46 protein-coding genes, 4 pseudogenes and 1 riboswitch (2 of these 51 cut by a window edge) are annotated in these 57,671 nt (G+C 39.2%); of the genes and pseudogenes, 24 read left to right on the top strand and 26 right to left on the bottom strand.

Annotation, left to right across the window (positions count from 1 at the left end; genetic code table 11):
• Positions 1–1,090, bottom strand: partial view of a biotin carboxylase N-terminal domain-containing protein gene (locus tag HBH39_RS03000; RefSeq protein ID WP_167675490.1) — the 5' portion only. Its footprint begins 3,464 nt before the window's first position; the window shows 1,090 of its 4,554 coding nt (coding positions 1–1,090); it begins with the start codon at positions 1,088–1,090; the stop codon falls past the left edge of the window.
• Positions 1,091–1,215: 125 nt separating this feature from the next.
• Between HBH39_RS03000 and HBH39_RS02995 the strand changes: the two genes are divergently transcribed.
• The 10 genes and pseudogenes from HBH39_RS02995 to HBH39_RS02950 all read left to right on the top strand — a co-directional run bounded on the left by HBH39_RS02995 (position 1,216) and on the right by HBH39_RS02950 (position 12,846).
• Positions 1,216–2,127 carry a LysR family transcriptional regulator gene (locus HBH39_RS02995; protein WP_167675488.1) on the top strand — a complete coding sequence of 304 codons (912 nt, stop codon included), beginning with the start codon at positions 1,216–1,218 and terminating at the stop codon, positions 2,125–2,127.
• A 300-nt stretch (positions 2,128–2,427) separates the two neighbouring features.
• Positions 2,428–3,609: a hypothetical protein gene (locus HBH39_RS02990; protein ID WP_432280135.1), complete on the top strand. Its 1,182-nt coding sequence runs from the start codon at positions 2,428–2,430 to the stop codon at positions 3,607–3,609.
• A gap of 140 nt (positions 3,610–3,749) precedes the next feature.
• The gene (locus HBH39_RS02985) at positions 3,750–4,271 is read left to right on the top strand and encodes a SprT family zinc-dependent metalloprotease (RefSeq protein WP_244325770.1); all 522 of its coding nucleotides are present in this window, start codon (positions 3,750–3,752) and stop codon (positions 4,269–4,271) included.
• A 104-nt stretch (positions 4,272–4,375) separates the two neighbouring features.
• Complete coding sequence (locus HBH39_RS02980) at positions 4,376–5,110, top strand: endonuclease (protein WP_167675484.1); 735 nt, start codon at positions 4,376–4,378, stop codon at positions 5,108–5,110.
• Positions 5,111–5,171: 61 nt separating this feature from the next.
• Positions 5,172–5,912, top strand: a complete 741-nt coding sequence (gene rsmE, locus HBH39_RS02975) for a 16S rRNA (uracil(1498)-N(3))-methyltransferase (RefSeq protein ID WP_167675482.1) — start codon at positions 5,172–5,174, stop codon at positions 5,910–5,912.
• A gap of 59 nt (positions 5,913–5,971) precedes the next feature.
• Positions 5,972–6,925, top strand: coding sequence for a glutathione synthase (gene gshB / locus HBH39_RS02970; RefSeq protein WP_167675480.1), 954 nt, complete (start codon positions 5,972–5,974; stop codon positions 6,923–6,925).
• 140 nt (positions 6,926–7,065) lie between these two features.
• A complete protein-coding gene (locus HBH39_RS02965) occupies positions 7,066–8,331 on the top strand; it encodes an alkaline phosphatase (protein WP_167679935.1) in 1,266 nt (421 codons plus the stop codon).
• 292 nt (positions 8,332–8,623) lie between these two features.
• A complete protein-coding gene (locus HBH39_RS02960) occupies positions 8,624–9,661 on the top strand; it encodes a methyltransferase (protein WP_167675478.1) in 1,038 nt (345 codons plus the stop codon).
• Between the two features lie 132 nt (positions 9,662–9,793).
• Positions 9,794–11,457, top strand: a pseudogene (locus tag HBH39_RS02955) (DUF342 domain-containing protein).
• Positions 11,458–11,706: 249 nt separating this feature from the next.
• Positions 11,707–12,846, top strand: coding sequence for a site-2 protease family protein (locus tag HBH39_RS02950; RefSeq protein WP_167675476.1), 1,140 nt, complete (start codon positions 11,707–11,709; stop codon positions 12,844–12,846).
• Between the two features lie 231 nt (positions 12,847–13,077).
• Here HBH39_RS02950 and HBH39_RS02945 read toward each other — a convergent pair.
• The 3 genes and pseudogenes from HBH39_RS02945 to HBH39_RS02935 form a co-directional block, all read right to left on the bottom strand.
• Positions 13,078–14,186: pseudogene (locus tag HBH39_RS02945) on the bottom strand (succinylglutamate desuccinylase/aspartoacylase family protein).
• Positions 14,187–14,196: 10 nt separating this feature from the next.
• A complete protein-coding gene (lysC, locus tag HBH39_RS02940; RefSeq protein WP_167675474.1) occupies positions 14,197–15,555 on the bottom strand; it encodes a lysine-sensitive aspartokinase 3 in 1,359 nt (452 codons plus the stop codon).
• 81 nt (positions 15,556–15,636) lie between these two features.
• A riboswitch (Lysine riboswitch) is annotated at positions 15,637–15,812 on the bottom strand.
• Positions 15,813–16,090: 278 nt separating this feature from the next.
• A complete protein-coding gene (locus HBH39_RS02935; RefSeq protein ID WP_167675472.1) occupies positions 16,091–16,522 on the bottom strand; it encodes a DUF3293 domain-containing protein in 432 nt (143 codons plus the stop codon).
• A 615-nt stretch (positions 16,523–17,137) separates the two neighbouring features.
• Between HBH39_RS02935 and arcA the strand changes: the two genes are divergently transcribed.
• The 3 genes from arcA (at position 17,138) to HBH39_RS02920 (ending at position 19,376) form a co-directional block, all read left to right on the top strand.
• A complete protein-coding gene (gene arcA, locus HBH39_RS02930; protein ID WP_167675470.1) occupies positions 17,138–17,854 on the top strand; it encodes a two-component system response regulator ArcA in 717 nt (238 codons plus the stop codon).
• A gap of 235 nt (positions 17,855–18,089) precedes the next feature.
• On the top strand, positions 18,090–19,016 hold the full coding sequence (locus HBH39_RS02925; protein WP_167675468.1) for a D-2-hydroxyacid dehydrogenase: 927 nt from the start codon (positions 18,090–18,092) through the stop codon (positions 19,014–19,016).
• A 168-nt stretch (positions 19,017–19,184) separates the two neighbouring features.
• A complete protein-coding gene (locus tag HBH39_RS02920) occupies positions 19,185–19,376 on the top strand; it encodes a bacterioferritin-associated ferredoxin (protein WP_167675466.1) in 192 nt (63 codons plus the stop codon).
• Positions 19,377–19,443: 67 nt separating this feature from the next.
• Here HBH39_RS02920 and parC read toward each other — a convergent pair.
• The 7 genes and pseudogenes from parC to nudF form a co-directional block, all read right to left on the bottom strand.
• Positions 19,444–21,758 (bottom strand): annotated as a pseudogene (gene parC / locus HBH39_RS02915) (DNA topoisomerase IV subunit A).
• Positions 21,751–22,923 (bottom strand): PQQ-dependent sugar dehydrogenase, encoded by a 1,173-nt coding sequence (locus tag HBH39_RS02910; RefSeq protein WP_167675463.1) that lies wholly within the window; start codon positions 22,921–22,923, stop codon positions 21,751–21,753. Before HBH39_RS02910 ends, parC begins: the two are co-directional and overlap by 8 nt.
• Before the next feature lie 51 nt (positions 22,924–22,974).
• Positions 22,975–24,861 (bottom strand): DNA topoisomerase IV subunit B, encoded by a 1,887-nt coding sequence (parE, locus tag HBH39_RS02905; RefSeq protein WP_167675461.1) that lies wholly within the window; start codon positions 24,859–24,861, stop codon positions 22,975–22,977.
• A 51-nt stretch (positions 24,862–24,912) separates the two neighbouring features.
• Positions 24,913–25,488, bottom strand: a complete 576-nt coding sequence (locus HBH39_RS02900; RefSeq protein ID WP_167675459.1) for a YqiA/YcfP family alpha/beta fold hydrolase — start codon at positions 25,486–25,488, stop codon at positions 24,913–24,915.
• 55 nt (positions 25,489–25,543) lie between these two features.
• Positions 25,544–26,383 carry a 3',5'-cyclic-AMP phosphodiesterase gene (gene cpdA / locus HBH39_RS02895; RefSeq protein WP_167675457.1) on the bottom strand — a complete coding sequence of 280 codons (840 nt, stop codon included), beginning with the start codon at positions 26,381–26,383 and terminating at the stop codon, positions 25,544–25,546.
• A gap of 36 nt (positions 26,384–26,419) precedes the next feature.
• Complete coding sequence (locus HBH39_RS02890) at positions 26,420–26,854, bottom strand: DUF1249 domain-containing protein (RefSeq protein ID WP_167675455.1); 435 nt, start codon at positions 26,852–26,854, stop codon at positions 26,420–26,422.
• 34 nt (positions 26,855–26,888) lie between these two features.
• A pseudogene (nudF, locus tag HBH39_RS02885) lies at positions 26,889–27,497 on the bottom strand (ADP-ribose diphosphatase); the annotation flags it as partial.
• A 444-nt stretch (positions 27,498–27,941) separates the two neighbouring features.
• Between nudF and tolC the strand changes: the two are divergent.
• Positions 27,942–29,249, top strand: a complete 1,308-nt coding sequence (gene tolC, locus HBH39_RS02880; protein WP_167675453.1) for an outer membrane channel protein TolC — start codon at positions 27,942–27,944, stop codon at positions 29,247–29,249.
• Positions 29,250–29,565: 316 nt separating this feature from the next.
• On the opposite strand, the gene lysS is transcribed toward tolC, so the two are convergent.
• The 4 genes from lysS to chrA form a co-directional block, all read right to left on the bottom strand.
• Positions 29,566–31,068: a lysine--tRNA ligase gene (gene lysS / locus HBH39_RS02875; RefSeq protein WP_167675451.1), complete on the bottom strand. Its 1,503-nt coding sequence runs from the start codon at positions 31,066–31,068 to the stop codon at positions 29,566–29,568.
• Positions 31,069–31,087: 19 nt separating this feature from the next.
• Positions 31,088–32,186 (bottom strand): peptide chain release factor 2 gene (gene prfB, locus HBH39_RS02870; protein ID WP_167675449.1). Its coding sequence is split into 2 segments (ribosomal slippage): positions 31,088–32,110 and positions 32,112–32,186, totalling 1,098 coding nucleotides; the frame shifts between segments, so codons are not numbered across the junction.
• A gap of 425 nt (positions 32,187–32,611) precedes the next feature.
• Positions 32,612–34,276, bottom strand: a complete 1,665-nt coding sequence (locus HBH39_RS02865; protein WP_167675447.1) for a methyl-accepting chemotaxis protein — start codon at positions 34,274–34,276, stop codon at positions 32,612–32,614.
• Between the two features lie 129 nt (positions 34,277–34,405).
• Complete coding sequence (chrA, locus tag HBH39_RS02860; RefSeq protein ID WP_167675445.1) at positions 34,406–35,566, bottom strand: chromate efflux transporter; 1,161 nt, start codon at positions 35,564–35,566, stop codon at positions 34,406–34,408.
• 346 nt (positions 35,567–35,912) lie between these two features.
• Here chrA and HBH39_RS02855 point away from each other — a divergent pair, with 346 nt between their 5' ends.
• On the top strand, positions 35,913–37,973 hold the full coding sequence (locus HBH39_RS02855) for a recombinase family protein (RefSeq protein ID WP_167675443.1): 2,061 nt from the start codon (positions 35,913–35,915) through the stop codon (positions 37,971–37,973).
• 353 nt (positions 37,974–38,326) lie between these two features.
• Here the strand turns inward: HBH39_RS02855 and HBH39_RS02850 are convergent, their stop codons facing one another.
• Positions 38,327–39,004 carry a nuclease-related domain-containing protein gene (locus HBH39_RS02850; RefSeq protein ID WP_167679933.1) on the bottom strand — a complete coding sequence of 226 codons (678 nt, stop codon included), beginning with the start codon at positions 39,002–39,004 and terminating at the stop codon, positions 38,327–38,329.
• Between the two features lie 43 nt (positions 39,005–39,047).
• Positions 39,048–39,563 (bottom strand): macro domain-containing protein, encoded by a 516-nt coding sequence (locus HBH39_RS02845; protein WP_167675441.1) that lies wholly within the window; start codon positions 39,561–39,563, stop codon positions 39,048–39,050.
• Positions 39,564–39,887: 324 nt separating this feature from the next.
• Between HBH39_RS02845 and HBH39_RS02840 the strand changes: the two genes are divergently transcribed.
• On the top strand, positions 39,888–40,433 hold the full coding sequence (locus HBH39_RS02840; protein WP_167675439.1) for a recombinase family protein: 546 nt from the start codon (positions 39,888–39,890) through the stop codon (positions 40,431–40,433).
• 126 nt (positions 40,434–40,559) lie between these two features.
• Here the strand turns inward: HBH39_RS02840 and HBH39_RS02835 are convergent, their stop codons facing one another.
• The 3 genes from HBH39_RS02835 to HBH39_RS02825 all read right to left on the bottom strand — a co-directional run bounded on the left by HBH39_RS02835 (position 40,560) and on the right by HBH39_RS02825 (position 43,451).
• Positions 40,560–41,777, bottom strand: a complete 1,218-nt coding sequence (locus HBH39_RS02835) for a hypothetical protein (protein ID WP_167675437.1) — start codon at positions 41,775–41,777, stop codon at positions 40,560–40,562.
• A 1-nt stretch (position 41,778) separates the two neighbouring features.
• A complete protein-coding gene (locus tag HBH39_RS02830) occupies positions 41,779–42,480 on the bottom strand; it encodes a hypothetical protein (RefSeq protein WP_167675435.1) in 702 nt (233 codons plus the stop codon).
• A gap of 149 nt (positions 42,481–42,629) precedes the next feature.
• The gene (locus HBH39_RS02825) at positions 42,630–43,451 is read right to left on the bottom strand and encodes a hypothetical protein (RefSeq protein WP_167675432.1); all 822 of its coding nucleotides are present in this window, start codon (positions 43,449–43,451) and stop codon (positions 42,630–42,632) included.
• Between the two features lie 354 nt (positions 43,452–43,805).
• Here HBH39_RS02825 and HBH39_RS02820 point away from each other — a divergent pair, with 354 nt between their 5' ends.
• Together HBH39_RS02820 and HBH39_RS02815 are read left to right on the top strand one after the other, a co-directional pair.
• Entirely contained in the window at positions 43,806–43,973 is a 168-nt protein-coding gene (locus HBH39_RS02820) for a hypothetical protein (protein WP_167675430.1), read from the top strand.
• Complete coding sequence (locus tag HBH39_RS02815) at positions 43,933–46,938, top strand: hypothetical protein (RefSeq protein WP_167675428.1); 3,006 nt, start codon at positions 43,933–43,935, stop codon at positions 46,936–46,938. Before HBH39_RS02820 ends, HBH39_RS02815 begins: the two co-directional genes overlap by 41 nt.
• A 275-nt stretch (positions 46,939–47,213) precedes the next feature.
• Here HBH39_RS02815 and HBH39_RS02810 read toward each other — a convergent pair whose 3' ends face one another.
• On the bottom strand, positions 47,214–47,591 hold the full coding sequence (locus HBH39_RS02810) for a MazG nucleotide pyrophosphohydrolase domain-containing protein (RefSeq protein ID WP_167675426.1): 378 nt from the start codon (positions 47,589–47,591) through the stop codon (positions 47,214–47,216).
• Between the two features lie 543 nt (positions 47,592–48,134).
• Between HBH39_RS02810 and HBH39_RS02805 the strand changes: the two genes are divergently transcribed.
• A complete protein-coding gene (locus HBH39_RS02805) occupies positions 48,135–49,112 on the top strand; it encodes a hypothetical protein (protein WP_167675424.1) in 978 nt (325 codons plus the stop codon).
• 131 nt (positions 49,113–49,243) lie between these two features.
• Here the strand turns inward: HBH39_RS02805 and HBH39_RS02800 are convergent, their stop codons facing one another.
• Both HBH39_RS02800 and HBH39_RS19615 read right to left on the bottom strand, forming a co-directional pair.
• A complete protein-coding gene (locus HBH39_RS02800) occupies positions 49,244–50,473 on the bottom strand; it encodes a DNA cytosine methyltransferase (protein WP_244325725.1) in 1,230 nt (409 codons plus the stop codon).
• 17 nt (positions 50,474–50,490) lie between these two features.
• Positions 50,491–50,802, bottom strand: a complete 312-nt coding sequence (locus tag HBH39_RS19615) for a DNA cytosine methyltransferase (protein WP_208764179.1) — start codon at positions 50,800–50,802, stop codon at positions 50,491–50,493.
• A 250-nt stretch (positions 50,803–51,052) separates the two neighbouring features.
• On the opposite strand from HBH39_RS19615, the gene HBH39_RS02795 reads away from it, so the two are divergent.
• A complete protein-coding gene (locus tag HBH39_RS02795) occupies positions 51,053–51,478 on the top strand; it encodes a hypothetical protein (RefSeq protein WP_167675422.1) in 426 nt (141 codons plus the stop codon).
• 310 nt (positions 51,479–51,788) lie between these two features.
• On the opposite strand, the gene HBH39_RS02790 is transcribed toward HBH39_RS02795, so the two are convergent.
• From HBH39_RS02790 to HBH39_RS02780, 3 genes are all read right to left on the bottom strand, one after another.
• Positions 51,789–52,457: a hypothetical protein gene (locus HBH39_RS02790; protein ID WP_167675420.1), complete on the bottom strand. Its 669-nt coding sequence runs from the start codon at positions 52,455–52,457 to the stop codon at positions 51,789–51,791.
• 260 nt (positions 52,458–52,717) lie between these two features.
• Entirely contained in the window at positions 52,718–53,854 is a 1,137-nt protein-coding gene (rlmC, locus tag HBH39_RS02785) for a 23S rRNA (uracil(747)-C(5))-methyltransferase RlmC (RefSeq protein WP_167675417.1), read from the bottom strand.
• Positions 53,844–54,302: a MarR family winged helix-turn-helix transcriptional regulator gene (locus HBH39_RS02780; protein WP_167675415.1), complete on the bottom strand. Its 459-nt coding sequence runs from the start codon at positions 54,300–54,302 to the stop codon at positions 53,844–53,846. Before HBH39_RS02780 ends, rlmC begins: the two co-directional genes overlap by 11 nt.
• A gap of 169 nt (positions 54,303–54,471) precedes the next feature.
• On the opposite strand from HBH39_RS02780, the gene HBH39_RS02775 reads away from it, so the two are divergent.
• From HBH39_RS02775 to HBH39_RS02760, 4 genes are all read left to right on the top strand, one after another.
• A complete protein-coding gene (locus HBH39_RS02775; protein ID WP_167675413.1) occupies positions 54,472–54,663 on the top strand; it encodes a cytoplasmic protein in 192 nt (63 codons plus the stop codon).
• Positions 54,664–54,737: 74 nt separating this feature from the next.
• Positions 54,738–55,259, top strand: a complete 522-nt coding sequence (locus HBH39_RS02770) for a lysozyme inhibitor LprI family protein (protein WP_167675411.1) — start codon at positions 54,738–54,740, stop codon at positions 55,257–55,259.
• A gap of 417 nt (positions 55,260–55,676) precedes the next feature.
• Complete coding sequence (locus HBH39_RS02765; RefSeq protein ID WP_167675409.1) at positions 55,677–56,879, top strand: aromatic amino acid transport family protein; 1,203 nt, start codon at positions 55,677–55,679, stop codon at positions 56,877–56,879.
• Positions 56,880–57,121: 242 nt separating this feature from the next.
• Positions 57,122–57,671 carry the 5' portion of a S46 family peptidase gene (locus HBH39_RS02760; RefSeq protein ID WP_167675408.1) on the top strand. 1,607 nt of this gene lie beyond the right edge of the window, so only the first 550 of its 2,157 coding nucleotides appear in the window; its start codon is at positions 57,122–57,124; the stop codon falls past the right edge of the window.

Here is a 57,671-nt window from a genome sequence, read left to right as displayed (position 1 = left end):
GAATACGACTACGAAGTGTCAAATAACGCAAATAACGGTATGCACTACCAAAAATGTTGTGGTGCATAGTGGGGTTACTCGCAACCGCTAAACCCGTGTTATTTTCCAACGTCACTAAGTTTGGCGATGGTGCTAAATATCTCTGTAAGCTGCGATCATAATGCTCTTTTAAATCTTTTGATTCGCGTACAAAGTTAACGGCAGCGCGCTCAACGGCCTCAATCGCACTAATAATAGCGCGACGTAAGTTATGCTGACGGTCGTCTCTGTCACCTGGTGAAAAATCGATAATACCGTCGATACAACCTGCTGTGTATAACTCTTCTGGTGACACACCAACAGATTTAGCACATTCTTGCCAAGATAAGTTGTACTTACGCGCGATACTTTGCAAACCTTGTGGCTGAATAGTATTGAAAATACCATCACGTAATGACAATAAGATGTTAGCGGCTGCTAGAGGGATTGCACCACCAGAATAACCAGCACCAATCACAATACCCACGGTTGGTACGTCAACATTTGCACTTTCAGCGATGGCTTTTGAAATACTGTGTGCTTGATTGTTGCTATTAGCAACTTCACCGGCATCGGCGCCCGGTGTATCAATAAGATAAACAATCGGCATTGATAGCTGAGCAAAATGACGCACAGCCTCGCAACAAGCTAAGTGATGTTCTGGCATCCATGCACCGTTGGCGGTGCTTCGCTCTTGGGCAACAAAACCAATACGGCGGTTATGCTTGCCAAAATTTAATTCAACTTCAGCACGATAAAAAGGCCCCATATGGGTTTCCGCAATAATTTTGCCTTTTAAGTCGGCAATAATGCGTTTAGCGCCAGGGCGGTTCTTGTCTTGAGTAGGTTGAATAACCTTATTAACGTAACCATCAACGTCTAAAGATGCCAACCCTTTAAGGTTTGCTTGAATAGCATCTTCAGTTAATAAACCTTTAATTTCTTCTGATAAGCTCTGCTTGCTATGAGCAGGAAATAACGAAAAATCTTTTGCCAAGTGTTCAGCTTGTAAAAATAATGGATCAGCCGATTTAACTTGTTTAGTTTTAGCGGGCTGCTTTTTGCTGGTCATCCTTCGATCCTCTGCCTAGTTAGCCTCTGAAATTTTTAGCCCGTAAATATAACTTTGTTAATAGTCCAATTACCATATAAACTAACTTGGACGCTTTGTTCCATAAATGAGACAGTGAGGATGAGATGCCGGATTTGAACGGTATGATGCTGTTTGCAGCGGTAGTAAGGGCTAACGGATTCTCGCAAGCAGCCAGAGACATCGGACAACCTAAGTCAACAATTAGCCGAAAAGTTGCACAACTTGAAGAAGAATTAGGTGTACGTTTATTGCAACGTGACACTCGAAATATCAGCTTAACTCAGGTCGGCGCGCTATTTTTTCAGCATTGCGATTCCATCAGTCAAGAAGTTGAAGCGGCAAAAGCGATCATTGAAAACACTCATACCGATGTTTCAGGTTCATTACGCATTGCGATCCCTGTGTCGTTTTCTCAAGAAGTCATAGGTCATTTATGCTCTAGCTTTATGCGTCTTTATCCTAATATTGAACTTGATATTCAATTTACTGATAGCGATGTTGGCTTAGTCGGAGAAGGTTACGATATCGCGCTTAAATATGGCCCACTTCAATCTTCAGATTTAGTCGCAAGATTATTGTTTGAACGCCAACCTATTCTAGTTGCAGGCCCTAATTACTTGAAAAAATATGGCGTACCAGCAACCCCGCAAGAGCTATCTCAACATCAAGGTATACTATTAGGCACCACATTGTCGGCACCGATTTGGTCATTGGGTAAGGGGAATCGCAAAATCATGGCCACGTTTAAACGTAAAGTTAGGGTCAACAGCGCAAACATGGTTAAACGGTTTGCCATTGACGATTACGGCATTGCTTTACTTTCAAATACCAGTTGCAAACAAGAAATTGCCTCAGGTAATTTAGTCCCCATTTTGCAAGAATGGCCGATGGACCCAATAAAAGTATATGGGGTGTATTCTAGCCGTCGTCAATTAGCCTCCAATATCAGCGCATTCCTCGACTTTGTTGCTAAACGCTATAGCAATCAAGAATCTTTAAACTCTATTATGACTTAATGTCGGCCCTGCAATTACTCAGTGTTTTATGTTATAAAACAGCTATGAGATTGGATTAACCTTATTTTTAAAACGGCTTTTAATACCAATCACTGTAAATAAGTGGCCAGAAATAGCGTCGGAAAAATGCGTGATAACAAGGCAGATTTTTTGATAAGTAGTTATTCTACAATCAAAAAATATAACGCAGTTATCAGGTATTTTCACAAGCTAGAATAATCAGTTATTTATTACGATTGGTATAACATCGCTAATTAAAGGAAAGCCCTGTAGAGTTTTAACACCGTCAAGGAACGCAAAATGGTCAATACTCTTATGTTAAACACACTAAAGCTTACCAGCTCAGTCTTACTCTTTATGACGATAACCATGCCGATATCCGCTAATAGCTTAACTAAAGATGTTGAAGAACTTCGCTTACCCTTAGCAAGCAAAACGATGCCTCAAGTTGTCAATCGCTACCAAAACGTTAATGATGGTCTCAATCAGCAGTTGTCCAATGCAACCGATGAGCTCAGCATGACCGAAACCATTGCGAGTCAAGGCCAGCGTTTATGGCAGCAAGCCGTTAAAGATGTTCAGGCTGGTAATATAGATGACAGGCCACTTTATTGGAGCCGTTTATTGATGCGCGAAAGCGCTAAAACTCATGATGTGGGCTACCCAATCGCCGATTGGCAACGCAAAGTTTTGGTCAATGTAATCGAAAAATCATCACGAGGATTTAGCGATATTCAATTTAAACCAGAAAGCCAAATCAAAATCCTTGTCACAGGCTTTGATCCCTTCTTTTTAGACAAAGATATTGGCCAAAGCAATCCATCAGGGGTAACCGCCCTTGCGCTAGATGGCTACACTTTTAATATCAATGGTAAGCAAGCACAAATAGAAACCGTGATGATCCCGGTTCGATTTGCTGATTTTGATAATGGTATTATTGAATCATTACTGACACCAATATACCGTGAAAATTCAGTCGATATGATTTTTACCATCAGTATGGGTCGCGAGCACTTTGACTTAGAACGCTTCCCCGGACGCAACCGCAGTGCTGCAGCACCCGATAATTTAAATGTGCTAACAGGCGCATCAAAAGCCAGCCCCCTAGCACCTTTTCTTAATGGTAAAACCTTAAATGGGCCAGAATTTGTCGAATTCACTTTACCGGTAAAAGCCATCCAAAAAGTGAAAGGCCATTGGCAAATTAATGACAATCATCAAGTGACTACCACGTCTAGAGGTCAATTTGATGCAACATCACTTGCAGAGCTTCATAGTGCAACCTCAGTTGAAGGTTCAGGCGGTGGCTATTTATCTAATGAAATTTCTTACCGTAGCATTTTGTTAATGCAGCAATTTAATCGCAACTTGCCTGTAGGCCATATTCATACACCAAGAATAAAAGGTCATGACTCGCAACTTGAATCAGATATTGTTGAGCAAATTAAGGCTATGATTGGTGCGGCGGCATCAACGTTATAAGCAATATCAGCGGTAGGCTTAAGCTTACCGCTCTAGCAGAAGGCAGTTAATCAAAAATAATGACGCAGTATTTAAATAAGCATTTACGTCAACTTGGCAAAGTATTGGGATTTGAAAATAACCGCCAAACATCCATTACCATGCTAGATAACCATCCGAAAAACCATGCAGCATCGGCATTGCAGCAAGCTATTTTGGATAAAATTGAAGTCGACTATCAACAAGCCGAGCATTATTTTAACAAGACGTTTCCACGCCCTTTGGTGCAATTTAGTTTACGCGGGAAAAGCGCGGGCACAGCTCATCTACAACTAAACAAGCTGCGCTTTAATCCGGTTTTACTCCAAGAAAACGCGCAGTCATTTATTGATGATGTTGTGCCCCATGAAGTAAGCCACTTAATTTGCTTTCAACTTTATGGCCGCGTGCGACCACACGGAAAACAATGGCAATCAATTATGTTGCATGTGTTTGGTCGTTCGCCAAAAACAACCCACCAGCTTAATACCCAATCAGTGCAAGGTAAGCAATTTGACTATTATTGTGGCTGTGGCAACGTCAAGTTAAGTGTGCGTCGCCATAACAATGTCCAGCGAGGTAAAACCCAATATCGCTGTAAAATTTGTCAACACACATTACAAGTTAGACCGCTAACCAATTAACCTTCAATCAAGTTTGCATCAGTTAACACTATCCCTTACCATCTCGGCAAAATGATGGACCTAAGTCCACTGCAGTTAACGATTTACTTTTAGGGTTTGTGCTTATGTTAGGTTACCGTGTCAAAGTGCGATTAATCGCACTTTGCGTTGTTTGGTGTGCGTCTTTTAATGTTTTTTCTGCTCAACATCCCACAAGCTTTAATCAAGCCAAAGGGATTGCCAAAAAAATTTATCAGGATAACTTAGCCTTAAGCAGCTTTTATTGCGGTTGTGATATCAATATTAACGGTAAATTATGGCAGCCCGATTTGGCGAGTTGCGGTTACCAAGTACGTAAACAAGCAACCAGAGCCAACCGGATTGAATGGGAACATGTGGTTCCAGCTTGGGCATTTGGCCATCAATTACAATGCTGGCAAGACGGTGGGCGCAAAAACTGTGGCAGAACCAGTCAACAGTTTAAAAAAATGGAAGCGGATTTGCATAACCTTACCCCTGCGATTGGTGAGGTAAATGGTGATCGCAGTAATTACAGTTTTAGTCAATGGAATGGCAAATCTGATCAATATGGTCAGTGCGATATGATTGTAGATTTTAAAGGTCGTAAGGTACAGCCGCCTGAAAATAGTCGTGGCGCAATTGCCAGAACCTATTTTTACATGCAGCAAACTTATCAACTGCAAATATCTTCAAGTCAGCAAAAGTTATTCCAAGCATGGAACAAACAATACCCTGTAGATATTAATGAATGTAAACGTGATAAGTTAATTGCTAACGTGCAAGGTAATCATAATGATTTTGTGCAAAAACAATGTCAAAATCTAGGCTTAGTTTATTAGCAGGCAAAAGCAGCTAACATAATCTAATCTCAAGCATTAACCAGCCAATTAAAGGGGAATCATGCGGATCCCAAGAATTTATCAAGCAGCCAATCAACTTACTGTTGGCCAAATTGTCGAACTAGATGAAGATGGTGCGGCCCACATTGGTCGAGTTCTCCGTATGAGCGCGGGTGAACAAATAAGTTTATTTTGCGGTGATGGCCACGATTATTTAGCCGAAATCAGCCAATCGAGCAAAAAAAATGTCTCAGTTAAGATCCTATCGTCAACAGTGAACCAGTCAGAGTCACCATTAGACTTACATTTAGGCCAAGTCATTTCCCGTGGTGATAGAATGGATTTTACCATTCAAAAGTCTGTTGAGTTAGGTGTCACCACGATTACACCGTTATTTTCTGAACGATGCGGCGTAAAACTATCAGGTGATCGCTTAGAGAAAAAAATTCAACAATGGCAAAAAATCGTCATTAGTGCCTGTGAGCAATCTGGGCGTAGTGTCGTACCTATAGTACGCGCCGCCATGGATGTCAGCCAATGGTGCCAAGAACCCAGCAGCGCCCTAAAGCTAAACTTGCATCCGCGTGCGGCTCATGGCATTAACGGTTTAACCGCGTTAGGCGACGGTAATAAAGTACGCTTACTAATTGGCCCAGAAGGCGGCTTATCAGAGCAAGAAATCACTATGACCGAGCAGTTTGCATTTACAGATGTCTTACTGGGACCAAGGGTACTTCGCACTGAAACAGCAGCATTAACCGCCATAACTGCGTTACAACTCAAATTCGGTGATATTGGCTAATCTTGCCAATATCACATGCGCCTATTGCAGGCGCGCAATCACAGTTTAAGGACAATAAAATGATCAAGCTTGGCATTGTGATGGACCCAATAAGTGACATCAATATCAAAAAAGACTCTAGTTTTGCCATGTTAATGGCGGCGCAATCTCGCGGTTACCAACTTTATTATATGGAAATGCAAGACTTAGCCATGGTAAACGGTAAAGCCATGGGCAACATGCGTCCGCTAAAGGTTATCAACGATGCGGCTAAATGGTTTGAACTCGGTGAAGCGGTTGATACACCTCTGGCAGAACTTGATACCATTTTAATGCGCAAAGACCCACCCTTTGATACCGAGTTTATCTACGCAACTTATATGCTAGAACGCGCTGAAGAAGAAGGCGTATTGATTGTCAACAAACCACAAAGCTTGCGTGATGCCAATGAAAAACTGTTTACTGCATGGTTTTCAGAGTTCACTCCTGAAACCGTTGTTACCCGAGATGCCAAACGCATCCGCGCTTTTCATCAGTTAAAAGGTGATGTCATTATTAAGCCTTTAGATGGCATGGGCGGCAGTTCTATATTTAGAATTAAGCAAGATGATCCCAACATTGGCGTTATTATCGAAACCTTAACCAACCATGGTAAACAATATGCTATGGCGCAGGCTTTTATTCCTGAAATCACTCAAGGAGATAAACGTATTTTAGTGGTTGATGGCGAGCCGGTTCCTTATTCACTAGCGCGTATTCCGATGAAAGGTGAAACTCGAGGCAACCTTGCTGCCGGTGGCAGCGGTGTGGCACAAGCTTTATCTGAAAGTGATTGGAAAATCGCCCGAGCGATTGGCCCTGAGCTTAAAAAGCGCGGCCTCATTTTTGTCGGCTTAGATGTGATAGGTGATAAACTCACTGAAATCAACGTCACCAGCCCGACCTGTATTCGTGAAATTGAAGCGGCCTTTGACGTAGATATTACCGGAATGCTGATGGATGCTATTGAAGCTCGCATAAAAGCAACTCAATAATCAGGAGTTTGACCTTGTTTCTAACTACATTTCGTTTGGTTGTTACTGCGCTTTTATTGGTAACAACCACAGCTTTTGCAAATACACCTGATATTGTCAGCGACCAAAAAGCCCAAGCTAGCACGCCCGCAGCAATTGCGATGGCAATGGCTGGCAATAGCCAGAGCATCTCTCAATCACATCCCAAAAATATCATCATTATGATTGGTGATGGTATGGGGCCAGCTTATACAACGGCTTATCGCTACTACAAAGAAAACCCTAACACGGAAGAAATGGAACAAACGGTATTTGACCGCTTGCTTGTGGGCATGGCTAGCACCTATCCAGCTAAAGTCAGCGGTTTGATTACCGACTCAGCCGCATCAGCGACCGCCTTATCAACCGGCTTTAAAACGTACAATGGGGCTGTTAGTGTGGATGTTGAAAAACGTCCATTACAAACCTTATTACAAAAAGCCAAAAGCTTAGGCTTGTCCACTGGCATCGCTGTGAGTTCGCAAGTCAACCATGCAACACCTGCCGCGTTTTTAACTCACAACGAGAGTCGTCAAAACTACAACGAAATTGCTGAGTCCTATATCAACACTGATGCGGATGTCATCTTAGGTGGTGGGCAACGGTATTTTTCGACCGAACTCATTGAAAAATTTACCGCTAAAGGTTATCAACACATTAACGAATTTAGCCAGTTAGATTCAGTGACATCGCCAAAAGTGTTGGGGCTATTTGCTGACGTGCAATTACCTTGGGTTATCGATGATAAAGAAGCAAAATCATTAAGCAAATTAACCCAAAAGTCTTTAGAACTACTGTCACAAAACCCAAATGGATTTGTACTATTGGTTGAAGGCAGTTTAATCGACTGGGCGGGACACTCCAATGATATCGCCACGGCAATGGCAGAAGTAGACGAATTTGCCTATACCATCGAGATTGTTGAGCAATTTGTTCGCCAGCAAAAAGATACGCTAATGCTTGTTACCGCAGACCACAATACCGGAGGTTTATCTGTCGGCGCTAACGGTAAATATGAATGGAAACCAGAAGTTTTACATAAGGTGAAAGCTAGCCCTGACAATATCGCAGCGAGTGCGATTGCCGCTGACGATTGGCACAGCATTGTGAGTGACCAGCTTGGCTTTACCCCAAGCGCCCAAGAATTTAGCAACCTAACCAATGCTAGAATGCAAGGCAATAAAGCACTGGCAATAGCCCTTAGAAAACTCATCGACCTTTATTCAAATACTGGCTGGACATCGGTTGGCCACACAGGGTTGGATGTACAGGTATTTGCTGCAGGCCCAGGTGCTAAGCTTTTTTCAGGTCATCAAGACAACACTGAAATTGCACATAAGATTTTTAGCTTATTGCCAACACGGGCTTTTACCAATCCATCACAGTAAATTAAGTGAACAAACATAGCATCGAAAATACGTGAAAATATGGCAACTTTTGGTAAAAAATTTATTATTACAACAGAAAAATACAGCGTCGTGATTAGATGTACTGACAAGCTAGAATAAGCAGTTATTTATTACGATGGGTATAGCTAAACATAACGCTAACCCGATGTGTTCAAAACACCATAGATAAAGCGACTTAATGTCGCTTTATCTATTTTAAACGTCAGCTTTGATAAAATAAGTGTTAAAATCATTGCCTAAATCAGATTTAATTCAGTTAAGTGAGACCGCCGTGCTAACGAATCCTTCCCAAGTTGTTTTAAGAAATAGCGACCAATTCGCCAATCTTGATGTACTCGTTCTCAACTATGAAGCTGATCACTTGGCACTGCAATGTTTAGACACCGCTAAATCAGTGACCGCACTGGCGCTAGACTATAACCATCACCTCACTTTATCCCCGCTGGCGGCAACAAAACTGGATTGTTACTTTGGTCACAAACTACCGAATGAACTTGAGCAACAGCAATTTGATTGCGTTATTGTATTTTTCCCCAAAGCCAAACCATTAGCTCAGTATCTGCTTACCCTTGCGGCCAATCATTTAGTCGATGAGGGATTGCTGCTGGTTGTAGGTGAAAATAAAGGCGGCGTAAAATCACTGCCCAAATTATTACCTGAGTTTTTCAGCCCAGCGGTAAAAATTGATAATGCGCGTCATTGTCTACTATATCGTGCATTTTTATTGCAGCCCCCAAAAAAATTAGTGCTTGAAGATTGGTACAGCCAATACCAAATTAATACCCCGCAGGGTGAAATCACCATTTGCAATCTAGTCGGGGTATTTAGCGAGAAAAAACTCGACCTTGGCACAGAGTTACTCTTGTCTCATTTACCTACACTTCAGGGCCGAGTACTTGATTTTGGCTGTGGCGCAGGGGTTATTACCGCTGCCTTATTAAAACAATATCCCAGCTTAAAAATGGAATGTATCGATATTAATGCCATGGCGTTAGCATCATGTGAGTTAACGTTAGCGGCAAATCATCAGCAAGCTAAGGTATATCCATCCGATGGGTTTAAACAAATCAGCGGCAAATTTGATGGCATCATCTCTAATCCACCTTTTCATGATGGCTTAGATAGTACATTTGCTATCGCCAATGACTTTGTTAGCCAAAGTAGTCAACGCTTAAACAAAAATGGCGTTTGGCAAATTGTTGCGAATCGTCATCTTCCCTACGCAGATAATATCGCCAATGCATTTGGCAAGGTTAACGTGCCAGCTGAAAACAATAAATACAAACTGTATTTTCAACAGTTAGCATAGTTTAAAAAATGTCAAATTCTAATATAGCCTGTGACTTCCATACTGGATAAACCTCCTTATATCAGTTAGATTAAAGTGTTAACTTACATTGCTGTAGTTCACTTATAAAAAAAACAATAAACAAGGGATGTTATGTTGGAACCTACCACCGCGATATTTAATGCAGACCAATCAAAAGTTGAATTGAGATTGGTCCCAAACAAACACGGGCCGATCTCAAAGGACGATATTACGGCGCTGCTAAAGCAGCCTGATTTTGCCATGCTATTCCCTATCGTTCCCGCCATAGATAAAGCTGTTAATGAAGTCAATGCGTTATGTGGCCAAGCGCCTGGCGATCATGAATTATTCTTCAACATTGCTGAACGTAAAGATGGCGAAATCAAAGTGATTGTCAGTGATGACAAAATGCAAGCCTCAATGAAAATCACCTCCGCATGGGGTGGTAAAGAGATTGTGCTAGCAGACATATTAAATAGCCTTAAAAGTCATCAAATTAAAATGGGCTTGAGTAAGCCTAAAATCATGGCGTTATTAAAACGTCTTGATATTTTACCACCGGGTGAGAGCTGCGAAAGTGAAATTGCCACCGGAAAACCAGCTATTAATGGTGAAAATGCCACATTAACCCGCAAAGTAGCCTTAGCTCGTGAACGCTTATTACAGCCGCAAGAACGTGAAGACGGAACTGTGGATATGCGCAACTTGGGTTCGTTAGTCACTGTAAAGCCTAATGATGTATTAATGGTTAAAAAGCCCGCCACCCAAGGAACTCCCGGTTATAACGTTCATGGTGATGTGTTAAATCAAGTACCAGGGAAAGACGTGCTGATGGAACCTGGAAGTGGTACGGCATTAAGCCCAAATAATCCTAACCAATTGATCGCAACGGTATCAGGACAACCTGTTGAAAACCGTAAAGGTATGCAAGTAGATGATGTCCTTCAAATAAAAAATGTTGATGTAAAATATGGTCACGTTAATTTTAAAGGCAGCGTACTGATTACGGGAGACGTTGGCGAAGGCATGCATGTAAAAGCCAGTGGCGATATCACTGTGATGGGTTTTGTCGACTCAGCCACCTTAGAAGCAGAAGGTGATGTGATTGTCAGTAAAGGAGTTATCGGTAGACTGATTAAAGATCATGAATTAAGCACCAAAATTAAAGCTCAAGGCCAAATCTGCGCCCAATTTGTGCAGTATTCTGAATTAACTGCAAAAGGTGCAATTCTGGTCACCAAACAACTCTTACATAGTCATTCCCAGTCTGACGAAACCATTACCGTTAGCGACGCACAAGCTAGGCGCGGTGATTTAGTGGGTGGAAGAGCATCTGCAGCAAAAGGGATCCGCGCGGTAGCCTTTGGAGCGACTGCTGGTACTAAAACTGAACTCTTTTGCGCAATGGGCCAACAAGAGCTAAAGCAAGACATGAAAGCCCTTGATGAAAGTGTTAAACAGCTGGTAGTGGCTGGTTTAGATATCGAAGCCAGATTGCGAAAACTCCCCCAAAATCAGAATGGCAAAATGATGCTGGTATGATTGAGCAGGTTAAAATGATGCTGGATCAAAAAAAGCAAATTGCTGAAGAACGCACTAAAGAAGAACTTGAATTTAATCAACTACAAAATGATGTAGAGGGTTATTATGACCGTTACTTTATCAGAGCTGAAAAACACATTTTTGCCAATGTCGAACTGCATATAGGTAATGCCAAAAACCGCAGCCAACGTGAACATGGGCCATGCACCGTAAAAAATATTAATGCTGAAATCAACTTCGATTATAGCGCCTAATAGCACTGATATTGACTTTAGGTTAACACTAGCATTAAAGCCGTAAAAAGATGGCCTGCACTAATACTGCAGGCCATCTTTTTGAATACTAACAAGCCAATAAACCATATATTTGGGTTCTCAAACCTAGCCTCTGTCATTTATTACCCGCATTTTTACTGTTAATTCAATTTATTGGCTTGCTACGATTGAGCCAAATCCATGGCTCTGGCAAAATGGCGCCAATTTACATGCTATTAGAGAACACACATGGAGTTATTGAATATTGAGTGCCTTGGTAAACGCTTGCGTCTTGAAGGCTCAATGGCTGGCTGGCAGCAGCTATATTGGGACAACCAATTGGTATCACAAAAATCAGCCTCTCCACAAAATCAAGCATTTCAAATCCATCAATTTGAATTAACTAGCAGAGCCCCAGCATCAGTCCATGTTGATCATGAGGCAATTGACCCTAACCCAATAGCACAAACTCAAGCCATCGCGATTCGGCTTGAGGTTGACTTGCAATGGCAACCATTCCAACTCGATTACGGCTTATTAGTTGATGAAGAGCAGATCAGCCAAGGTCATCGCAATACCCAAGACATTGAAAAACAAGTGCCTGAAATACCTGCGCCTAAAGCCAATAAAGTCAGCATGATTGGTCTAGCCTCATTAGGCTTCAAGCTGCTTAAAAGCGCCAAAGTTGTAAAAACTTTACTCGCCGGAGCCAGTGTTGCCGCATACTCATGGTTATTTTCAATCGAATTTGCCCTCGCACTGATTGCATGTTTAGTGTTTCATGAATATGGCCATATCAAAGCAATGAAATACTTTGGCATGAAAACCAAAGGCATCTACTTAATTCCTTTTATGGGCGGCCTTGCATTAAGCGACGAGCGCATTAATACTCGCTGGCAAGATGTCGTGATATCTATCATGGGGCCAACCTTTGGCTTATTTTTATCAATCGCTTGTTTAGTAGCCTTTTGGATTACTGGCAATGTCTTTTTTGCTGGGCTTGCCGCATTTAACGCACTGCTGAATCTGTTTAATCTATTACCCATATTGCCACTTGATGGCGGTCACATTTTAAAAAGTATCAGCTTTTCGATGAACAGCTTAGTGGGATTAATCGCCTGCATTGTTGGAGCGGCCATTGGCGTGTTTATCAGTTACAGTCTTGGGTTAGCTTTATTAGGTTTCTTGTTGCTTATCGGCAGCTTAGAAATTGTTTTCGAATGGCGATCGCGCCACCAAAGTCATTTATTACCGCTGGACCGTTATGGCCAAATTTTCTCTGCGATATGGTATTTGCTTACCATTGGAGGCTTAGTTGCCATTATTTGGGCAGTAGCCGGCACAGGCGATGATATGCTGCGTATGCCGCTTGAGATATTAAAAAGCTAGTTGAGATGGAATAAGTGAGGCGGCAATGACTAAAGCGGTTTACTAACGTGGATAGAGAATACGGTTAAAACGGGATTGCCTCCCAATTGAAATATGCTCTTTTCAGCTTTTTATCTGAATACGGGGCTTCCAAAGGGCAAGAGCGCTTTGCCCCTTTAATCAAGGCCAGACAAAACGCCGAAAGTTTTCTCGGCAAAATAGGCTACATTAGCAATCAAAACAAACAAGCCATCAAAGCTCAAACACGTTAGTCATGACTTTATAAAGCTCGGTTCCTTGATGTACTGACGCAGAAGCAAAATGCAATATAGGTACACAATCTTTATCTAAACTAATAGCTGTTAATGCCTTATCAGTACCATATAAATCTAACCGTAATAAATCCACTAACGGCTGACCTGCTGGCAACGGCTTACCCACTTGAGCACGATATTCCACTAAGCCAGCGTGCGGAGCATGAAACTTTTTATAATCATTTAAATAGCAAGCAAAACGCGGCATAACTTTCGGTGCGATCTTTTCAGCAATTACCCCTCGCTGGCTTAAATAGGCCAAAATCCCTTGGGCATCATCAAGGGCGTCGGCCATATCAATTCGCTCTTGGCTGGCAAGTTCAAGGGTAAATGCCGCTATCGGCACAGCAAAATCCCGCCCTTGGCTTTGTATGTAATCAGCTAATTGCCACCATGGGCAGAACGCTGCTTCATCCATTGCGCCACCAAAACTATTAGGAATAATTAAGGTATAAGGAATAGAGAAGTATCGCGCGTTATCACGATCAAACTCTGGACAATAAAGGTGCTTACAAGACTTAGGCCCGGTATGTAAATCTAAAACAATATCAGCCTGATGCGCTAAGGATTGCAAAGACACCGCGAGTCGATGACCTGTGGTAATCCCCCAACTATGTTGCAACTTTAGTTGACATTGTTCAACGAGAGTAAGCTTAAACGCTTGGATAATTTGTTGATTATCTAAATGCTGATGCGCTGCAAACCAAGCGGCAATATCTAGCTTGTGATCTAAATACTCTCGGTTCCAATTCACCCCTGTTATGGGATCAAATCGACCTAATGTAAACTCACCACTTTTTTGATTAATGCCCAAAGGATTCGCCAGTGGAGCGAAAGTGATATCCCCAGCACTTGATAGTTTTCAAGTAGGCTCATCAATTGATAGATGACAGCATTGCCCTGTACTTCTGCACCATGAACATTGGCTTGTACATAAACGCTTGGCGCACTATCACTTTGGCCTTTAAATTGATACAAAGGCACATCAAGCGCTTGCCCAGCTGCAAGCTCACCGACATTCAATACACTTCGAATCGCTTTGGTCATTCACTCACTCTTATTCAAACAAATTTTTATGCAAGGCATGAACCACAGTAGCGGCTTCAGCTTCATCAACCAATACACACAAGTTATGCGGGCTGGCCCCTTGGCAAATCATACGTACATTATGCTTTTCAAGCACTTGGAAAACACGACTACAAATACCCGCTGTGGATGCAATCTTATTACCAATAATGGCGACTAAGGCTAAGTTATCTTCAACTCGAACACGACAATGCTGTGACAGTTCTTGTAATAATGATTCACTTAACAGCCCTTGACCACTTGAGTCCGAACCCGTTTTATCTAGGGTTAGCGACACGTTCACTTCTGAAGTCGTGATCAAATCGACTGAAATTTTGTGTCTGGCTAATGTCGCAAATGTTTCAGCTAAAAAGCCCTGCGCGTGCAGCATTTGTAAACTGTGTAAGTTAAGTAAGGTTTGATCGCGACGCAAGGCCACCGCGCGATAAACGGGGGCATCTTCAACTTGATGACGGATCCAAGTACCACCGGCTTCAGGGGCTTTACTAGATCCAACAAACACCTGAATTTGCTGACGAACAGCAGGTAAAATAGTCGCAGGATGAAGTACCTTAGCACCAAATGTTGCCATTTCAGCGGCCTCATTAAAGCTAATTTCAGCAATGGGTCTTGCGTTGGGGGCTAAACGTGGATCTGTGGTGTAAATACCGGCAACATCGGTCCAAATCTCAACAGCAAATGCCGTTAACGCTTCAGCTAATAATGCTGCAGAATAGTCACTGCCACCGCGACCTAGTGTGGTCGTTCGGCCCTGTTCATCAGCACCAATAAAGCCTTGAGTGACAATAACCTGATTAACTAGTAAAGGTTGTAAATGATCGCGCGCTAACATGGCTATTTGCTCAATCTGGGGTTCAGCACGACCAAAATGGCTGTCTGTACGTAGCACTTGACGAACATCAAAAGCGTTAGATGGGGTACCTTTTTCGCGGATAACGGCTGAAAATAATACCGAAGAACATTGCTCGCCCATAGATAGCAATTCATCCATAATCGCTTTACTGCGATCAAGCTCTAAGGATTCACTTAAAACAGCCATTCGGCTAAGTAGCTTATCTATTTGGGCATTAATATCTTGAGGACTGCCTAATTCGTCAATAATACGATATTGAATTTGGGCAATTTGCTTTAATAAACTTAAACGACGCTCATCATTTACATTAGCTTGGGTTAGCTCAACGAGTAAGTTGGTGACACCACTTGAAGCACTCACAACAACAAGACGAGTATTTGGATTGGCTAATACGATATCAGCACAGCGGCTCATAGCTTGATAATCAGCAACAGAGGTTCCGCCAAACTTAGCGACAACTAATTGATTTAACGACATGAAATATACGCTCCGAACTAAACTTCGTTCGAAGAGCCTGGTGCTAAGATAACGCACCCTTAAAGAAGGGAAACAGCAATCACCACCAGAAGCTCTCCACCAAAAAACAGGTGACAATCGTTAGGATTCAGCCTAAACGACCGATAGAAAAAGTAACCAAACTCGATCATATCTCGGCGTTAATCTCCCTCATAAGTTATCATCGGAATTGGTTTTCCTACAACTTACTACCTAGTTAACGCTCCTCTTCTGTGCCTCCCTAAGGGAGGGATGAGCAAAATAGCAATAAACCTATCTCTAAGTCAATGCTAGAAAATTCAAACGCTCTTTTTTTTAAAAAATACAGTAACTCAATGTACTACAAGAAGGCGGAAGGAAAAAAGTTAAGACAATGAGAAAGCAAACTAGCTTGAAACAAAAATAGAAAAAATTTCATAGTGAGATTAATAAAGTCAATCATAGGTATGAAAAGACACTCCTGTTTGTTAAAAAGATTGTCTCAAAAGATATATTAACAAATGTATAAAGCATTTTGTTAATGGCTATCAGGAAAATCGCTAACCAATCTTAGACGCTGTTCGAAACGCCCAATACACACCTCAGCTTTAGCTAAATCAAAACAAGCAATCAATGACAATACGCCTTCATGGACATAATAGATTGCATGCTGCCTAAACTCCCTTCCTAGCTCAAGCGCTTGTTCTTTATCAATAAAAATCGCCCAACTTTTTTCCATATGGGATAAGTCTGGTGCAACCCCAATGACTGCTCGATAAGGTCTTTGATATTGAAGGATTTTTGATTGTAGCTTTCGATCTAATAGGCGGTTTTGACTAGGGGAAAGTAGGCTGCCGTAAGGATTATGAGCAGTAACAATTGCAAATGAAAAATCACTAGATAACGGTTGAGTAAATAAAAAATGGGTGCTTTGATAGTGTTTCCACAAGTTGTCGATAACATTTTCCATAATATTTCTCTATTTTGAAGCCTAAAATAGTCTAGCAGACAAGTGCAAATAACGAAAGTTTTGTGAGGAAAATCACAATGTTAATAATAAATTTTACAATCAAAAACAAACGCTTAAACTAAAAACACAATAAAATCACTCTTGGTGATAGCAAATTTGTTAACATTTTATTTGTTAACAAATACAAAAAAAGGGTACAATGCTCACCAGTTACTCATAAATGGTCACAAAAAACCATCAACAGCAAGCGAATGTTGCATTATGGTTTAACATTTATTGACACAAAGTTTAGCGCTGTTCGATTAATGTTCTATCTTTATATAACACATTAATTAAACATGAATTTAAAATTAAGCTGGGAACTTTCAACAGCTATTTGATTCATAAATACCAACAAGACAAGCGCATCAATTTATAGCTTTTAGAAATAGCTCATTTAGCAGTAAGTCAACACAACAGAGTTGGCTTATAGGAAAATGAGTAGAGTGTTTAAGTTCAGGGCAGACATAAATAAACACCCAAAAATAGAGATTTTAACGTATGTCATCTGATGACCTGCGTATAACGCTAGCAACCAATCGCTAGAAACGAATTTTAAACATTTAGGTAAATATTATGCAAAACCCACATATTTTGATTGTTGAAGATGAAGCAGTAACTCGTAATACATTACGTAGCATTTTTGAAGCTGAAGGTTATGTCGTTACTGAAGCTAATGATGGCGCAGAAATGCACAAAGCAATGCAAGAAAACAAAATCAATTTAGTGGTAATGGACATCAACCTACCAGGTAAAAATGGTTTATTACTTGCTCGTGAATTACGTGAAATCAACAACATTGGTTTAATTTTCCTAACAGGTCGTGATAACGAAGTTGACAAGATTTTAGGTTTAGAAATTGGTGCAGATGACTATATCACCAAGCCATTTAACCCACGTGAACTAACCATTCGCGCCCGTAATCTATTAACTCGTGTTAACAGTGCTGGCACTGAAAATGAAGAAAAAGGTAGCGTTGAACATTACCGCTTCAACGGTTGGAGCTTAGAAATCAACAGCCGTTCTTTAGTTAACCCACAAGGTGAATCTTATAAGTTACCACGCAGTGAGTTCCGTGCAATGCTTCACTTTGTTGAAAACCCAGGTAAAATTTTAACTCGTGCTGACTTATTAATGAAAATGACTGGCCGCGAGCTTAAGCCACACGATCGTACTGTTGACGTAACAATTCGTCGCATTCGTAAGCACTTTGAAAGCCTAGCTGATACGCCTGAAATCATCGCGACAATTCACGGCGAAGGCTACCGTTTTTGCGGGAACCTAGAAGACTAATCACCTATTGATTTGGTCCGTTTGATAATAAAAACCGAACTAATTGAGTTCGGTTTTTTTATACCTGCTAGCTAGCAAAGCTAATCTTCCCCCTAGCGATACTAAACCTAGTCAGTTTATCACTGGCTATATTTTAGCAATCACAATCAATAACGCGTATGAAAATGCTATATTAACCCAGTACTTAATGTGATTAATCAAAATGATTATCAGAAATGAATTGGGATCAAAATACATGACACACAAATTATTGTTACTCACCAGAGAAAACGATAAATATCGAGAGCTGTTAAGTAACTGCAATTTGCCCCATTTGACTATTCTAGGTGACTCACCCGATAGCATAATGCAGTCGGATATTTGGTTTGCAGAACCCAACTTAGCAGCACCATTATTAAATCACGCTAAAAATTTACGCTGGCTGCAATCAACCTTTGCAGGTGTAGATAAGTTAATCTCAACAAGACAGCGTCGTGACTACATACTGACCAATATTCGCGGTATTTTTGGACCATTAATGAGTGAGTACCTCTTTGGTTATTTACTTGCTCACCAAAGACAACATCAAAAATATCAGCAGCAACAGCAGCAAAAACAATGGCTCCCGGGTAGCTACCAAACACTACAAGGGCAACACTTGCTGCTTTTGGGCACAGGTTCGATCGCTCAGCACATTGCTAGTACCGCAAAGCACTTTGGGATGACGGTAACAGGTATCAATCGCCAAGGCATGGCGACGGCAAGCTTTGATAAAGTTGGCACATTAGCCCAACTAAATGACTTTTTACCAAAAGCAGATGTGATTGCCAGTGTACTCCCTCATACCGAAGAAACTCATAATATTCTTAACCAGCACACACTGACCTTATTAAAACCCAAAGCCATGCTGTTTAACCTAGGGAGGGGAAATGTGCTCGATTTGGATGATTTAGATAGTCATTTATCCCAACACCCTGAACAGCAAGCCATACTAGATGTTTTTAATCAAGAACCCTTGCCTGCCGAGCATCCAATTTGGGCAAGATCCAATGCTATCATCACCCCGCATATTGCAGCCCCAAGTTTTCCGGAACAGGTGGTTGAGGTGTTTTGCCATAATTATGCTTTGTGGTTAAAACAACAACCTTTAATCAATTTAGTCGACTTCACTAAAGGCTATTAGTCGTAATCAACTACACACTGAATGTTAGAAAAAGAAAAATGGTGATTTAAGTAGCAATTTAAACCAAAAGGCATTGGCAATGATAACCGTTTTCATTTAGAATTAGATTCATTGAAAGAGCGATGAGTTATTAACCATCTAATCCCCTAATGTTGGTTTGAGGCTGTTATGTACGTTTGTCTTTGTCATGCCATTACAGATAAGCAAATTAAAGAAGCGGTTAGCCAAGGCGATTGCTCACTTGCTGATGTGAAAAAGCGCTTAGGTGTAGCTGATCAATGCGGAAAATGTGCCCGTATGGCAAATCAAATTATTCAAACACAACTAGAGTTTGAACCTAACTTCTACGAAGTCGCTTAATCTTGGTATAAATGCACACAAAAAAAGCAGCTAATCGCTGCTTTTTTTGTGTCTATGAGTCTATCAGTTAGTCGATATCCCTTGGGTCGTCTGTCGCTGTTACCTCATCAGTACCGCCATCGGTTAGTGCTAACATTTCTACTTCAACACTATCAACTCGCTGTAAGCCTCGTGGTAACTTGGCCCTCTACGCCCACGCTCGCCACGATAATGCTCTAAGTCACTCGCTTTTAATGTCAATTTTCGCTTACCTGCCCATAGGGTAACTGCGGCACCATTTGGAATAACATTTAGATGCAATAACAGCTCTTCACGGTTTTTAGCTCGCTCAGAAGGTATACCGATAATTTTATTGCCCTTACCTTTTGATAATTGCGGCAAAGCATCGACCCCAAACATCAACATTCGCCCTTCGCTGGTTATCGCCAATAAAGATTGATCGGGTCCTTTACCAATTAATTGTGGAGTCAAAACTTGAGCATTAGTCGGTAAACTTAATAATGCCTTACCTGCTTTATTGCGGCTGACCATATCTGAGTAAGCAGCGATAAAACCGTAACCTGCATCACTGGCTAATAAGTAACATTGTTGTTCTTCACCCATGATCACATGTTTCATGACCTCGCCCGATGCCATATTAAAGCGAGTGGTAATCGGCTCACCTTGGCTTCGTGCCGATGGTAAGGTGTGGCTATCTGTAGCAAAGGCCCGCCCTGAAGAGTCAATAAACACTGCAGCTTGGTTACTTTTCCCCATAGCGCTACATAAATAACTGTCGCCAGCTTTATAAGATAAGCCTTGTGCATCAATATCGTGGCCTTTAGCACAACGTACCCAGCCTTTTTCAGATAACACCACAGTAACCGATTCAGCAGGGATCAACTCTTGCTCGGTTAATGCTTTTGCTTCAAGGCGCTCAATAATGGGTGAACGTCTGGCATCTCCATAGGTTTCACCGTCATTAATCAGCTCTTTTTTTACTAAGGTTTTCAAGCGGCGATCAGAACTTAATATCAACTGTAACTTGTCACGCTCTGCCGCTAATTCTTCTTGCTCAGCTTTAATCTTAAACTCTTCAAGCTTTGCAAGATGGCGCAATTTTAACTCTAAAATCGATTCAGCTTGTTTATCGGTTAAATTAAAACGAGCCATTAACTCTGCTTTGGGCTCATCGTGAAAGCGAATGATTTCAATCACTTCATCAATGTTTAAAAATGCCACCATCAAAGCTTCAAGAATGTGTAATCTTGCCAGTACTTTATCTAAACGATATTGCAATCGGCGAGTCACAGTCGTTACCCGATACTCAAGCCACTCACTAAGCATGGTTTTTAAGCCCTTAACTTTTGGGCGACCATCTAAGCCAAGTACATTTAAGTTCACTCTAAAGCTTTTTTCTAAATCAGTTGTCGCAAATAAATGCGCCATTAGTTGATCGCAATCAACCCGATTAGAGCGTGGTACAACAATTAATCTGACCGGATTTTCATGATCAGACTCATCGCGTAAATCACTCACCATCGGCAATTTTTTTGCCTGCATTTGAGCTGCAATCTGCTCTAAAATCTTGCCGCTACCCGCTTGATGAGGTAATGCTGTTATGACAATTTCATGATTTTCTACGCTGTACACCGCACGCATTTTGATAGAACCACGGCCTGTATCATAAATCTTGTGGATATCAGCGCTAGGGGTAATAATTTCAGCTTCTGTTGGATAATCAGGCCCAGGAACAAACTCCATTAAACGCGCCAAATCTGCCTTGGGATTATCAAGCAATTCAACACATGCCGAGACCAATTCTTGCACATTGTGGGGTGGAATATCGGTCGCCATACCAACAGCAATACCGGTAATCCCGTTAAGTAAAATATGTGGCAATCTTGCCGGCAACGTTTTAGGTTCTTTTAATGTACCGTCAAAGTTGACGCCCCACTCAACCGTACCTTGCCCCAACTCTGATAAAAGCACCTCCGAAAACTTAGACAATTTAGCTTCGGTATAACGCATTGCTGCAAATGACTTAGGATCATCGGGAGCTCCCCAGTTTCCTTGGCCATCAACTAATGGATAACGATATGAAAACGGCTGTGCCATCAACACCATCGCTTCATAACATGCACTGTCACCATGAGGGTGATATTTACCTAACACATCGCCCACTGTACGGGCAGATTTCTTTGGTTTTGATTGAGCCGATAACCCAAGCTCACTCATGGCATAAATAATACGACGCTGTACAGGCTTTAAGCCATCGCCAATGTGCGGCAATGCACGATCCATAATGACGTACATTGAATAATTTAAATAAGCCTCTTCGGTGAATCGGCGCAACGGCATTTGTTCAACGCCGTCTAAGCTTAATTCAATCCCATCACTCATCTGTGGTTTCCTGTGATTGTTCAGATGCCTTATAGAACAAACGATATACGTTTCCTTTTAAGTCATCTGAGATATAAATTGCGCCATCTGAAGCGGTAAGCAAATCAAATGGTCGTGCGACGGGAAACTCTCCGTCTAAAAAACTCACCACGGTTTCACGTTGTGAGATGGTGGTTTTATCTTGGCTGTTATCAAGCAATAACATCACTATTTGGTAACCCACCTTACTCGAACGATTCCATGAGCCGTTTTCTGCTAAAAAAAGCTGATTTTGATAACGCTCGGGAAACTGTTTGCCACGATAAAAATGCAGTCCTGTTGGCGCAACATGTGCTGGTAATTCATAGACGGGCGTGGTCACTTTTAAATTAGCAGGCTTCACATAAGCAGGCTCTTCAACATCTGTGGCATGTAGGTAAGGAAATCCAAAGTGAGCGCCTTTCTCATCTAGGCGGTTAATCTCGTCAGCGGGAATATAATCACCCATCCAATTACGCGCCAAATCGGCAAACCATAGAGTGTTATCATTAGGAGCCCAATCAAAACCTGTCACACTTCGCACACCTAATGCAACTTGCTCGCTTGCTCCGGTGTCAACATTGATAGCAATAATGCTGCCAAAAGGCGCGGGAGCTTCACATACATTGCAAGGCATACCTAAGGCTACATAAAGGCGACCATCAGGCCCAAAACGCATCGCACGCGAATAACGTTTTTCTAATTCAGGTAGATTGCTGTAAATTTCTTGGGCCCGACTGGGACGACGCAATCGTTGTTCAATATTTTCAAACTTAACAATTCTATCTTCTTCAGTGACATACAAATCACCATTATAGAATGCTAAAGCATCAGGGTTCTCAAAACCTCTGGCAATGATATATCGTTTATCAACTTGGCCATCTTGATCATTATCGACTAAAGCGTAAACCGTTCCATGTTTTTGTGAGCCAACGAATAAAGTGCCGTTATCGCCCAAAGCCATTTGCTTTACATCGCCCAAATCAGAGGCATATAACGATAGTCCAAATCCTTTTGTGACGGTAATCATCACCGACTGAGCCGCATTTGTTGTACTGACAACAAATAGACTCAATCCTAGTAGCGCACAGGTTTTAATCATTTGTAACCAATAAAAACCAAGTGACTTTGTTTTGATATACAACATCTTATTATTCTAATGCCTTGAATTTATTATTATCGGCAGTCAGAAATCCTATTATATTTGGGCTAAATCACCCTTAGATTCTAACCAACTCTTTCTATCTGACGAACGTTTTTTAGCTAATAGCATATCCATCATTGCATCTGTTTGCTCTGCATCATCAATAGTTAATTGCACCAAACGACGAGTATTAGGGTCCATGGTGGTTTCTCTTAATTGCAATGGATTCATTTCACCCAGACCTTTAAATCGAGTAACCTGTACTTTGCCCTTTTTATTTTCAGCTACCAATCGGTCTAAAATACCTTTCTTTTCATCCTCATCTAACGCATAAAAAACTTCTTTACCTATATCGATTCGGAACAAAGGAGGCATGGCAATATATACATGTCCTTTCTCAACTAACACTTTGTAATGCTTTAAAAATAAAGCACAAAGTAAGGTTGCAATATGTAATCCATCCGAGTCAGCATCCGCTAGAATACAAATTTTACCGTAGCGTAATTCATCAATATTTTCACTGTCAGGATCACATCCTATTGCCACAGAAATATCATGCACTTCATGCGAGCCTAACACTTGCGAAGCATCAACTTCCCAGGTATTTAAGATTTTACCGCGTAGCGGCATAATGGCTTGAAACTCACGATCACGTGCTTGTTTTGCACTGCCGCCCGCTGAGTCCCCTTCCACTAAAAATAGCTCACCCCGCATAGGGTCTTGACCTGAACAATCGGTTAATTTTCCGGGCAATGCAGGGCCTGACGTGACTCGTTTTCGCGCGACTTTTTTTGCGGCTTTTAAACGGCGTTGAGCATTGTTAATACATAACTCTGCAAGTTGTTCGGCAAGTTCTGTATTTGAGTTTAACCACAAAGAAAAAGCATCACGTACAATGCCAGAAACAAAGGCTGAACTTTGTCGACTAGATAGTTTCTCTTTGGTTTGCCCAGCAAACTGGGGGTCTTGCATTTTGATTGATAAAATAAAGGCTGCTTTATCCCAAATATCCTCAGGAGAAAGCTTAATGCCGCGAGGCACGAGGTTTCTAAACTCACAAAATTCACGCATCGACTCTAATAAACCTTGCCTAAAGCCGTTAACGTGAGTACCCCCTAATGGGGTTGGAATTAAGTTCACATAGCTTTCGTTAAGACTTTCACCGCCTTCTGGCAGCCATGTAATCGCCCAATCAGCCGCTTCTAATTCGCCTTTAAAACTACCAACAAAGGGCTCTTCAGGTAATAAAGGTGAGTCTTTAACCGCTTCTTTTAGATAGTCAGTTAGGCCGCTTTCATAAAACCATTCATGTACTTCATTACTTTGTTTATTGGTAAATTTGATCCGCAGACCTGGGCATAAAACCGCTTTGGCGCGTAACAAATAAATAAGTTTAGTAATAGAGAAATTAGCTGAATCGAAATAGCTGGCATCTGGCCAAAATTGCACTCGAGTACCCGTATTACGGCGTCCGCAAGTGCCAGTAACGGTTAAGTCTTCCACTTTAAAACCATTTTCAAATGCCATTTCATACACTTGTGCATCGCGGCGGACGCTGATTTCAACTCGCTTTGATAGCGCGTTAACCACTGAAATGCCAACACCATGCAAACCACCTGAAAATTGGTAGTTTTTATTGGAAAACTTACCGCCAGCATGCAGCTTAGTTAGAATGAGTTCAACCCCAGGGATCCCTTCTTCAGGGTGAATATCCACTGGCATACCACGGCCATCATCGGTGACTTCTAACGAGTTGTCTGTATGTAATATCACTTCAATTTTTGAAGCATGGCCGGCTAATGCTTCATCGACACTATTATCAATCACTTCCTGACCCAGATGATTGGGGCGAGATGTATCGGTATACATACCCGGACGGCGTTTAACCGGGTCAAGTCCATTTAGGACTTCAATTGAATCTGAAGTATATTGATTAGTCATATTCCACACATATTGTTATTTATTATCTACTGAGCAGATAAATTTTAATTGTTAAGGCAGCTGAAGAAATCGACAAATTTTATCAAGCTGTTGCTCGTATCCCACAAAACTGTGGTCGCCATTGGGTTCTAAATGTAGTTCGCAGCAATGATACTTATGCAAAGCCTGACGATAATCTAACACTTCGTCACCAGTTTGCAACAAAACCAAGAAACGATCTGGATGGCAAATGACCTTACTATCATATTGAGCCACTGCTTCTCGATCTTCTGGCAACACTTGATAATGCTCATTCGTGTACGGATTATATTGAGGCCCAATAAACTGTTCAAACAATTCATAGGGTTTTACTGCAGGATTTACTAAAACAGCTCGTCCACCATACTTTTCAGCTAAAAAACTCGCAAAATAACCACCTAAAGATGAACCAATAAAGCGTAATGGCTCCCCGTTTGCTTTTGCCTGTTCGGTAATCCTCGTAAGTAAAGCCATAGCTTCATGAATAGATGTCGGAACTTGCGGCTGATGGAAACTAAGGTTGGGATAATGCTGTTTGATGTAATTGGCGGTTTGCAACGCTTTGTCTGACTGATTAGAGCTATTAAATCCATGTATATAAAGCAGCATATGTCCTCACGCTGTGGTTCATTGCAATTAACTCGGCTTAAAAAGGCGATAAAAACTAATAGCCGCTGGCATCGTTATCTGGCGAGAAACGATCGCCCTCAACACGGTAAACTTGAGATTGAATGCTACCATCGCAAGCCAGTTCCAGCAAACGATAACCGGGTTGCAAACCATCTAATGCAAAGTGGCCCGAAAGTGGTTTGAATTGTATACAGGTTGATGGTGTTGCCATCAATGCAATATTACCATGGGGGCCGCGATGAATGGTGTCTACTTGCTGATGGACATGCCCCCACAACAAACCTTTCACTTGAGGGTACTGGCTCATACGTTGAATAAATTCATCGCCATTTGCCATGCAATGCTGATCAAGCCAAGTGCATTTCATTAAAATCGGATTATGATGCATCACAAGCAATACATGCTTATTGGGTTCAGCTTTAATCGCTAAATCAATTAACGTAAATTGATGATCACCCATAAAGCCTCCAGGCTTACTACGGATGGTTGAATCAAGCATCAAAATTTGCCAATCACCCGCAATTATGCGCTGTTGACCAAATATATGCTCACCTTGCATATGCAAAGCCATCACTCGAGGATCATCATGGTTTCCAGGTAAGTAGTGACAAGGTAAGTTGATTGATGCGATTTGTTCAACAAAGTTACTGTAAGACTTTGGCGAATAATCTTGGCTGATATCACCTGAGGTGATTAATAAATCTGCTGATAAGGATGAGGTTAGAAAACTATCAATAACGGCTTGCAGGCTTTGGGCTGTGTTAACACCTAATAATTTTGAATCTGGATCGGCAAACAAATGCGGATCCGTAATCTGGATCAAGCGCACTGGTTGGTTATTATCAAAATGATAGTTAACAGCTGATTTCAGCAAGTTATAATTCCCAAAATAAATAAGCACATATCAAATTCATTGATAAACCTGACTATGGCAGCCTATTTTCAGTAATTCCTCAAGAAATGCATTTACTTGATACTTTTCATCAGTCTGATGCATAGACACATTTGGGTAATCATATACTGGTTGTAATCGATAAATCTGTTGACTAGTTAACACTTCTGCTAATTGCGCATCATGATAAACACGTACTGTCGCTTTAGGAGAAGAAAGAAATAAACTATCAGGTAAACTGCGAGAGATTTCAATTAACTGGGTATAACGTGTGTTTTCAAGTAATGTGACTCGCAAACTGCCGAATTTACCTGTTACAGTCCAATGACTATTTAGCTCACACTCATCAGGTAGCCACTTTAAAATTAGCGCATAGTTTCGTCCGCAAAGTGCTAAAAATGCACTCACGTTTGGCTGATATCTATTTTTACTTGCCACTCCTGCTATTGCCACGCTTATATCTTCTCTTTAGATTTAAGTTAATTCGCTACGAACACGTTTCTGAACAATACTGCTGATAGTTAAGCATCAGCCATTGAATGCCTAACACAGTTGAAGCATTGTCAATCACACCAGACTGTACCCATTGATAAGCTTGTTCACGGCTTACTACATGTACCTTAATGTCTTCATTTTCATGGTCAAGCCCATGCAAGCCACTCGCTTTACTGGCATCAACTAAACCTACATACAAATAGAAGCGTTCAGAGGTCCCACCCGGACTCACTAAATAACTATTGATATAGTCCATAGCACGACAATCTAAGCCTGCTTCTTCCATCAATTCACGCTTAGCAACTTGCTCATGACTTTCGCCAGGTTCGACCATACCTGCCACCAGCTCAAGAAGCCAGATTGAATTAGTGCTTGCTAATGCTGGCGCGCGAACTTGCTCAATTAATACGACCTGATCTTGAATCGGATCATAAGGTAAAACCACAACCGCATTACCACGCTCAAAGACTTCACGAGTAATCACATCGCTCCAGCCTCCAGCAAATAATTTATGTTTAAACTTATATTGTTCAAGTTTAAAAAAACCTTGGTATAAATCTGTTTTCGACAGTAACTCAAAGTCAGTTTGCGCATTGAAGCTTTGGGGGGATTTTTATCTTTCATTGGAAACCTAATATTTAGAAACTATTTAGAAACGCAAAATAAAGCGAACAATTATCGAAAAATATGAGCCTAGGCAGCTTATTGTGGCTAATTTCATCTTAAGGGCAAATAAAATCTGTTACACTTGATATTTGACTTAAATGTAGATGTTTTTACTATTCTAAATAACAAAGGCTAATTCAGTGAGCGTTGCAAAAGGTGCAAGTAAATATGAATACGGTATAGTTTTATGCCAAATTACGCTCGTGAGTGAATTCAAAGCTACTGTAACATTTAGCAAATAAGACGCTGGTTTAATACCTCCATTTTCCAACATTTGCTAAGTTAAGCACAAGATATGAACACTAAAGATATAGGCTTTAGCCATAAATCATTATATCTTTACATTTAATAATATAGGCATTGTCTAAAAGGGCAGAAAATGAAATTCAAAATGGGTTCTTTATACGCAGCACTGTCGTTTGCAGTCGTTGCACCAACAGTTCAAGCTGATGATTTATTACAAATTTATCAACAAGCGCTAACTAATGATCCAATCGTATTACAAGCGCAAGCCCAGCGTAATGCTTTATACGAGAAAATTGAAGAAAATCGCGCACCGTTATTACCAACAATTAGTGGTACTGTTGGCTATTCAAAAGCGTGGAATGATTACGAAGATGCCGCAACCGTAAAACCTTCAGGCTTTACCGGCGGTATTCAACTTCAGCAAGTCATTTATGATCATAGCGCTTGGGTTGGTTTAGATTTAGCAGAGCTAGCTGCATCTCAAGCTGACTCTGCTTACGCTTCAGCATTACAAGCCCTAATTATTCGTGTAACCCAAGCATACTTCAATGTATTAACGGCTAAAGATAACTATGAGTTCCAAGGCGCTGAAAAAGCCGCCATTGAGCGTCAGTTAGAGCAAACTAAGCAGCGTTTTGCTGTGGGTTTGACCGCAATTACCGATGTACATGAAGCGCAAGCACAATACGATTTAGCCTCAGCGCAAGAAATCTTAGCTGAAAACGATCTCGCTAATAGCTATGAAGCACTTCGTGAAATTACGGGAATCGATCATAAAACATTAAATGTGTTAGATACCAACCGATTTTCGGCAACAGCTCCTGCTCCAGCCTCATCTACAGACTGGTTAAAAATGGCTGAAGTGAGCAGTTTAGATCTATTGACACAGCGAATCGGCAAAGACATCGCTAACGAAACCATTAAATTATATAAAGCGGGCCACATGCCATCTTTATCGCTAAACGCAGGTTACACCAAAGGCTTTGAGCAAAAGCCAACTGCAGACTTTGACAATTCAAATATTGGCGTAACCCTAAAGGTACCTATTTTTGAAGGCTTTAAAGTCTCTTCACAAGTTAAACAAGCTCAATACCAATATGTTGAAGCAAGCGAAAGACTTGAACAAACTCATCGCAGCGTAGTTAAAGATGTTCGTAATAACTATAACAACGTTGCGGCATCTATCAGTTCTATTCGTGCTTATGAGCAATCAGTGATTTCTTCTGAAAGTGCATTAAAAGCAACTCAAGCAGGCTTTGAAGTGGGTACACGTACTATCGTTGATGTACTAAACCGTACCCGTGATTTATATGATTCAAAGCGTAAATTGTCTGATGCGCGTTATGGTTATATCAAGTCTATTATGGCCTTAAAACAAGCTGCCGGTACATTGAATGAAGATGATGTTATTGCAATTAACAGTGGTTTAATCGCTGAATAATATTGCAATGTCACTTAAGCAAAACGGCCGATAGGCCGTTTTTTTACGTCGGATTGATAGGAGTAATGGCAAACTCAAGTTGTATTATTATCGTGTCATCATAAATCGATAAAGCGAACATTTAGTTACATCAGCAGGCTCACATGAATTTATTCACCTACTGACCTCAATGAAACATAACAGCAAGATACAAGGTCGCTATTTAACGACGACAAAGGTTTAGACACTTCAAAATTCAACCACAAAAAAACCAGCCCCTTTTGCAAGTTGGCTGGTTTAAATGCTGTTAGTTAAAAACCAACAGCTTAATCAACAATTACGCTTGAGGGCGCATCGCTGGGAATAAAATCACGTCACGAATAGTGTGAGTATTAGTGAATAACATCACTAAACGATCAATACCAATACCCTGACCGGCTGTTGGTGGTAAACCATACTCTAGTGCGCGAATGTAATCGGCATCATAGAACATCGCTTCATCATCACCGGCATCTTTGGCATCAACTTGTGCCTTAAAGCGATTATCTTGATCTTCAGCATCGTTAAGCTCTGAGAAACCATTAGCCACTTCACGTCCGCCAATGAAAAATTCAAAACGATCAGTGATGAAATGGTTTTCATCGTTACGACGTGCAAGTGGTGAAATGTCAGCTGGATAACCAGTAATGAACGTAGGCTGCATTAACTTAGGTTCAGCAGTTTCACCAAAGATTTCTTCAAGTAGTTGACCACAAGTCCAGAACTTCTCAATTGTCATGCCAAGGCTTTTAGCCAAATTACGCATAAACTCAACGTCTTTCACTTCTTCATAAGTCATCGACTGAATTGTTTGGTTGTCTGGATTGTACTTTTTGATTGCATCTAACATGGTTAAACGAGCGTATGGGCCACCAAAATCAACCGTATGTTCACCATATGGAAGTAGTGGAGAACCACAAAGCTCAGTAGCAATCGAGCTTAACATTTCTTCAGTTAGATCCATCAGATCATTAAAATCTGCATAAGCCATATAGAATTCCATCATAGTGAATTCTGGGTTATGACGAGGTGATAAGCCTTCATTACGGAAGTTACGGTTGATTTCAAACACACGCTCAAAACCACCCACCACTAAACGCTTAAGGTAAAGCTCTGGCGCAATTCGTAAGTACATCGCCATATCAAGCGCATTGTGATGAGTTTCAAAAGGACGTGCTGACGCACCACCAGGAATGCTATGCATCATTGGGGTTTCAACTTCCATAAACTCTTTTTTAATCATAAAGTTACGAATAGCTGCAACCACTTTAGAACGCATAACAAATGCTTTGCGTGAGTCTTCGTTAACAATTAAATCAACGTAACGCTGACGGTAACGAGTTTCTTGATCTGATAGACCATGGAATTTTTCAGGCAGAGGACGCAATGCTTTGGTTAGCAATTGGTACTGGTCCATGTTGACATATAAGTCGCCTTTACCTGAAAGGTGAAGCTGACCGCTAACACCAATGATGTCACCAATGTCTAATCCGTGCAGATTTTCTTTTAAATCTTTTTGAACATCTTTACCAGCATAAGCTTGAATACGACCAGATACATCTTGGATCACCAAGAATGGGCCACGCTTAGCCATAATACGGCCGGCAATCGAACGCTGAATGTTCATGCCTTCTAACTCTTCTTTAGAGTAGTTGCCGTATTCAGCTTGAATATCAGCGGCCTTGTGTTTGCGATCGAAGTTATTTGGGTGACCATTGGCTGGGCAGTTGCTACGAATGTGGTCTAATTTCGCACGACGCTCTGCAATTAACTTGTTTTCGTCTTGGGTTTGTTCAGTCATCTTCTTCTCTCGTTAAACGTTAAAGGCCAGATTTAAGGCTAGCTTCAATAAACTTGTCCAAATCGCCATCTAGGACGCTTTGGGTATTTCGGTTTTCAACACCTGTACGTAAATCTTTAATTCGGGCGTCGTCAAGCACATATGAGCGGATTTGGCTGCCCCAACCAATATCTGATTTGGCATCTTCAGCGGCTTGTTTATCGGCATTCTGTTTGAGCATTTCTAGCTCATACAGTTTTGCTTTTAATTGTTTCATTGCAGCATCGCGGTTCTTATGTTGCGAACGATCATTTTGACACTGCACCACAGTATTTGTGGGTAAATGAGTAATACGGATAGCTGATTCAGTTTTGTTGACGTGCTGACCACCGGCACCTGAAGCGCGATAGGTATCAATTCGTAAATCCGCTGGATTAATATCAATTTCAATTGAGTCGTCAATTTCTGGGTACACAAATACTGAACAGAAAGACGTGTGGCGCTTACCTGACGAGTCAAAAGGTGACTTACGCACTAAACGGTGTACACCAGTTTCAGTACGTAGCGAACCAAAAGCGTATTCGCCAGTAAACTTAATAGTGGCGCCTTTTATACCGGCTACATCACCGTCGGTCACTTCCATAAGCTCAGGTTTGTAATCATGAGCTTCACCCCAACGTAAATACATACGTAGTACCATATTGGCCCAGTCTTGCGCCTCTGTACCACCAGAACCTGATTGTATATCTAAGTAGCAATCTGAAGCATCATGAGGGCCTGAGAACATGCGACGGAATTCAAGATCTTCCAAACGTTTTTCTAACGCTGCTAATTCTGTACTGGCATCGTTAAACGTTTCTTCGTCATCTTCTTCAACAGCCAGCTCAAGTAAGCCTTCAATATCTTCAAGGCCACTGTCCATATCATCGATTGTTTTCACTACCGCTTCAAGGGCACTGCGCTCTTTACCTAATGCTTGAGCATTATCAGGATCATTCCAGACTTCTGAGCTTTCAAGCTCTCGACTCACTTCTTCTAAACGCTCACTTTTGCCAGCGTAGTCAAAGATACCCCCGAAGAAGTTCTGTGCGATCAGCGAGCTCTTTAATTTTGAATTTTACCGGATTTACTTCAAACATGAATTTTCTACTTAACAAATAGCGGTTAACAAAAGGTGCAACGGCGCATTTTACCCCAAGCTGAGTGCTAAACCTAGACCGAAATAAGCTTAATTAATCCACTCTGAGCTAATAAATCCAACCTTAGACATCAAGATTCTTATACTAGACAAGTTTTTATCGCTTAAGGTTATTTTTTATTATTTATTCTGAGCTAACCATAAGAGATTAGCTAACGCACTAATTGAGTGAATATTGACGGGGATGCCTTACTCTAGATAAATATTTGAGCATGAACAGCACAAGTTGATATCCCTAGTACAGACTAGTTAGCGGGTAGCGAATATTAGTTTCAGATAAGCAATACGAAGAAGGGCCAACAATGACGTAAAAAAGAATCGCCACTGGCGGTTAAACGATTCTTTTTCGATATCATATTTTACTTACTATATTTTAAACTGATTGACTAACTTAGCTAAGTGATCACCAGAGTTTGCGACAACACTACTCACTTCAGCCGCTTGACGACTAGACTCAAGTAATTGATTAACAATTTCCTGCACAGAGGTGATATTGCGATTAATCTCTTCAGTTACTGAACTTTGCTCTGTGGCTGCTGTTGCAATATGAGTACTCATGTCATTGATATTAGCAACCGATGAAGTCACGGCGCCAAGACTTTCTGAAATAGCTTTTGACGACTCAACAGAGCGGACACCGCTCTTTTGACTTTCTTGCATGGCTTGCACCGCTTGTGCAACTGACTTGTGTAATTCACTGAGCATGTCATTAATTTCTACAGTACTGGCTTGAGTTCGGCTTGCTAGATTTCTCACCTCATCAGCCACCACCGCAAAACCGCGCCCTTGCTCACCTGCTCTTGCAGCCTCAATGGCAGCATTTAACGCGAGTAAATTGGTTTGCTCAGCAATCCCCCCTATCACGCTTAACACTGAGTTAATTCGTTTAGACTGCTCGCTAAGGGATTGAATATTATTGGCCGCATTGTCAATTTCAGACATTAATTGTGAAACTTCAGACAGTGAAATATCAACACACTCTTGCGCTTTCATCACATAGTTAGACGCCATTTGGGTAGAGTCAGCGACTTGATTGGTATTCTGGGCAACATCATGTGCAGTTGCCGACATTTCGGTAATGGCGGTAACAATTTGATCGACTTCATTATTATGACTGTATAACTGATCAGAAATAGTAACAGTTTGATCGTTAATACTTTTTGCAGCTTGCTTGACATCATTGGTTGCGCCAGCAACATCGCCAATAATGTTTTGTAATTTATCGACAAATAAGTTGAAGGCATGACCCAATTGAGCAATCTCATCTTTGCCTTTAACCATTAAGCGCTTGGTTAAGTCTCCTTCCCCATGAGCGATATCGTTTAAGGAATCGGCCATATTTTGAATTGGAGCAACCATGCGTTGCGCTACAAAAATCACGCCAAAGATATTTAATACACCCAATGCACTGACTAATAGTATAAACATCAATAAATTTTGATTCATCTGCGCCTGTTGCGCTTCTTTGAAGTCAGCAATCACTTGTTCGATATCATCAATATACGCCCCTGAACCCAACATTAAGTTGGTATTGGGGATCATCACGGCATAGCCTAGCTTTTCAGTTAATCCTTGGGTATTGGGTTTTTGATAGTAGTAAGTAAAGTTACCATCACCATTTTGAGCTGCATCAAGCAAACCAACAATAATTTTATTACCGTTAGGATCTGTCATGCCGATTAAACTTTGGCCTTCTAGTTCAGGCTTTAATGCGTGAAAGATGTTGATACCATCTGTGTCATAAATGTAGAAATAACCAGCTGAACCAAAGCGTAAATCGCGCAATGCTTTTTTAACATCACCTTGATCCCCTAATGAAAGCTGATACTCAACCACGCCTTTGGCAACCTCAACCACTTCAGCAAGCTGGGTTTTACGTCCTTCAATAAACTCATTGCGGAAGTCATTCATATCACTTTCTAGCGAGTTACTCTCATTCACATAGAATAAGATCAATACCACGCTCAAAATAAGCGTTAATGGCATCAAGGATAATGCCAATAATTTATTGCGTAGAGACAAGTTTTTCATTGTTATTAACCCTCTAGATACTTACTAGAACAAGTATAGTTAGCAACAACAAAAATGGCACAAAAGCATTACAACAAACAAACAAAGATCACAGTCATAATAATGCTGTGCAGCCGATCAAATTTTAATCTACATTACGCCTATCACGGCACCTGAACATGCAAACCCAAATACCAATAACACAATACTGGGTTTAAACATTTTAAGTAGACCAAAACCTAATATCACCAACGCGATATCCATAGGTGCAGCTACCGCACTAACAAATACAGGCTGATACAATGCCGCCAATAACAAACCCACTACAGCAGCATTCACTCCAGCCAGGCAGCCAGCAATAGTAGGGCGTTGACTAATAGCACGCCAACTTTTGAGCCCAACTAGCATTAGTAAAAAACCGGGCATAAATATCGCAATTGTGGCCACTAGCGCACCTTGTATTGGAGACTCAAGCCAAATATCAGCCCCCAAGAATGTCGCCAAGGTAAACATAGGTCCTGGTATCGCTTGTGCCAACGCATAACCGGTTAAAAAACGGTCTTGGGTGACTAGCTCACCAACGTTGGTTTCAAGTAGAGGTAAAACAACATGTCCACCACCAAACACTAAACTGCCTACTTGATAAAATTGACCAAAAATTTGCCCTAGGCTATCAGGTTGATTAGCTAAAAATAGTGATGCCACCAGCGCGATAATAAATAACCCAAGCCACCAAAAGTTGAGTTGTATAGTTGATGTTTCTGGCAGAGTGCCATTACCACGGGTCATAAACATTGCACCAACTAATGCAGCAAAAATTAACACTAGGATTTGCGTGAATAATGATGGCAGTACTAAAACTGCAACAGCAGTCATCAGCATTAAACATTGCGCAGTTTTTCGCTGACAAAATTGCTTGAACATTGACAAGGTCGCATCAGCAACCACGACGACAGCCAACAATTTCAAACCATGAATAATTCCTGCTACCACGCCCAACTCTTGCCATGCGGCACTGGTCACAGCAAACAAGAACAGTAATAAAAACGAGGGTAAAGTGAAGCCTAAAAATGCCGACAACGCCCCCGCTAAACCACCTCTATGGTAGCCAATGGCAAAACCTACTTGGCTAGAAGCAGGCCCTGGCATAAACTGGCTTAAGGCAACAAAACTGGCATATTGCTTGTCATCTAGCCAGTTAAGGTCTTGAACGAAGGTCTTTCTAAAATACCCAATATGGGCAGCTGGGCCGCCAAAGGAAGTTAGGCCTAGACCTAAAAACAAAAGAAAGATTTTTATGATATTGTTCATGATCTATTAGACTTCGTTTGCAGATTGGCTGAGTTTATTAAAACAACATAGCAGATTTATGACATCTATGAATATAAGCATCGGATTATAAGAAACAAGCAACCAATCTAAAACCCAAAAACATATGTAAAAATTGGCTCCTCCTCAAGAACACATTCATTAATACATACTTCTAAAAAAACCTATTAATTCGGTTGCTCTGATAACTAATCAGGCTGTAATTTAATGCTTTATAAGCATATAGATACTGATAACAACATAAAAAAATGAATGTCAAGGACACGAAAACACCTTACTTGGTGTCCTTATACATAAAAGGGCCCCACAATATTATGAGCACTCAATTATGAATTATTTAACTGAGTGGAATATGTCAGATAATAACCCCTATTGTTATAGCTACAGTCGTTACTCTAGCCTAGCGCAACAAAATGGTTCCTCAATAGCTCGTCAGACACGATTAGCAAAAGAGATTGCTAAAGATTTAGGCTTGGACCTCATAGAGTACTGCGATAAGGGCGTTAGCGCATTTAGAGGGAAGAATAGTGAGTCTGGAAAACTGGCGAGCTTTATCGAAGATGTAAAAAATGGGCTAATCCCTAAAGGAAGTTGGCTGATTGTTGAGAACTTTGACCGCATCTCCAGAGATAATATTTATAATGCGCAGACATTATTTCTCGAGCTAATCAATCTAGATATCACCATTGTTACAGGCATGGATCGGCGGGTATACAACAAAGAGAGTATCAATAAAAACCCCTTAGATTTAATGGTATCTATATTGCATTTTGCACGAGCACATGACGAGTCTGTTATCAAATCCAATCGTACAAACGGAGCGGCAAAGGCATTAATTGAAAATCACAATGCGGGCATTCGTAGCCCTGATGGCTACCCTATTGCGTTAAACAGTGTTGGTTCTAATAAGTTTTGGGTTGATTGCAGTGATAAATCAGTCAAGCCTCATCCAGTATATTTTCCGATAGCTCAAGAAATGATTCAGATGTGTTTAGATGGAAAAGGTACACACATTATTACAGGACATCTAAATGAAAAGTATCCGGCTCCTTTGCCTAAATCGAAAAGAGATAGAGGAGAAGTCGGTGTATGGACGCTAAACAGAACGAACAAGTTTTTTAGATCACGCACATTACTAGGTGAAAAAGAGGTCAATCTTAATGGGCAAACTTATATTTTGAAGGACTACTATCCCCCTTTAGTTGACGAAGCTACATTTTATCAAATACAAGCATTACGAAAGCAGCGTAATGTTAAACCTGCAAACTCAAATAAGGTATATTTGTTTACAGGCAATAAGCAACTTTATTGTGCACATTGCGGTTCACGTATGACCAATCTCACGCACAACAGGAATAAGGAAGAAATTAAGCGTTACGACAAGTATCGTTATGTATGTGCAAATACTAAATTCCAGTGTCGATCTTGGTCATTTAATGCTTTGTGGCTAGACGACACAATTATTCGTCTAGCTTCTAATCATGTTTTTCGACCTACCAATCAAACGAAAGAATTCGATGTTGCAATTAAGGGCATCGAAGAGAACATTAACACTAAGCAAGCTAATATAAGGAATTTAATTGACCTTATAAAATCAGGAGTGTCGACAAAAGCAATACCAAGTGAGATAGCTAATCTTGAATTTGAAGTAGAACAGCTCTATGTGTCTTTGCAGGAACTACAAGCAAAAAGAGAATCCGAGCTAAAAGATTCTGTTGAATGGGGTGAAATCGATGACAATATACTTGATTATGAACAATCTGACTTAAGAAGATCTGCCAAAGAGCGAATTAAATCAGCAATCAAGTTGATTAATTGTGAGCAAATTCGTCAAGGTTTTATCAAGTTTGAAATCACTTTTATAAATGGCATCACATTGAGGGCTTATAGAACACGCGATACGCTAGTTTTTGATGGCATAGCATGGGCTAAGTTAGGTGACTTTTATCGCCAGCCTGTAAAGATTAAAACCGAAGACTTAAAAAAGTTGGAATTTGGAGACCCTTTAGAGAACACAGTCTACAATAAATCTCGCTTAGATAAGTTATTTGATCATGATGCAGTTCGTCACTTACGTAATAAGGTCATTTCCGCCCCTGCAGAAAATACTGGGTACAACACACATTACCAATATAATGGATTGGGCGATGTATCTGTTGAAATGATGAGACAATATGAATTAGGTGAAAATCCCCCCCATTTAACTCATGATTTAACAAGGGCAAAGTATATTGCCAATTGGGCAGATGGGCTAAAAGGAGCTCCTAAAAAAATAGAAGATCAGTTTTATGTGTATAAGCATACGCAAAACGAGTACGTGATCAAAAAACACCGTCCTGAAATCTGTTTCATTGAAAATGTTGAATTTCCTAAGTATTGCAGTAAGTAGTAATTGTCAGGAAACAAGGAGCGAGTGAGCTCCTTGCTTAATCAAGTTTTCACCTTTAGTACCAACAAATAAAAATTATGCCGCGCGGTTTCAAGCGCATCACGCTACCGCACTTGGCCTACATCTAGCACCTCGCGGTACAATTTTACTTCCTACGAGCCAAAAAAATGCCCATTACGCACAAGCTAACGGGCAAAGGTTTGGATAAGCTGAGAAACTGAAGGGTGAAGGAGTGAATCCCAACAGTAAATAAAGATTAGTTCAATACTTCAAAAATGCTATCCGAATAGTTTTATTGTTTTTGAATAGATAGTTACCTTTAATGTAATAACATGATTAACAAACTGATTGTATTACTTATTTTTTATATACCTACATTTAGGGAAACTATCACAGCCCCAAAAATAACTGCCAGCATTAACACCGGTTCTTGCGACACGCTTAACAAGAGGTGATCCACATTTAGGGCAAATAGTTGTAGATTTATAACGCTCTCGCAGTCCCTTTACATGCTCACGGTTTGTTGTTTTACTATTTATCTGATGATTTTCTACTTTGCTTATAAGGTATGATACTTCTTGTTCTGAAAGTATTGCTTTACGATAACTCTTGATAGAATGTCTCAGCCTGCCATTAATTACATTAGTTGGCATATAGGTTTTGAATTGACAATCTCCAGCAAAGTAGACTATTGGCTGAATCAAATTATCATCGATGTTCAAATAAGCTGCTAGCGCTTTCTTTTGTCGGTATGTTTGGCGCAATGGATTCTGAAAGCGATATTTATTCCCGTAGATTAATTGCGTCCATTGGTGAGCTGATTCATCACCGAAAATCCAGCCTTTAATATTTTTAGTTTCAACAATGAATAGCCCATATTGAGATATTATAAGATGGTCAATTTGCGCAGTGCCACTAAAGGTAGGAATATATAAATCATGAAACTTCCTATAAATTTGGCTGTTTAATGACACCCAAAGATTTAATCTTGTTTTCTTTTCACCTAACCACCCCCTAATCAAATTGAACATTTTTCACTCACACCTCGACATTGCATTTCCCATAAAAACTGATTTACAAACAATTAACACTTATCTGATTTTTATATGCCTGATACACATTAAACTTATCAAGCTCATTTAGCACAAAGTATACATGAATGGGCTTGGTTTGTTGCTGCCTAGCTATTGCAGTGATCGCTATCTGTGCGGCTTGATCAACAGGGAAACGATAGATACCAGTCGAAATTGCTGGGATAGCAATTGATGTAAGTCCATTGTCATAAGCTATATGCATGATATTTTGATGCACTAGTTCAAGCTGTTCAACCTCACCTCTTTTGCCATCAAGCCAACGAGGGCCACATGCATGAATGATGTGCTTGCAATTACTTAGGCCAAATGAAGGGGTGATAACGACATCACCATACTCCTGCCGTCCAATAGTTTTGCACTCATTCTCAAGCTCAATACCTGCCCTTTTGTGAATAACACCACATAGGCCACCACCACGCAGCAAAGATACATTGGCAGGGTTAACAATCGCATCAACTTCAGTACTAAAAATATCATCATGAATTACATCTAACATTTTGGCTCGCTATTGTCTGCTTAATTTACACGTAATAATAACATCACTAGAAATCCAGATACTGAAATAACTAGCAATCCGAGTCAGCCATTTAAGCATTTAATACCGACAATAAGTGCTCGTTTGTAGCGGGAAAAAAACCGCATTGCTTATATATAAAGCGATGCAATTATTTTCCAGCTACACAGCACCAGCAGATGTAAAGAAACTTGTAAGTTAACTTACACCAGTAATATCTGCATTTAGATGTAAAGAAAGTCTAGGTGTGACAATTACTTGACTGTAAAATTAGCATATACAACTTACTTTACACTGGAGACTAAAATGCTTATCGGCTACGCCCGTGTTTCATCATTAGAACAAAATACAAGTGTGCAAGTTATGCAGTTAGAGCAACAGGGCTGCACTAAAATCTTCCAAGACATCCAATCAGGCAAATCATCAGACCGTCAACAATTAAATGAGCTAATCGACTTTGTGCGTGATGGAGACACCGTACATGTAATGAAAGTTGACCGACTGGCACGTAATACAATTGACGCTTTAACTATCGCTGACAAATTAAAAGCAAAAGGGGTCGGCTTAATCTTTCACGACTTATCCGGTTGTGACATTAACTCTGATGTTGGCCGTGTTATTTACACTACAATTTCAGCATTTGCAGAAATGGAGCGTAAACGTATTTTACAACGATGTAATGAAGGTCGAGCTAAGGCAAAAGCTGATGGTCGGCATATGGGTCGTAAGCACAATCAACAAATGCATGATGAAGTTAGACGATTATTTGCTGATGGAATGGCTAAAGCTGTTATTGCCAAAAACCTTAATGTGTCTCGACAAACCATTTACACCGTTCTGAAATCGACTTAATTGAAGGGATAGTTAAATTTAGCGGAGTACGCCAACATAGCATTAATTAGCTATGCTGACGCTTAAAATGAAAAAATATTAAAAGCAATGCCCGATAACCTCTCCAATAAAACATACGACATTGGATTATTTCAAATACTTATTTAATGCCAATTTAACTCTAGGCTCATTGAGCCTTGTAATGCATTTTTCAACATTAAATGGCTCAAATACATATATCAAAGCATCTTTAACTCTTAACAACCAGCTAGGCAAACCACTTTCAGTATTAGGCTTTAATATCAGCTTATTAACTTCACTTATAGCCTTAACTTGAGTTTCTAAATTATGATTAACGAGTAATAAGTGACTTAAATTTCGATAATTTTTAGATGTTGTATTAAATACATCTGACTTATTTACATGCCTACCTATATATGAGTAGCCTTCTGGGAATGGTTCATTATTGCCTAACCAACTTTCATCAACACGACTTAGAGGTAAAGCTAATCTATTATTAGATATAACGGGATTTTTATTATATCTCATATACCTTCCAGCCATTAAAAATGGCGTTGATGAATCATACGACATATTAAAAACACAAGGGCTAACCATCCCTTTAACCAATTGAAAAGTGATATTAACTATAGCTGCTGCCTTAAGGTTTCCCAAACCAAGTAAATGAAACCAAGAAGCTTTTTTTTCAAAGTAACCATCTCGGATTAACAGCAACAACCTCCAAATCAAATCCCACACCTTAAGGTTTTCACAATTAATGGCATAACCAAAAAAAGGATATTTTTTTACTTTATGATACCAATAGTCAGAATCACTCTTGTTCCAGCCTTGAATAATATTAAGAAATGGAAAATTGTCTTCTTGAAGTTCTAAAAACCTATCAAGATTATAAAGTGTAGCATTCAAACATGAGTTTGGAGTCGGATAGTCTACTAACTTAGTTTCACGACAGGCAAACATGGGCACATCTAAAGTCATGGCAAAATGACAATAATTCGACAAAAAATAAAAAATGTCAGAGATTACTTGGTCTGTGATTTTTAGCAGCCCTTTACCGACCTGATAACCTGCACTATCACCAAGTATTAAGCTCCTATTGAAATTTACAGGATTAGTTACAAGACAGCTTTTTGGATTCCTTAAATTATTTATTAAACCTGCAGAGTAGAGAGCATATGGATGATGTACCATATTACTTTTTTCATTAAATATATTGAAATCACTAACACTTAAAGGCTTTGGCAACTTCTCTAAATATGTCTTGTTTGCATAATTAGCGTAACCTACCTGCATAGCAGGTAGATATAACGCATCATTAAACTGTGAGTGAAGTAAGTAATTCATATTAAATCCTAAAAAAACGAACTGCTGCCTTTAAGGCTTTTCTGGATGAAGTAGCTGCTTTAACATGAATTACATTCCCATCATCATATATATAAGCTAAAGCAAATTTATCATTAAAAGTAATATCCTTTGTTCTAGGGAATTCTGCCATTGAAGGTAAAGAAAGAATCGCTTTGTCTTCATCAAAAATTGAACTAGAAGTAGCGGAAGAATCACCCGCAACTTTATTAACCTTAGTAGACATAGGATCTACCTGCTTGTTAAGAATCCTGAATAATTCATCACATTTTTTTATGCCACCTTGTTTCCTTATATACATTGCTATCTCATCAATTAGCTTTTCATCATACCCTTCGATCACCCTAGAACTAAATACAGTATGAAGATACGACAGACAGTTACTTATATAATTAATCACCGAAGATTGACTGGTGTCATGATACTTCCACAAGTATTTCACAGCCGTACCTATTTCACTATTAGTATATTTAGATGGATATTGTTCTGTTATAGCATCAAAATATGATTTATCCTGTGACGCTATACGAAACCAAATGTAACCTTGGGCAACAAGTATATGCTTTCCATTTCTAATACTTACCCTCTTCTGCTTAAACTTACTTTCTATTAATACCGCAATATCTTGAATTGATTTGTTTTCAACGACAAAAGTTGACTGAGTAAAAACATTTTTTGTTAACATATTATGCGCACCAGTAATAACCAACTAACTAAGTAACTAAGTAACTAAGTAACTAAGTAACTAAGTAACTAAGTAACTAAGTAACTAAGTAACTAAGTAACATAATATTTTATGATAAAATTAAATTCAGTAGGGGAGTCTTTTATTTTTTACAAATCAATTGCAGTTGAAGGGAAATTTGAAGTGATAGCAGAGTTGACTACAGAGTAGTAAAGGTGTTGTTTACCCTTAAATTGTGAATCCCAAATACCACGCACATCTTCAAATCTATACTTACCTTTTTTACGATGTGCTCTTAATAAGTTAGAAAAATACTTTCGCTGTTTAGACGTCATCAGACGATTTTGCGACTTAGATGAAGCCCTCAACTTTCTAATTCTATCTGTAATTTTTTTTAATCTAACTCTATAATCATTTTCCCGTTTAATACAAATATGCTTAAGATATTTATCAAAGTCATCTTCCCAACACTCCTTTCCTGATGTCATACCTTTGATTAAAATATCTTTACTCTGCAAACGTTCGATATACCACATATGAAAAACGTCAAGCTGCTTTTCGACAGCTTTTTGTTTATTATTACTATCCCAACTTCCAACCTGAAAAAGTTTTAGGACTGGTTGATTATCACTTAAAATATCGTCATCAATAATTACACAATCTTTAATTTCAAGTGGTATAACTTTATGCACATTATCGTGGAGCCATATGTGAAAAGCACTATGCCAGTTTTTTAGCATCCCTTCGGTTAAAGCATCTGTATACAAATCATCTTCAGGAACATTAACAAATATATCACCAAAAAAATCATAAACCTGTTTCAGATGTAGATAATTATCTTGGCATTCATACTCTTCACTAATTGAGAACCTACGCATATCACAACAGTAATACCAATAATCTTCGTTATAACCTAAGGCTCTAAACCAAAGCTCAGCCCACTTAAGTCTCGTTTTGAATTCACTTCTCATATAATTTACTTTTCATGTGTTATTGAGTCATCAAAAATGGATAAACCTGCATTTCGCAACTTCACTTAGTTAAGTTGAGCATGTAAAAGAGGTTCGATTGCGCGCCAATTAACTGATTTATAGATTTATAAAGTTTTTACAGGATTAACAAAACCTTACTATATCATAATCATGGTTACTTACGCTTCTAAGGCGATAAATTTACTAACGAAAAAATAAACAAGAAAATTACACATAAAAACAACCGGATAATTTCCTTTTTATTAATGCCATTAAGGTATATCCAAAAAAACATAACAAAAATTTTTAACTAGATAAATACAAGTAACAAATTAAATCCCAAAAGGGGGGAAAATGAAATTTGTTACTGAGCTTCCTCAAGATGTACTAGCTATACTCAAACGTGAGTATCCAGAAAAAAGCTACCAAGCCGCAATTAAATTATTTATAAGACAATACAACCCAACTAATGAGGTCAAGGATGATCAAGCTAACCACAATACAAAGCAATCAAGCATGTAAAAAATATTCACTAAACAATCAAAATAGAATTGATTCAAATGGAAAGCCGCTTTCAAGTGGCATAGGTCAAGTAGTCAAACTTAAATCTCTGGAAGATTTAATTAAATTCACAAATAAGGACATTGCTCTAGTTCATGGCATACCAAATGAGCAATTAAGGTGCAGAACCAAACCCTTTTCAATCACAACGCTAAATAAAGAGAATATCGCTCTCAAACAAATTGCAAGAGCAAAAAAGAACTTTGAATATGCTGAAGAAACATTAGCTTTACTTGATATTGATGATTTACAAAAAACAGGCTACACTTTTGTCAATATTAACAGATTATTAGATGATTTAACCCAAATATTCCCTGTATTACAGGGTAAAGAAGTTCTAGCAATTCCATCAAGCAGTAACGGACTTATTGATTCACGAACTGGCAAATTACTTAACAGTATGTCTGGTCAAAAATGGCACATTTACTACCGAATAAAGGGCTCATTAATAACACAACTAAAGCAGTACTTAAGTGATACAGCTTGGTGTAAAGGTTACGGGTATGCATTCGTATCACAGAGTGGCGCCATTTATGAGCGATGTATTATAGACTGCTCTGTGTTTTCACCTGAACGCTTAGATTACATTGGAAAAATTGACGACCAATCAGGTTTTCTTACAGAACAAAAACCAAATTATGTCTACCGTCAAGGTGAAATAATTGATGAAATACCTGTTAACAATTCTTCTGAAGAAGCCCACCATTTATTTACCAAACAAAGACAATCTGAAAACATTAAGCATACCGTCTATATCAATTGCTCTAAGTGGCTCAGTGAGCGCGTCGCACAAAACAAAGAATCATTGACCTTAGAAGAAATCAAAATAAAAGCGAAAGCTAAATCAGAGCAAGAATACCAGTATGAATTACTACCTGATGACTCAAATATAATTTGCCAAGGCACTCTCATGTCTGCTGCTTACATTGCTGACAACTTAAACAAACTCAAATCAAAATATTGTGCCGATCCAATCACAGGCGAAACCTGCAAATGTAAAATCATACTAGCCCCATATGCTAAGTATGGTTTCATGCTCTTTTCATTTAAGACTGGAGGGTTCTTTTGCTTTGGTGAGTTTCCCAAAATTATCAATCGTAAACAAATCAAAGAAGGCTTACCTCAGCTAAAAAAATATCTGAAAAAACAAGGTCGAAATTTTGGATTAATTTGCTATTGGAAGCAGGCTGTTTTGATAGATGGCGAGTGGTTTAACTTTTTTCATTCATACAATGGAATAGTATCCATTGCTGACATCTTAGTTGCTAATAATAAAAAGAAAGATGTGAAATTTAGAGTTCTGCAAAATTCGCTACAACTTTTAGACTACATAGATAAATATTTTGAACCTATGATTTATGCTCAAGAAATAGATAGTTCTATTCCAAAAGTTGCATATTTAGGAGGGAACGCTGGGAATGCAAAAAGCTTTGCTGCTAAGGTTATTTCAGAAAAATCAATTTACTCATCTGTTTTCATCACTAATACCAACAAAAATATCAATGATTATGTAGAGCAGTTTAACCATGACTGCATACAAATTGAAGGATTGACTAATATGCTTTGGTCACTTTTGAAAATAGAATATGGTCACCTCGATATTGATAAGGAAAATTATAATATTGATGTAAACCACCACTATCAACAAGATGATCTTGATTTATTTGATAGCTTACATCATTGGTTCAAAGACAGAAATCAACAAACACAGCAAAGTAGATACGAAGATGCAGTAGAGCAAAACAAACGAAAAACTAGAGTAAAAAACAAGCTATTTTATGAGTTAGGTTTGCAAAGAGATACTGATATGCGACATCAGATGTTAACTCTTGCCAAAGCAAAAAAGACTCTAGAAGCCTTTAAGTACAGAGTCAATATTCAGCTTAATTTGGGCAGACCTGTTATAGTTTTTATGGATGAAATGGATGCTGTAAAAGTAAATCCTCAATCTGGTATTGTTACGACATATGAACATATAAATAATGGCAAAATTGTTGGCTTTAACAACCCTATCAAAGCAGATCCTGAACAAGTAGAGCTGATGAATTTTCTATATGAAAGAAATGGCGTTTTTTTAATACTACTCAGCGCAGAAAGAGGTATTGATAAAGCATTAAACGCTAGAGGTATTAATCATCACTTTATTGACCGATTTACACCACTTTTTGATGATAATTTAATACTCACCTATACATCATCCACATCGAGCAAAATCAAAAATAATTCCTCAGCTTTATTGAGAACGATTGTGGAAGTCAAAGGAAAATGGCCTACCTATTCTCTAATTGTTAACGGATTAAGTGAACGGGAAAAGAACATTTTGAATGCTAAAAATATAACGACTTACACTCACGAAGGAGTAAAGGGGCATAATGACAAAAAATGCATGAATTTCGTCAGTATTATAAGTTACCCCCACCCTGCAGAAATTCAAAGTTACTTATTAGCAATTGGGATAAATGATTCTAATAAAAAGGCCGGAGATGAAGAGGAAGCTGTGAGTACATTAGTGTCAAACAGATATAATCAGAGTATAGGAAGAAATACTGGCTATCGTGGTTGTTATAACTCTGAACATATTGTTGTTATACCAGCAGGCCTATCAGGAAAGATAAAAAGTGATATTATTACTGTTAAACAACTTACTTTCGATGAAGCCCCTAAAAAGGGAAAGGACTCCAATATTTTACTAGAACTCATTCAAGCAAAAATGGATGAATACAAAACACAAAATGGCTTACAGCAAATGTGTGTCACTCGATCTTTCATTCGAGAATTATTTATTAAACCTGTTGTTGATAACTGGAATCAAACCCATCAGAGTAAAATAAAAGCTAATACTTTAGCCATTGAGTTATTTAGCAGTATTGTTACATGCAAAAAATCACGAGTTGATAACAAGCCTAAAGACAGGTGTTTTTACTAAAGATTGCAGCTTAATAGCCGTACCACTTTACTATATAAGCAATACATTTATTTTCCACTACACATGTAGCTCTTTTGTCATGCACATTTCAAGTTAATTAAAATCGTTTAATAAAATCATTTAGATGTCCAAAAATTGCATTTGCTGATGAATTGGGGGCCTCACCCCCCAATAAAAAAATCAGAGAATACTAGCTAGCACCAAAACCTAAAGAGCAAGTAAGATAAGTGACTGAAAAAGTTACAGTCTCGTACTGAATGTAAGCTTATATTTCACTATCCACTACTTATTTCAAGAAGGTATTCTTTTAATAATGCTTCCTTTTGAAGCTCTTTTATTTCACTCCACGTTACACCTGCATTGATCCCATCTAAACGCTCTTTGTATTTTTTCAACGCTCGCTCAAAAACACATTCCACAGAAATTGACATTTCCGTTTCTAGATTTTTAAGTAAGCACATATAAACCCATAATATGTCACCTAATTCATCTTCAAGGTAACATTTACGGTTCATATCGATCTCATTTTTTACTTCTTTAAGCTCATCAAATATCGCTTGATAATATGTGATACTACCTTTTGACCAAGTTCCATTTTGATCGATTTCTATTTTTTTACCAGCTAAATTAAGCAGTTGAACAAATTCATTCATTATATATCTCTAATTAACATACAAGGGCTACTTTTTTATTGATTGGGAATCATGCCATAATCCCTTTTTACAAACTATTGAGTGAGGCTAAAGATAATTATTACATATATATCTAAATTAAAGTGGAAGATTTGATTAGTAGCTTAAAAAATCAGTGTTACCACACAATTGAAACAAGCCTTGAACAATGCCTCTACTTGCTCATGCATCCTACTCAGACTGACAATCAATAACACTTAACAATGATTAACTCTCCCAATTTTACCACCGACTATCGGAGTGTTTTATGTACTTAGCTCCATAAATCTTAGAAAATGAAAGGAGTTAAGCTCAATTTGTTTCAATTTACAGCGTAAAGTAAGCGAAAATAATGCACATTCATACAATTCATACCATTCATACCATTCATACCATTCATACATAACATGTTTTTTGAAATTGCTGATAAAAGCACTCCATAGAACATACGCTTAAAAGTAGGACATCTGGACGCAATGACTAAAACAGGGTAATCTCAAAAAAAATTAAATATAAAGGATTATAATGAAGACATCTGAATTGTTAGAACAAATAAGCAATGGCAACAGAATAAACTCAAAAGAAGATATTGCATTAAAAAATGATTTTAAGAAAATCTTCTATGGTAATGGTTATATGGCTTGGCGGAAAAAACAAGAAACTGGGTCTGGTGGCTCTTTCAATGTAGAACGTGATTTATTATTGAAAAGTTATGTTCAAGAAAGAGCAGCCCAAGTTGCTAGTGAGTTCGTAGAAGATGCATTACAAGACGTTTATGAATTGGCATTACAACATTTGAATGCAAGGCTATATGGAGTTGTAGATAACTTTGCAGCGTGGAAGCATGACTCAGGTTTTCCATTAAAAGATTCTGCTTTAGAACTTTATAATAAAGTTTGTGATATTTTAGAAAATGGTGATGAAATTCGAAAACATCGCATTATTTTAATCTTAGGTGTATATGCTGAGGGTAGTTTAAGCCAAGCCCGAAAATCTTTTGCTGGTAGTGGTGGAGAATTGGTTTTAGAAGCATTACTTCAGTCTCGAGGTATGAAAAAAAATATAGATTATTGTACACAATTTACTTCTGAAGGTTCTGATACAGATATTGTTATCCCAAAAGCAACAAAACCAGAAGAGGTAAAGGCATACATAGCTGTACAAATCAGTTCCAATGATCGCACCCGCCTAACAACTAGTGAGTTAGTACCCGGCCAACGCAACTACTTTGTATCCTTTAACGGTTGTAGTGCATCATCAAAAACTACTGATGATATTGGTGATGAAATCATAGCGAAATATGTTAAAGAGGATATACTTTATGTGGTTACAGAAAAAGAGAGAATACGTGCAATAAATACATCACTTAAACGACTAGAGGCAGAAAAGAATAAATCAAAGCAAGATCGAAATAAAATTTTGTTTGGTGAAACTCGATTAAAATGGCTTGATGAGAAAAGCATAACATTCGAAGACTTTATAGAACAAGTATCTAGGTTGTAAAAATTAACAGGAAACCGAGTCAACGTAAGAAAAGGCTTCCCCACCAAAAAATTAGTCTCTATTTATAAAAATAAACCCTGCTAAAAAGCGGGGTTTATTTTTATTATATATAAATATCATATATTTTATTTTTAATTTCGATTAAGCAAATCTTTTATAATATAGCCTAATGTTCGCCCTAAAAGTGGCGGAACAGCATTGCCGACTTGAGTATATTGAGGAACCTCAAACCGACGACTTAGTCCTCCTGTTGAAAGCTTTGAACGAAATACAAACGAGTCTGGAAATGATTGTACTCTGGCCATTTCTCTAACAGTAAGTGTTCGTAATGGATCGTAATGACATGCATCGTCAGGTATGCTTAAGGCAGCTGGTGCTGGGGTATTAGGGTTCAATGCTTTTTGAGTTTGTTTCTTTGTTTTGTGTGTTAACAATAATTCTAGTATTTGATTACTATTAATAGCGAACCTAAGCTCATTTTCATTTTCAAATAGAAATTTATGATTTAGTAACTCCTGAGTAGCTAAATAAGTAAGTTCAACCTTTTTACCTTTTAGAACTTCTTTAACTTCTTTCTCTGTCGCTTTAGATACAATGGTTAAAACTTGATAAATTCTAAATCTACGTTGCACTGATTCTGAATTTAATTTTGGAGAGAAATTCTCAATAGTGTTCACATTCTCACCAAGAAGATCATTTAATAAATTTACATAATATGATTTTGCATTATTTGTACATAAGTCATCTATAGCTTGTTTAACACTAAACTCATTACCTTTGAATTGGATTAGGCTTTGCAAAAATGTATCATGATATAGAGTTTCTTGTTTATCTACATCAAAACACTTTAACAAACCAAACTCAGGCTCTTCACCTTTTAGGATTGCATCAGAAAGCTCAAAACCCGATGCAAACAAACTCTGCTCCTTAGGAGTAAAACTGGGAATAATTTGATTTAGGTAATCTTTACGAATCGATATCATGATAAATCGAGGTCTGTTTTGGGCAACCCCTGCATACTTTGCATTGATGTGTAAACAAAGAGGAACATAATTTAGACTGGCAAAGACTTTCGCAACTTCAAACCAAGCATAATATTTCTTTCCATCATCTTCAGAAAAAGGTCGAAGAATACCTGTAACATTTTCTAGTAATGCAATTTTAGGTTTTACATGTTTTACAAATCTAGCAAACTCCCACGGTAAACTGTTCTTATCACAATCTTTTTTACGCATACCTGCCATACTAAAACTCTGACATGGAGGACCGCCTGATACTAAGTCAACCCCAAACGATGTTTCATTAAAAGCACGTGAAATTGACAATTTCAGCTCTTTATTTTCATCTAACAATTGATTCAAGTGTCTAATATCGCCAACTAAAATCTTACCTTTGAGTTGTTCAGGGGGGAGCTTTCGAAATCATTAATACCTATTCCCAAATCTGGGTATTCAAACGGATTCTCTCTCAATCTAGATTTGAGATCTTCGTATTGACTACTTATCCATAGAGCATTTTTTGGCTTTTCTTGATTTTCTGCTTTATCTAAAAGATTTTCTTTGAAGAAATTATAAGCAAAAGTCTCTGCAGCCATTGGAGAAATTTCATTGGCAAGTAAAAGCTCAAAACCTGCGGAGTCCAGCCCAAGCGATAGGCCACCACAGCCAGCAAATAATTCTATGTGGTTCATCAAAACATCTCAAAATTAAATTTTAACTATTGTATAAAAATACAGTGGTTTTGTGTACAAAAGAATCTAAGATTTAGCTAAAAAACAGATAAAACTAAGCTTATCAAGTAGCTTAATTCAATTATATAAAGAGCATAAATCGACTAGTTCAAAATTGTCATTATTACTACCACAATCATATACACCTTAGGTTGCTCTCCTACCCATCTGGCTATAACTTGTGGTTAAAAGTTAACCAGAGGGACAATAAATGACTTCACTTTTAAGCAAGCTAGAGCTAACTGCTAAGCCACAACAACCAACAGACAAGCTAACCCAGCGAAGAAACAAACTACTCGAAAGACTTACTACTCAAAAAGAAATCATCCGATGCTTACTCAACAATGAAGTGTTCAGTGCATTTCGAGAAGTAAGCAAGCTTGATGAGCTAACTGGTCAATCAATCAAAGAAAAAGTACCACGCAGAGTTAAGCCTTGGTTTTACAAAATACAAGATCAATACTTTTTAGAAGTCCGTTATGGCGCAAAACCACTAGAATTAGCCAAAAATAAGCACGCAATAGCAGTCGGTGATGAGAGTCGCTTAAACGAAGTCTTAGACGTTGTAATTGACGCAGTAAAAGCAGGTGAGCTCGATACACAATTAGCTGCAATTAGACGAGTAGGAGCAAAATAATGGCTAGATTAGGTCGTTGTCCAGCTTGTAAAGGTTGGGCTGTAATTCGAAGATGTCAGCGATGTTATACTGTTGAGTGTGTACGCTGCTCAAACCCAACAATTTGCAGCGTATGTAGAACTGGCATTAAAAAAGATTTGCCTTAAAAATATATAATTATCAGGCGACATAGCAGGCCATAATCAGCATAATAAAAGCCTATTTATGTCGCATTGCCTATTAAAATGTCTCACTCGACATGTAAAGCAAATACCCGTTCGCGAGCGTTATAGGCTCTTCATGATACCTAATTTATTAGAGTTAAAGTGTATTATTTAATCTTAGGGAATTCATTGTAAGATGTGTTAGCTATTATGTTGTTAATCTCGGCTCTTATTCTTCTCAAGCTTCTTTCATCAAAGTCGAAGTCGGGCTCAATAAGACTTAAATCTTGACCGTACATATGTCCAAACCAGCAAAATTCCTTACTGTATGCACTAATCATCCATTCCTCTAGTAACTCTTTGATATCATGAGAAGCATCAACTTTATCTTCATTAAGACGCTTAAATTCATCCAGTGAAGCTACCAAAAGCTTTTTCTGAATACTGCTACTTATTCGTGAATTCCATTTTTTATTGTAAGGTCGATATCTAGAGTAAACTTCATAGATATTCTGAACATCAATGCAGCCTATTTTTTCATAATCTTTAGCTAGCTTTATACCACCACTGGATTCTTTAATTTTCGAAAATGTTACTATTGCCTGCTGATTTCTAAAACGCCATTTCTTAAAGTTACTGCAATCATCAAATATATCCCCCCACAATACATATACCGCTTCTAAGTTATCGATGACCTCATAGTCCCTGTTAGCCTTCTTTTCATAACAGTAGTTTTGATAGTCCTTGTTGAGCTTTAGGAAGCCATACCATAAAGCAAAATATTGTAGGGCCTCTTTAAGAGGATCAACCTTGTTTGAGACTTTAGCTTTACTCATAGTAATATCCAACTAATCGCACGCCCAACTCAACTACACATATAAACATCAAAAAACTGTATTTATGCGATAACCTATTGCGATTTCTGACGTAGGGGTTTGATCATTTTACCCTAGGGCCGCCAAAGCTAATTAAACCTAGGACTAAAAATCGACTAAATATCTGCCACATAAAGAACTTCCATATTATTAAATCTTGGATAATTTATGACACAATTATGACCAAAGAATGACACCACATCTGGTAATGCTATGTGCACTTACTTCATTCTTTCTAACATCACTAGCACTTCATAGTGATCCGTGTGCGGAAACATATCAAACAACTGCGCTTTGGTAATGTGATAGCCTTGGATCATTTGTAAATCTTTGACTAACGACACAGGATTACAGCTCGAATAAATAATCGCTTTTGGTGCAAACTCACTTAGTGACTGACAAAGTGACTGCCCAATCCCACGGCGTGGCGGATTAACAATGATTAAATCAGGTTTATTTGGATCTTGATCGTTTTTAGCAAAACTTGATGAATCTAAAGCGCTAAAGCTAACCTTAGTTAAGCCCATTTTATCAGCCGACATCTTGGCGCATTCAATGGCTTCAGCTTCAATTTCAATACCTGTCAATTTGATTGACTCATTAGCACAATGCAGCCCAAAACCACCCACACCACAAAATAAATCCCAAATATGGTTTGGCTTAAATTCAGCAACCCATTCTCTTGCGGTTTGATAAAGATTTGCCGCCACTTTAGGGTTTGTTTGAAAAAAGCTTTTTGGCCTTATATATAACGGCACATCATTCAATTTATCTTCAAGGCGAGTTTGCTCGGTTAGAAAGATTTCTTGCTCACCTTCTAAAATCGCCATATGTACCGGTTGGATATTTACCGACACTAGGCTAATTTTCGGAAATTCAGCCTGCAACTTAGGAAGCTCACGCTTGATTCGGTCGATGGCTTGTTCGCTTTTTAACACAAAACGCAACATAAACTCACCGGCGGCATAGCTGCGAGTAAGTAAAATAAATTTAAGCTCACCTTTTTGCTTATCAACCCGATAAGGTGGAATGCCAGCTTGCTGAACAAACAGCTGTAATCGATGTAATAAAGCCTGCATATCCGATGGATACAAAGGGCAATCACATAAACTAACTGCATCTCCCTGTGGCGAAACTATACCTAAAATAGGTTGGTGAGCCGCACCTAACACCACCATTTTGGCTTTATTTCTAAAACCGTTTTCCTCACTGGCTATTGCAGGTAACCACTGTTTAACCGTTAGCGGTGCAAAGTAATCCTGCAACTTTGCCATTTTTTTCGCCAGCTGTGTTGCCATAGGTGTTTGAATATCTTGGCAAGAACGGCATTGACCACCTTCAAAAAAATTACATTTCACAGCTTGATGCCTTATCCGAGTTCAATACTTTTAAAGCGTTATCACATAGCACCTTTAATTGTTGCAGTTGCTCCAGTTCACCACCGACTTTACAACGCATCATCTCTGGAATTGCCTGCGCCTGCTGTCTTAAGGCTTTCCCTTGCTCGGTTAAATGCAGTACACGCACACGCTCATCAATGTCACTGCGGCCACGAATAACAAGTTGTTTTGCTTCGAGGCGTTTTAATAACGGGGTTAATGTACCTGAGTCTAAATGCAGTTTTTCACCTAGGGTTTTCACACTGATGCCAGATTCCGCCCATAACACCAACATGGCTAAATATTGTGGATAGGTTAAACAAAGCTCATCTAACAAAGGGCGATAAGCACGGATCATCGCATTTGTTACACTATATAAAGAAAAACACACTTGATTTTCAAGCGCTAATGGATCACGAGTTGGCATGTAAAATCTCACTTAACGATATTAAATCGAATATATCATAGTTTAATTGCGCACAATCTTTGCTATTTTATTTGATACACATTGAAACACCAACTAACTTTAGAATTCAGATTATTAGCCGATAAGACAATGAAAGCTTTTATGCAGTCCACCAAATAGAGAGAAAATTATGTCAATTTCAGTTAATGCCCCAAGCAATATGCCAACCTCGATTGATTCAGCAAGTAGTTTAAAAGTTGCTGTAATGGCAAAAAATCAGCAAAAAGTTGAGGGTCAAATGGCATTACAACTTATCGAAGCTGCCACCCCACCAGCACAACCAATTGGTAATACTGGTCATAACATCAACACTAAAGCTTAACTGCTCCACGATGAAAATGAAGGCTTAGCTGGGGCTTACTAGCCTCATAGACGAACTTGGTAATGGGACATAAAATGAAGCCACTGCTCTCTCCAAGCTTAACCATAGTGACGCTAAGCCTGTCACCATACCTTTTCGCCGCTTCACCAACATTTGATTGTGCCAAGGCACAAGGAGAAGTCGAGCAGTTAATTTGTCAATCTGATGAGCTAAGTCAGTTAGATCAGCAATTATTGCCTTTATATCGACAAGTCTTGTCTCTCCTTGATGAACAAGATGCAAAAGTATTCAAAGCGAAGCAACGCGGCTGGATAAAAGGTCGAAATGACTGCTGGAAAGCTAATGATAAAAACCAATGCATACAATATGAATATCAAATAAGGCTAACAGAGCTACAAATTGCTTCAGCGAGCGTTGAGGTTCCTGCGAAAACCCTTTATCAGTGTGCAGATCAACGCCTTATAACAGCTTACTTTTATAACAACACCGCCATTGCAGCTGTCGTATTTACTGTTAGTGGGCCACAATTAACACCAACTCAACCACATTTAGGTTTAATAGTACCATCGGCTTCAGGCGCTAAGTATCAAGCATAAAACATCAGCTTATGGACGCACCAACAACAGGCGATGCTTGAAGTATTTGGTCAAGCATCAATGGAATGTGAATTACTAAAACGACATCCTGATACTAAGTAACATATACACCTAAACTATGCAGCTTAAGTTCCGCAATAACCAATGGCATAACAGCGATTAACATAGCGTTAGGTGACGCCCCCTCTTAATCATTCAATCTCAACAACAAAACGCAACAATGATAGACTGCAAAATTCGTTGTAACAACGTATCATTACACTATTGCAAATAAGCCGTTCAATAATCATGTATGACATGTTATGTAATTGTTTATAAACAGCGCTAAAAGCCCTTAAAAGACTAAGTTTCTTGCTTGGATGATTGCGCTTCTGCTACTGTCTTTGGCAATTAAAACAATAAAGCTTGGGACATGTTGTGAATTTTAAAACTATTGGATCTATTTCCATCGTTGCCGGAACGGCAATTGGTGGAGGCATGCTGGCACTTCCGCTGGCAACCGCTGCGCTAGGAATGATTCCTGCACTGATTTTATTGGTGGTCATTTGGGGGATCTCCGCATACACCTCTTTACTCATGCTGGAAATCAACTTACGCACAGGCGTCGGTGACAATGTCCATGCCATTACAGGTAAAACATTAGGAAAAACCGGTCAACTGATCCAAGGCGCTTCATTTTTAAGCTTATTGTTTGCGCTCACCATGGTGTATTTAATGGGCGGTTCATCGCTACTTGAAAACCGTTTAGCTCCTTTAGGCATCGATTTAAGTAATCAAGCTGCAGTACTGATATTTACGGTCATTTTTGGCGGCATTATTGCGGTGGGTGTAACTTGGATTGATAAAATTTCACGATTGCTTTTCTCTGCAATGGTAGTGTTACTAGTATTAGTGGTTGCCTTTTTGCTACCGGAAGTGAATTTAGCTGTCACACTCAGTAACACCGTCAGTCAAGTCGCAGAAGGATCTGAGTTAACTAACTTATGGTTGGCAGCCATCCCAGTGGTATTCACCTCTTTTGGTTTTCACGTTTGCATTGCAACCATAGTTCGCTACCTAGATGGTAATGCCATGTCATTACGTAAGGTATTACTGATTGGCTCAACCATTCCATTGGTCTGCTATATTTTGTGGATTTTAGTCACTCTAGGTACATTGGGCGGAGAAACTGTTCACAACTTTGAAGGCTCGCTACCTATGCTGGTTAGCGCCTTACAAGGCGTAGCGCAATCAAATATTGTCAGTCAGTTTATCGACTTATTTGCTAACTTAGCTCTGATCACATCGTTTTTAGGCGTAACCATGAGCTTATTTGATTATGTTGCTGAATTAACTCGTGCTAACAATGACAAAATCGGCCGCACTAAAACCTGGTTAATCACGTTTATTCCGCCACTATTATGTGCGCTATTTTACCCAGATGGATTTTTCCAAGTGCTTGGTTTTGCCGCTATTCCATTAGTGGTAATGATTATCTTTTTACCGATAGCCATGGCCTTTAAGCTGCGGCCACAAAACTTAGGTGGATACCAAGTTTCAGGCGGCACGCCCGCTTTGATAGCCGCAGGGATTTGTGGTGCTATTATGGTTATCGCTCAACTCATTGTTGCGTTAAGTTAATCGACTTAGCTATCGCGAAAAACTGAGTTTGTAAGCGTTTTTTTCTAGCGCTATTAAGATATTAAAAGTTTTGCTAAAGTCAGGCCTAGGCCTGACTTTTTTGTTAGTGCTTACGGCCTCTCTGCGTCACAGTGCAGATGATGGCAATAAAACTGATAATAACATCATATATTGAGTGGCATAAAACAGAACGTATTGTTATTACGCCCACCAACCTCTTTGCTAAAAATGGACTTAACACAATGAAAACATGGTTATTAACCGCTGCAATTGCAGCAAGTTTTGCAGCTCAAGCCGATGAAGGTATGTGGCAGCCGCATCAACTTCCTGCTATGGCTGATATGCTAAAGCAAAAAGGCTTAGAGATTGATGCTAAGTCCATTTCTAAACTGACTGAGTTTCCAATGAATGCCGTGATAAGTCTCGGCGGATGTACTGCTTCATTTGTATCACCTAAAGGGCTTGTGGTAACTAATCATCATTGTGCTTATGGCTCAATTCAATACAACTCAACCGCAGAAAAAAACCTCCTTAAGGAAGGTTTTTTAGCTAAAACCTACCAAGATGAATTACCAGCAACACCAGGCTCTCGGGTATATGTCACCGAAGCCGTTACTGACGTCACAGCGCAAATCAAGCAAGATCAAATGGCCAAAACCGGTCATGATTTCTACAAAGGTATTGAGCAACAAGAAAAAGCCCTAGTCGCAGAGTGTGAAAAAGAAGATGGTTATCGCTGTCAGGTATACAGCTTTCACGGCGGCTTAGAATATTATTTAGTTAAGCAATTAG

The sequence above is a fragment of the Shewanella aestuarii genome, from assembly GCF_011765625.1.
In the GTDB taxonomy this organism is placed as follows: domain Bacteria; phylum Pseudomonadota; class Gammaproteobacteria; order Enterobacterales; family Shewanellaceae; genus Shewanella; species Shewanella aestuarii_A.
Note: the sequence above shows the minus strand (reverse complement) of the source record. Positions and strands in the feature narration are given on the sequence as shown.

Excerpts from the sequence above, each read along its gene's own strand:
- HBH39_RS02995 (WP_167675488.1), top strand. The coding sequence starts at position 1,216 with ATGCCGGATTTGAACGGTATGATGCTGTTTGCAGCGGTAGTAAGGGCT.
- HBH39_RS02990 (WP_432280135.1), top strand. The coding sequence starts at position 2,428 with ATGGTCAATACTCTTATGTTAAACACACTAAAGCTTACCAGCTCAGTC.
- HBH39_RS02985 (WP_244325770.1), top strand. The coding sequence starts at position 3,750 with ATGCTAGATAACCATCCGAAAAACCATGCAGCATCGGCATTGCAGCAA.
- HBH39_RS02980 (WP_167675484.1), top strand. The coding sequence starts at position 4,376 with ATGTTAGGTTACCGTGTCAAAGTGCGATTAATCGCACTTTGCGTTGTT.
- rsmE (WP_167675482.1), top strand. The coding sequence starts at position 5,172 with ATGCGGATCCCAAGAATTTATCAAGCAGCCAATCAACTTACTGTTGGC.
- gshB (WP_167675480.1), top strand. The coding sequence starts at position 5,972 with ATGATCAAGCTTGGCATTGTGATGGACCCAATAAGTGACATCAATATC.
- HBH39_RS02965 (WP_167679935.1), top strand. The coding sequence starts at position 7,066 with ATGGCAATGGCTGGCAATAGCCAGAGCATCTCTCAATCACATCCCAAA.
- HBH39_RS02950 (WP_167675476.1), top strand. The coding sequence starts at position 11,707 with ATGGAGTTATTGAATATTGAGTGCCTTGGTAAACGCTTGCGTCTTGAA.
- lysC (WP_167675474.1), bottom strand. The coding sequence starts at position 15,555 with ATGTCGTTAAATCAATTAGTTGTCGCTAAGTTTGGCGGAACCTCTGTT.
- HBH39_RS02935 (WP_167675472.1), bottom strand. The coding sequence starts at position 16,522 with ATGGAAAATGTTATCGACAACTTGTGGAAACACTATCAAAGCACCCAT.
- arcA (WP_167675470.1), top strand. The coding sequence starts at position 17,138 with ATGCAAAACCCACATATTTTGATTGTTGAAGATGAAGCAGTAACTCGT.
- HBH39_RS02925 (WP_167675468.1), top strand. The coding sequence starts at position 18,090 with ATGACACACAAATTATTGTTACTCACCAGAGAAAACGATAAATATCGA.
- HBH39_RS02920 (WP_167675466.1), top strand. The coding sequence starts at position 19,185 with ATGTACGTTTGTCTTTGTCATGCCATTACAGATAAGCAAATTAAAGAA.
- HBH39_RS02910 (WP_167675463.1), bottom strand. The coding sequence starts at position 22,923 with ATGTTGTATATCAAAACAAAGTCACTTGGTTTTTATTGGTTACAAATG.
- parE (WP_167675461.1), bottom strand. The coding sequence starts at position 24,861 with ATGACTAATCAATATACTTCAGATTCAATTGAAGTCCTAAATGGACTT.
- HBH39_RS02900 (WP_167675459.1), bottom strand. The coding sequence starts at position 25,488 with ATGCTGCTTTATATACATGGATTTAATAGCTCTAATCAGTCAGACAAA.
- tolC (WP_167675453.1), top strand. The coding sequence starts at position 27,942 with ATGAAATTCAAAATGGGTTCTTTATACGCAGCACTGTCGTTTGCAGTC.
- lysS (WP_167675451.1), bottom strand. The coding sequence starts at position 31,068 with ATGACTGAACAAACCCAAGACGAAAACAAGTTAATTGCAGAGCGTCGT.
- HBH39_RS02865 (WP_167675447.1), bottom strand. The coding sequence starts at position 34,276 with ATGAAAAACTTGTCTCTACGCAATAAATTATTGGCATTATCCTTGATG.
- chrA (WP_167675445.1), bottom strand. The coding sequence starts at position 35,566 with ATGAACAATATCATAAAAATCTTTCTTTTGTTTTTAGGTCTAGGCCTA.
- HBH39_RS02855 (WP_167675443.1), top strand. The coding sequence starts at position 35,913 with ATGAATTATTTAACTGAGTGGAATATGTCAGATAATAACCCCTATTGT.
- HBH39_RS02850 (WP_167679933.1), bottom strand. The coding sequence starts at position 39,004 with ATGTTCAATTTGATTAGGGGGTGGTTAGGTGAAAAGAAAACAAGATTA.
- HBH39_RS02845 (WP_167675441.1), bottom strand. The coding sequence starts at position 39,563 with ATGTTAGATGTAATTCATGATGATATTTTTAGTACTGAAGTTGATGCG.
- HBH39_RS02840 (WP_167675439.1), top strand. The coding sequence starts at position 39,888 with ATGCTTATCGGCTACGCCCGTGTTTCATCATTAGAACAAAATACAAGT.
- HBH39_RS02835 (WP_167675437.1), bottom strand. The coding sequence starts at position 41,777 with ATGAATTACTTACTTCACTCACAGTTTAATGATGCGTTATATCTACCT.
- HBH39_RS02830 (WP_167675435.1), bottom strand. The coding sequence starts at position 42,480 with ATGTTAACAAAAAATGTTTTTACTCAGTCAACTTTTGTCGTTGAAAAC.
- HBH39_RS02825 (WP_167675432.1), bottom strand. The coding sequence starts at position 43,451 with ATGAGAAGTGAATTCAAAACGAGACTTAAGTGGGCTGAGCTTTGGTTT.
- HBH39_RS02820 (WP_167675430.1), top strand. The coding sequence starts at position 43,806 with ATGAAATTTGTTACTGAGCTTCCTCAAGATGTACTAGCTATACTCAAA.
- HBH39_RS02815 (WP_167675428.1), top strand. The coding sequence starts at position 43,933 with ATGATCAAGCTAACCACAATACAAAGCAATCAAGCATGTAAAAAATAT.
- HBH39_RS02810 (WP_167675426.1), bottom strand. The coding sequence starts at position 47,591 with ATGAATGAATTTGTTCAACTGCTTAATTTAGCTGGTAAAAAAATAGAA.
- HBH39_RS02805 (WP_167675424.1), top strand. The coding sequence starts at position 48,135 with ATGAAGACATCTGAATTGTTAGAACAAATAAGCAATGGCAACAGAATA.
- HBH39_RS19615 (WP_208764179.1), bottom strand. The coding sequence starts at position 50,802 with ATGAACCACATAGAATTATTTGCTGGCTGTGGTGGCCTATCGCTTGGG.
- HBH39_RS02795 (WP_167675422.1), top strand. The coding sequence starts at position 51,053 with ATGACTTCACTTTTAAGCAAGCTAGAGCTAACTGCTAAGCCACAACAA.
- HBH39_RS02790 (WP_167675420.1), bottom strand. The coding sequence starts at position 52,457 with ATGAGTAAAGCTAAAGTCTCAAACAAGGTTGATCCTCTTAAAGAGGCC.
- HBH39_RS02780 (WP_167675415.1), bottom strand. The coding sequence starts at position 54,302 with ATGCCAACTCGTGATCCATTAGCGCTTGAAAATCAAGTGTGTTTTTCT.
- HBH39_RS02775 (WP_167675413.1), top strand. The coding sequence starts at position 54,472 with ATGTCAATTTCAGTTAATGCCCCAAGCAATATGCCAACCTCGATTGAT.
- HBH39_RS02770 (WP_167675411.1), top strand. The coding sequence starts at position 54,738 with ATGAAGCCACTGCTCTCTCCAAGCTTAACCATAGTGACGCTAAGCCTG.